The 55793-nt window shown below is 70.1% G+C and carries 52 protein-coding genes and 6 pseudogenes (2 of these 58 only partly in view); 30 read left to right on the top strand and 28 right to left on the bottom strand.

Going from position 1 to position 55793, the window contains the following annotated elements:
• The 3 genes in view from AQI70_RS34230 to AQI70_RS34220 are tightly spaced (at most 20 nt apart) and all read right to left on the bottom strand, a layout consistent with a single transcriptional unit that may run on beyond the window.
• Positions 1-1652, bottom strand: the 5' portion of a protein-coding gene (locus tag AQI70_RS34230; RefSeq protein WP_062156331.1) for an ABC transporter permease. 358 nt of this gene lie to the left of the window's left edge; only the first 1652 of its 2010 coding nucleotides appear in the window; the start codon lies at positions 1650-1652; the stop codon falls past the left edge of the window.
• Positions 1652-2737, bottom strand: coding sequence for a quaternary amine ABC transporter ATP-binding protein (locus AQI70_RS34225; RefSeq protein WP_062156330.1), 1086 nt, complete (start codon positions 2735-2737; stop codon positions 1652-1654). Before AQI70_RS34225 ends, AQI70_RS34230 begins: the two co-directional genes overlap by 1 nt.
• A gap of 20 nt (positions 2738-2757) precedes the next feature.
• Entirely contained in the window at positions 2758-4227 is a 1470-nt protein-coding gene (locus tag AQI70_RS34220) for an aldehyde dehydrogenase family protein (protein WP_062156329.1), read from the bottom strand.
• A 217-nt stretch (positions 4228-4444) separates the two neighbouring features.
• Here AQI70_RS34220 and purU point away from each other — a divergent pair, with 217 nt between their 5' ends.
• A complete protein-coding gene (purU, locus tag AQI70_RS34215) occupies positions 4445-5326 on the top strand; it encodes a formyltetrahydrofolate deformylase (protein WP_062156328.1) in 882 nt (293 codons plus the stop codon).
• Positions 5327-5403: 77 nt separating this feature from the next.
• Here purU and AQI70_RS34210 read toward each other — a convergent pair.
• The 3 genes and pseudogenes from AQI70_RS34210 to betA all read right to left on the bottom strand — a co-directional run bounded on the left by AQI70_RS34210 (position 5404) and on the right by betA (position 8479).
• Positions 5404-5932, bottom strand: a pseudogene (locus tag AQI70_RS34210) (alpha/beta fold hydrolase).
• A gap of 36 nt (positions 5933-5968) precedes the next feature.
• On the bottom strand, positions 5969-6805 hold the full coding sequence (locus AQI70_RS34205) for a methylenetetrahydrofolate reductase (protein WP_062156327.1): 837 nt from the start codon (positions 6803-6805) through the stop codon (positions 5969-5971).
• Between the two features lie 3 nt (positions 6806-6808).
• Complete coding sequence (gene betA / locus AQI70_RS34200) at positions 6809-8479, bottom strand: choline dehydrogenase (protein ID WP_062156326.1); 1671 nt, start codon at positions 8477-8479, stop codon at positions 6809-6811.
• A 201-nt stretch (positions 8480-8680) separates the two neighbouring features.
• On the opposite strand from betA, the gene AQI70_RS34195 reads away from it, so the two are divergent.
• Entirely contained in the window at positions 8681-9427 is a 747-nt protein-coding gene (locus tag AQI70_RS34195) for an IclR family transcriptional regulator (RefSeq protein WP_062156325.1), read from the top strand.
• Position 9428: 1 nt separating this feature from the next.
• On the opposite strand, the gene AQI70_RS34190 is transcribed toward AQI70_RS34195, so the two are convergent.
• The 5 genes from AQI70_RS34190 to AQI70_RS34170 all read right to left on the bottom strand — a co-directional run bounded on the left by AQI70_RS34190 (position 9429) and on the right by AQI70_RS34170 (position 14127).
• Entirely contained in the window at positions 9429-10559 is a 1131-nt protein-coding gene (locus AQI70_RS34190; RefSeq protein WP_062156324.1) for an aromatic ring-hydroxylating oxygenase subunit alpha, read from the bottom strand.
• A gap of 130 nt (positions 10560-10689) precedes the next feature.
• Positions 10690-11853, bottom strand: a complete 1164-nt coding sequence (locus AQI70_RS34185) for an NAD(P)/FAD-dependent oxidoreductase (RefSeq protein WP_079051595.1) — start codon at positions 11851-11853, stop codon at positions 10690-10692.
• Positions 11850-12212 carry a bifunctional 3-phenylpropionate/cinnamic acid dioxygenase ferredoxin subunit gene (locus tag AQI70_RS34180; RefSeq protein ID WP_062156322.1) on the bottom strand — a complete coding sequence of 121 codons (363 nt, stop codon included), beginning with the start codon at positions 12210-12212 and terminating at the stop codon, positions 11850-11852. The genes AQI70_RS34185 and AQI70_RS34180 overlap by 4 nt, the downstream gene beginning before the upstream one ends.
• Positions 12213-12409: 197 nt before the next feature.
• Positions 12410-13042: an MBL fold metallo-hydrolase gene (locus tag AQI70_RS34175; RefSeq protein WP_062156321.1), complete on the bottom strand. Its 633-nt coding sequence runs from the start codon at positions 13040-13042 to the stop codon at positions 12410-12412.
• A complete protein-coding gene (locus AQI70_RS34170) occupies positions 13042-14127 on the bottom strand; it encodes an S-(hydroxymethyl)mycothiol dehydrogenase (RefSeq protein WP_062156320.1) in 1086 nt (361 codons plus the stop codon). The genes AQI70_RS34175 and AQI70_RS34170 overlap by 1 nt, the downstream gene beginning before the upstream one ends.
• A 61-nt stretch (positions 14128-14188) precedes the next feature.
• Here AQI70_RS34170 and AQI70_RS39875 point away from each other — a divergent pair, with 61 nt between their 5' ends.
• From AQI70_RS39875 to AQI70_RS34145, 6 genes are all read left to right on the top strand, one after another.
• Positions 14189-14332 carry a hypothetical protein gene (locus AQI70_RS39875; RefSeq protein ID WP_208607500.1) on the top strand — a complete coding sequence of 48 codons (144 nt, stop codon included), beginning with the start codon at positions 14189-14191 and terminating at the stop codon, positions 14330-14332.
• An 11-nt stretch (positions 14333-14343) separates the two neighbouring features.
• Positions 14344-14799, top strand: coding sequence for a DUF5959 family protein (locus tag AQI70_RS34165; protein WP_244181954.1), 456 nt, complete (start codon positions 14344-14346; stop codon positions 14797-14799).
• Between the two features lie 112 nt (positions 14800-14911).
• A complete protein-coding gene (locus tag AQI70_RS34160; RefSeq protein WP_062156319.1) occupies positions 14912-16258 on the top strand; it encodes an MFS transporter in 1347 nt (448 codons plus the stop codon).
• 17 nt (positions 16259-16275) lie between these two features.
• The gene (locus AQI70_RS34155; protein ID WP_062156318.1) at positions 16276-16935 is read left to right on the top strand and encodes a response regulator transcription factor; all 660 of its coding nucleotides are present in this window, start codon (positions 16276-16278) and stop codon (positions 16933-16935) included.
• Positions 16936-16943: 8 nt separating this feature from the next.
• The gene (locus AQI70_RS34150) at positions 16944-18362 is read left to right on the top strand and encodes a sensor histidine kinase (RefSeq protein WP_062156317.1); all 1419 of its coding nucleotides are present in this window, start codon (positions 16944-16946) and stop codon (positions 18360-18362) included.
• Positions 18359-19360: a TAXI family TRAP transporter solute-binding subunit gene (locus AQI70_RS34145; protein ID WP_079051594.1), complete on the top strand. Its 1002-nt coding sequence runs from the start codon at positions 18359-18361 to the stop codon at positions 19358-19360. Before AQI70_RS34150 ends, AQI70_RS34145 begins: the two co-directional genes overlap by 4 nt.
• Before the next feature lie 28 nt (positions 19361-19388).
• Here the strand turns inward: AQI70_RS34145 and AQI70_RS34140 are convergent, their stop codons facing one another.
• Together AQI70_RS34140 and AQI70_RS34135 are read right to left on the bottom strand one after the other, a co-directional pair.
• Entirely contained in the window at positions 19389-20027 is a 639-nt protein-coding gene (locus AQI70_RS34140) for an HAD family hydrolase (RefSeq protein ID WP_062156316.1), read from the bottom strand.
• A 117-nt stretch (positions 20028-20144) separates the two neighbouring features.
• Complete coding sequence (locus AQI70_RS34135) at positions 20145-21377, bottom strand: glycoside hydrolase family 88 protein (protein ID WP_062156315.1); 1233 nt, start codon at positions 21375-21377, stop codon at positions 20145-20147.
• Between the two features lie 180 nt (positions 21378-21557).
• Between AQI70_RS34135 and AQI70_RS34130 the strand changes: the two genes are divergently transcribed.
• On the top strand, positions 21558-22559 hold the full coding sequence (locus AQI70_RS34130) for a glycoside hydrolase family 43 protein (protein ID WP_107117149.1): 1002 nt from the start codon (positions 21558-21560) through the stop codon (positions 22557-22559).
• Between the two features lie 66 nt (positions 22560-22625).
• Here the strand turns inward: AQI70_RS34130 and grpE are convergent, their stop codons facing one another.
• From grpE to AQI70_RS34115, 3 genes are all read right to left on the bottom strand, one after another.
• Positions 22626-23210: a nucleotide exchange factor GrpE gene (gene grpE / locus AQI70_RS34125; protein ID WP_063801651.1), complete on the bottom strand. Its 585-nt coding sequence runs from the start codon at positions 23208-23210 to the stop codon at positions 22626-22628.
• The gene (gene dnaK, locus AQI70_RS34120; protein WP_062156314.1) at positions 23207-25096 is read right to left on the bottom strand and encodes a molecular chaperone DnaK; all 1890 of its coding nucleotides are present in this window, start codon (positions 25094-25096) and stop codon (positions 23207-23209) included. Before dnaK ends, grpE begins: the two co-directional genes overlap by 4 nt.
• Before the next feature lie 261 nt (positions 25097-25357).
• Positions 25358-25852, bottom strand: coding sequence for a J domain-containing protein (locus AQI70_RS34115; RefSeq protein ID WP_062156313.1), 495 nt, complete (start codon positions 25850-25852; stop codon positions 25358-25360).
• Between the two features lie 182 nt (positions 25853-26034).
• On the opposite strand from AQI70_RS34115, the gene AQI70_RS34110 reads away from it, so the two are divergent.
• Positions 26035-26457: an Hsp20/alpha crystallin family protein gene (locus AQI70_RS34110; RefSeq protein ID WP_062156312.1), complete on the top strand. Its 423-nt coding sequence runs from the start codon at positions 26035-26037 to the stop codon at positions 26455-26457.
• Between the two features lie 89 nt (positions 26458-26546).
• Here AQI70_RS34110 and AQI70_RS34105 read toward each other — a convergent pair whose 3' ends face one another.
• Positions 26547-26921 carry an STAS domain-containing protein gene (locus AQI70_RS34105; RefSeq protein WP_062156311.1) on the bottom strand — a complete coding sequence of 125 codons (375 nt, stop codon included), beginning with the start codon at positions 26919-26921 and terminating at the stop codon, positions 26547-26549.
• Between the two features lie 219 nt (positions 26922-27140).
• On the opposite strand from AQI70_RS34105, the gene AQI70_RS34100 reads away from it, so the two are divergent.
• Positions 27141-27527, top strand: coding sequence for a hypothetical protein (locus tag AQI70_RS34100; protein WP_062156310.1), 387 nt, complete (start codon positions 27141-27143; stop codon positions 27525-27527).
• A gap of 148 nt (positions 27528-27675) precedes the next feature.
• A complete protein-coding gene (locus AQI70_RS39710; protein ID WP_004004102.1) occupies positions 27676-27813 on the top strand; it encodes a hypothetical protein in 138 nt (45 codons plus the stop codon).
• Between the two features lie 74 nt (positions 27814-27887).
• On the opposite strand, the gene AQI70_RS34095 is transcribed toward AQI70_RS39710, so the two are convergent.
• Positions 27888-28895: a DNA polymerase Y family protein gene (locus tag AQI70_RS34095; RefSeq protein ID WP_107117142.1), complete on the bottom strand. Its 1008-nt coding sequence runs from the start codon at positions 28893-28895 to the stop codon at positions 27888-27890.
• Positions 28896-28955: 60 nt separating this feature from the next.
• On the opposite strand from AQI70_RS34095, the gene AQI70_RS34090 reads away from it, so the two are divergent.
• Both AQI70_RS34090 and AQI70_RS34085 read left to right on the top strand, forming a co-directional pair.
• Positions 28956-29240 carry a hypothetical protein gene (locus AQI70_RS34090; protein WP_062156309.1) on the top strand — a complete coding sequence of 95 codons (285 nt, stop codon included), beginning with the start codon at positions 28956-28958 and terminating at the stop codon, positions 29238-29240.
• 28 nt (positions 29241-29268) lie between these two features.
• Positions 29269-29583: a hypothetical protein gene (locus AQI70_RS34085; protein WP_159042734.1), complete on the top strand. Its 315-nt coding sequence runs from the start codon at positions 29269-29271 to the stop codon at positions 29581-29583.
• Positions 29584-30279: 696 nt separating this feature from the next.
• Here the strand turns inward: AQI70_RS34085 and AQI70_RS34080 are convergent.
• Positions 30280-31727: pseudogene (locus AQI70_RS34080) on the bottom strand (helix-hairpin-helix domain-containing protein); the annotation flags it as partial.
• A 336-nt stretch (positions 31728-32063) separates the two neighbouring features.
• Here AQI70_RS34080 and AQI70_RS34075 point away from each other — a divergent pair.
• Genes AQI70_RS34075 through AQI70_RS34055 form a run of 5 tightly spaced genes read left to right on the top strand, consistent with a single transcriptional unit; the run spans position 32064 to position 37722 of the window.
• Positions 32064-33290, top strand: a complete 1227-nt coding sequence (locus tag AQI70_RS34075; RefSeq protein WP_244181951.1) for a site-specific integrase — start codon at positions 32064-32066, stop codon at positions 33288-33290.
• On the top strand, positions 33287-33997 hold the full coding sequence (locus AQI70_RS38085; protein ID WP_062156306.1) for a hypothetical protein: 711 nt from the start codon (positions 33287-33289) through the stop codon (positions 33995-33997). Before AQI70_RS34075 ends, AQI70_RS38085 begins: the two co-directional genes overlap by 4 nt.
• On the top strand, positions 33928-35004 hold the full coding sequence (locus tag AQI70_RS38080) for a hypothetical protein (protein WP_062156305.1): 1077 nt from the start codon (positions 33928-33930) through the stop codon (positions 35002-35004). Before AQI70_RS38085 ends, AQI70_RS38080 begins: the two co-directional genes overlap by 70 nt.
• Complete coding sequence (locus tag AQI70_RS34060) at positions 35001-37181, top strand: hypothetical protein (protein WP_063801649.1); 2181 nt, start codon at positions 35001-35003, stop codon at positions 37179-37181. The genes AQI70_RS38080 and AQI70_RS34060 overlap by 4 nt, the downstream gene beginning before the upstream one ends.
• Position 37182: 1 nt before the next feature.
• Positions 37183-37722, top strand: coding sequence for a hypothetical protein (locus tag AQI70_RS34055; RefSeq protein WP_062156303.1), 540 nt, complete (start codon positions 37183-37185; stop codon positions 37720-37722).
• A gap of 259 nt (positions 37723-37981) precedes the next feature.
• On the opposite strand, the gene AQI70_RS34050 is transcribed toward AQI70_RS34055, so the two are convergent.
• Together AQI70_RS34050 and AQI70_RS34045 are read right to left on the bottom strand one after the other, a co-directional pair.
• Positions 37982-38713, bottom strand: a complete 732-nt coding sequence (locus AQI70_RS34050; RefSeq protein ID WP_062156302.1) for an SDR family NAD(P)-dependent oxidoreductase — start codon at positions 38711-38713, stop codon at positions 37982-37984.
• A gap of 212 nt (positions 38714-38925) precedes the next feature.
• Positions 38926-39801 carry a helix-turn-helix transcriptional regulator gene (locus AQI70_RS34045; protein ID WP_062156301.1) on the bottom strand — a complete coding sequence of 292 codons (876 nt, stop codon included), beginning with the start codon at positions 39799-39801 and terminating at the stop codon, positions 38926-38928.
• A gap of 180 nt (positions 39802-39981) precedes the next feature.
• Here AQI70_RS34045 and AQI70_RS34040 point away from each other — a divergent pair, with 180 nt between their 5' ends.
• The 6 genes from AQI70_RS34040 to AQI70_RS34020 all read left to right on the top strand — a co-directional run bounded on the left by AQI70_RS34040 (position 39982) and on the right by AQI70_RS34020 (position 44727).
• Positions 39982-40431, top strand: coding sequence for a nuclear transport factor 2 family protein (locus AQI70_RS34040; protein ID WP_062156300.1), 450 nt, complete (start codon positions 39982-39984; stop codon positions 40429-40431).
• Between the two features lie 405 nt (positions 40432-40836).
• On the top strand, positions 40837-41160 hold the full coding sequence (locus AQI70_RS34035; protein WP_062156299.1) for a carboxymuconolactone decarboxylase family protein: 324 nt from the start codon (positions 40837-40839) through the stop codon (positions 41158-41160).
• Between the two features lie 241 nt (positions 41161-41401).
• Positions 41402-42388: an aldo/keto reductase gene (locus AQI70_RS34030; protein WP_062156357.1), complete on the top strand. Its 987-nt coding sequence runs from the start codon at positions 41402-41404 to the stop codon at positions 42386-42388.
• 140 nt (positions 42389-42528) lie between these two features.
• Positions 42529-42678: a hypothetical protein gene (locus AQI70_RS38075; RefSeq protein ID WP_167358933.1), complete on the top strand. Its 150-nt coding sequence runs from the start codon at positions 42529-42531 to the stop codon at positions 42676-42678.
• 49 nt (positions 42679-42727) lie between these two features.
• A complete protein-coding gene (locus AQI70_RS34025) occupies positions 42728-43729 on the top strand; it encodes an SMP-30/gluconolactonase/LRE family protein (RefSeq protein ID WP_062156298.1) in 1002 nt (333 codons plus the stop codon).
• 152 nt (positions 43730-43881) lie between these two features.
• Complete coding sequence (locus tag AQI70_RS34020; protein WP_107117148.1) at positions 43882-44727, top strand: aldo/keto reductase; 846 nt, start codon at positions 43882-43884, stop codon at positions 44725-44727.
• A 90-nt stretch (positions 44728-44817) separates the two neighbouring features.
• Here AQI70_RS34020 and AQI70_RS38855 read toward each other — a convergent pair.
• The 3 pseudogenes from AQI70_RS38855 to AQI70_RS40975 all read right to left on the bottom strand — a co-directional run.
• Positions 44818-45145, bottom strand: a pseudogene (locus tag AQI70_RS38855) (PHP domain-containing protein); the annotation flags it as partial.
• 242 nt (positions 45146-45387) lie between these two features.
• Positions 45388-46522 (bottom strand): annotated as a pseudogene (locus AQI70_RS38070) (DNA polymerase III subunit alpha); the annotation flags it as partial.
• 21 nt (positions 46523-46543) lie between these two features.
• Positions 46544-46963: pseudogene (locus tag AQI70_RS40975) on the bottom strand (IS110 family transposase); the annotation flags it as partial.
• 315 nt (positions 46964-47278) lie between these two features.
• Here AQI70_RS40975 and AQI70_RS34000 point away from each other — a divergent pair.
• Entirely contained in the window at positions 47279-47824 is a 546-nt protein-coding gene (locus AQI70_RS34000) for a hypothetical protein (protein WP_062156293.1), read from the top strand.
• On the opposite strand, the gene AQI70_RS33995 is transcribed toward AQI70_RS34000, so the two are convergent.
• Positions 47781-48572: an IS5 family transposase gene (locus AQI70_RS33995; protein ID WP_062156356.1), complete on the bottom strand. Its 792-nt coding sequence runs from the start codon at positions 48570-48572 to the stop codon at positions 47781-47783. The genes AQI70_RS34000 and AQI70_RS33995 overlap by 44 nt on opposite strands.
• 470 nt (positions 48573-49042) lie before the next feature.
• On the opposite strand from AQI70_RS33995, the gene AQI70_RS39315 reads away from it, so the two are divergent.
• Entirely contained in the window at positions 49043-49210 is a 168-nt protein-coding gene (locus AQI70_RS39315; protein ID WP_159042733.1) for a DUF6381 family protein, read from the top strand.
• A gap of 103 nt (positions 49211-49313) precedes the next feature.
• Here the strand turns inward: AQI70_RS39315 and AQI70_RS33990 are convergent, their stop codons facing one another.
• Positions 49314-50255, bottom strand: a complete 942-nt coding sequence (locus AQI70_RS33990; RefSeq protein ID WP_425264653.1) for an IS481 family transposase — start codon at positions 50253-50255, stop codon at positions 49314-49316.
• Positions 50256-50278: 23 nt separating this feature from the next.
• Between AQI70_RS33990 and AQI70_RS33985 the strand changes: the two are divergent.
• A pseudogene (locus tag AQI70_RS33985) lies at positions 50279-50821 on the top strand (transposase); the annotation flags it as partial.
• Between the two features lie 21 nt (positions 50822-50842).
• Here the strand turns inward: AQI70_RS33985 and AQI70_RS33980 are convergent.
• Positions 50843-51676: a tetratricopeptide repeat protein gene (locus AQI70_RS33980; protein ID WP_062156292.1), complete on the bottom strand. Its 834-nt coding sequence runs from the start codon at positions 51674-51676 to the stop codon at positions 50843-50845.
• A 452-nt stretch (positions 51677-52128) separates the two neighbouring features.
• On the opposite strand from AQI70_RS33980, the gene AQI70_RS33975 reads away from it, so the two are divergent.
• On the top strand, positions 52129-53076 hold the full coding sequence (locus tag AQI70_RS33975; RefSeq protein WP_062156291.1) for an aminoglycoside phosphotransferase family protein: 948 nt from the start codon (positions 52129-52131) through the stop codon (positions 53074-53076).
• A 214-nt stretch (positions 53077-53290) separates the two neighbouring features.
• Positions 53291-54415: an FAD-dependent oxidoreductase gene (locus AQI70_RS33970; protein ID WP_062156290.1), complete on the top strand. Its 1125-nt coding sequence runs from the start codon at positions 53291-53293 to the stop codon at positions 54413-54415.
• Between the two features lie 14 nt (positions 54416-54429).
• On the opposite strand, the gene AQI70_RS33965 is transcribed toward AQI70_RS33970, so the two are convergent.
• Positions 54430-55793, bottom strand: partial view of a PP2C family protein-serine/threonine phosphatase gene (locus AQI70_RS33965; protein WP_062156289.1) — the 3' portion only. 385 nt of this gene lie beyond the right edge of the window; 1364 of the gene's 1749 nt are visible here — the last part of the coding sequence; the start codon falls outside the window, past its right edge; its stop codon occupies positions 54430-54432.

Here is a 55793-nt window from a genome sequence, read left to right as displayed (position 1 = left end):
ACGACGGCGGCGACGATGGCCGTGAAGCGGGTCGCGCCGAACAGCGCGAGGAACGGCACGAGATAGACGAACGGCGGCATGACCTGGGCCGCGTCCAGGGAGGGGCGCAGGATCCGGTCCACGAGCGCGCTGCGTCCCATCCACACGCCGAAGACGATGCCGAGCAGCATCACCAGCACCGTGGCGACGACGGTCGACGCCAGCGTCGTCATGCTGTCCGACCACACTCCGGTGCCGACCAGCAGGCCCACGCACACGGCCGTGGTGAGGCCGGCGCGCCGGCCGCCGAGGACGCCGCCGAGCGCGATCAGAGCCGCGCCGACGAGCCACCACGGGGAGTCGGTGAGCAGGGTCTGGAACGGGTTGAGCAGACCGTTGGTGAGGGCGTCGCGGAAGCCGTTGGTGAGGCCCGACAGGTTGTCCTGCGCCCAGGTGGTGACGGTGTCGGCCCCGCTGGAAATGGCGCTGCCGGTGCCTCCCTCGCCGGGGAACTCCGCCGCCCATACGTAGGTGTGGGACAGGTGGACCAGCACCGCCGTGGCCGCCGCGCCCACTCCGAGCAGCGGGCGTCGCCAGGTCAGGAAGCGGTTCTTCGAACGCCGGGCCGCCTCCTCGCGTCCGCTGGCCGCGGTGGTGACCCGGTCCAGCACGATCGCCATGACGACGATGGCCAGACCCGCGTTGAAGGCCGTGCCGACGTCCAGCGACTGCAGCGCCTGGACGACCGTCTTGCCGAGGCCGGGCGCGTCGATGAGGGCGGCGATGGTCACCATGGCCAGGGCGGCCATGATGGTCTGGTTCACGCCCATCACCACGGTCCGCTTGGACATCGGCAGCAGCACCTTCGTCAGGGTCTGCCGACGGGTGGCGCCCAGCGAGTCGGCCGCCTCGACCGTGGTCTTCGGTACGGAGCGGATGGCGTGCGCGGTGATGCGGATCGCGGGCGGCGCCGCGTAGATGAGCGTCGCGATCGTGGCGGAGGCCGGGCCGATGAGGAAGAAGAGAGTGAGGGGCGCGAGGTAGACGAAGGTCGGCATCGTCTGCATGAAGTCCAGGAAGGGCGTGACGATCCGGTTGAACCGGTCGGACAGCCCCGCCCACACGCCCAGCGGGATCGCGAACAGCAGCGCCACGAAGACGGCCGAGACGGTGAGCGCCAGGGTGTCCATGCTCTCCTGCCACAGACCCTGCAGGCCCAGGAAGGTGAAGCCGGCCACGGCCAGCAGCGCGACCCTCCAGTTGCCCACCGCCCAGGAGACATAGCCCGCGATGCCGACGACGCCGAGCCACCCGATCTGCGGGACGGGGCGGTCGGCGGAGGGCTGCGAGATCAGCTCCTGCACGAAGGTCACCAGGGTGTCGATGACCAGGCGGATCTCGTTGAAGAAGTACAGGAAGAGGGGGTTGGAGTTGCGGTTCGCGCCGATCGAGTCGTTGACGTCGTTGAACCACCGGTGCAGATCGGTCAGGTCGGCCGCCGCCAGGGTGAGGGTCTGCTTGCCGCGCAGCACGGCGAACAGCACCAGCCAGACGAGAAGGACGGCGCCCACGACCATCGACCGGTTGACCTTGCGCACGGTCCTGACCGGGGCGGCCTGCTCAACGGTCCGGGTCTCGTCCGGTGTCTCCGGCTTCTCCACGGCGACGGTCATCACGCGCCGCCTTCCTGCCCGGCGACCACCGCGAGGATCTCCTCGTCGCCGACGATGCCGAGCAGCTTGCCGTCCTCGACGACCTTGACGGGCTTGTCGGCCGCGAGCACCGCCCGGGTGGCCTCCTTCACCACGACGTCCGGGCCCAGCTCGGGGCCGTCCAGGGCGTCGCCGTCCGCCGGGGGGCGCATGATCCAGCGCAGGGTCAGCACGTCGCCGCGCGGCACGTCCTTGACGAACTCGCGCACGTAGTCGTCCGCCGGGGCGCCCACCAGTTCGTCGCCGGTGCCGCACTGGACCATCTTGCCGTCGCGCATGATGAGGATGCGGTCGCCCAGTTTGAGGGCCTCGGAGAGGTCGTGGGTGATGAACACCATGGTCTTGCCGACCTCGTGGTGCAGGCGGATGACCTCGTTCTGCATGTCACGGCGGATCAGCGGGTCGAGCGCGGAGAACGGCTCGTCGAAGAAGAGCACGTCCGGATCGCCGGCCAGCGCCCGGGCCAGGCCGACGCGCTGCTGCATGCCGCCGGACAGCTGGTCGGGGTAGGAGTTCTCGTAGCCCGCGAGGCCGACCAGCTCGACGACCTCCTGGGCCCGCCTGGTGCGCTCGGCCCTGCCCATGCCGCGGATCTCCAGGCCGAACGCCACGTTGTCGACGACGCGGCGGTGGGGCAGCAGACCGAAGTGCTGGAAGACCATGGAGAACTTGCGGCGCCGCAGATCGCGCAGGCGCTTGTCGTCGGCCTCGCGGATGTCCTCGCCCTCGAAGACGATCTCACCGGCGGTGGGTTCGATCAGCCGGGTCAGACATCGCACCAGTGTGGACTTGCCGGAGCCGGACAGGCCCATGACGACGAAGACCTCGCCGGGCGAGACGTCGAAGTGGACGTCGCGGACGGCCGCGGTGCAGCCGGTGCGGTCCATGAGCTCACGGCGGGTGAGCCCGCACAACTCCTCGGAGTCGGGGACCTGGGCGGCCTTCGGTCCGAACACCTTCCACAGCCTGCGCACGGATATGACCGGGGTGGAGCCCGAGTCCTGGGGCGTGCCGCGCCGCTGCGGCACCTCGGTCTGTGTGGTCACGTTCGACCTCTCTTCGGCGTTCAGCCGCGGAACCAGTGCAGCGGCCGGGGTTGGATGTTCTGCCAAATGTGTTTGGGCTCTCGGTACTCGTTCAGGCCCGTCGGTCCCAGCTCCCGGCCCACGCCGGAGTGCCCGAAGCCACCCCATTCCGCTTGCGGCACATAGGGGTGGTAGTCGTTGATCCACACCGTGCCGTGGCGCAGCCGCCGGGCGACCCGCTGGGCCTTGCCCGCGTCCTGCGTCCAGACGGCTCCGGCGAGTCCGTACTCGGTGTCGTTGGCGATGCGTACGGCGTCGTCCTCGTCGGTGAAGCGCTCCACGGTGAGCACGGGCCCGAACGACTCCTCGTGCACCACGCGCATGTCCTGCCCGCATTCGTCGAGCACGGTGGGCAGGTAGAAGTGGCCGTTCGCCAGCGTGGGGTCGTCGGGCCGTGCGCCGCCGCATCGCAGTACGGCGCCTTCGGCGAGCCCGGCCGCCACGTACGCCTCCACCTTCGCCAGGTGCTGTGCGGAGATCAGCGCTCCGGTCTCGGCGTCGGGGTCGAAGGGTCCGCCGAGCCGGATGAGCCGGGCGCGCCGGACGACCTCGTCGACGAAGCGGTCGTGCAGGGAGTCCTCGACGATCAGGCGGGCTCCGGCCGAGCAGACCTGCCCCGAGTGCAGGAAGACGGCCGTGAGGGCGAAGTCCACGGCCGTGGCGAAGTCGGCGTCGGCGAACACGACGTTGGGGTTCTTGCCGCCGAGCTCCAGCGCGACCTTCTTCACGGTCGCGGCGGCGGTGGCCATGATGCGCTTGCCGGTCTCCAGGCCCCCGGTGAAGGAGACCATGTCCACGGCCGGGTCCTCCGAAAGCGGTGCGCCCACCTCGGGGCCGGCGCCCAGGACGAGGTTCGCGGCGCCGGCCGGGAGCCCGGCCTCCTCCAGTGCCCGCATCAGCAGGACCGAGCTGGAGGGGGTGAGTTCGCTGGGCTTGAGGACGATCGTGTTGCCGGCGAGGAGCGCCGGGGCGACCTTCCAACTGGCCTGCAGCAGCGGGTAGTTCCAGGGGGTGATGAGCCCGCACACGCCGACCGGCTCGTACCCGACGCGGCTGACGGCGTCGTCGCGGCCGGTGTCGATCGCCCGTCCGGCGTCGGTGCCGCCGAGCCCGCCGTAGTAGCGGAAGCAGGAGACGACATCGGCGATGTCGTACTCGCTCTCCACCAGCCGCTTGCCGGTGTCCAGGGACTCCGCGCGGGCGAATTCCTTGGCGTCGCGCTCGATGAGGTCGGCGGTGCGCAGCAGCAGTGCGCCGCGCTCGCGCTCGGGAGTGCTCGGCCAGGTTCCCTCGTCGAAGGCGCGGCGGGCAGCGGTGATCGCCGCCTCCGTGTCGGGGCGCGTCGCTTCCGAGACGGTCGCCACGAGCGTGCCGTCAGCGGGACACCGGATCTCCCGGCGCCCGCCGGCCACCGGGTCCCGCCATTCGCCATCCACATACAGGTCTGCCACGCGCCGAGCCTTTCAACCGAAATTCGTTGCGCATCGTGCACCCGATTGCTTGTGGTGGAACACCCTGGCGAATGTCCAGACAGACGTCAAGAGGTTGGCCGATGACGATTTGGCCATCCGATCACTTACCCGGCCACCCTTGACCGCAAGCGACCCCGAGCCGACCATGTTGCGTATCGCTCATCATGTTGTGCATTGCGCACCAGCGGAGGCCGATGTGTCCCCCAAGTTCCCTCGACCGCACCCCGGCCGTGAGTACGTCCTGACCCTTTCCTGTCCGGACAGCGCCGGACTGGTTCACGCCGTGAGCGGCTTTCTCGTCAGGAACTCCGGCAACATCCTGGAAAGCCAGCAGTTCGACGACCGACTTCAGGACCGCTTCTTCATGAGGGTCCACTTCGACGTCTCCGATCCGAACGTCGACCGGGAGCAACTGCGTTACCGGTTCGGTCCGGTGGCCCAGGCCTACGGCATCTCCTGGACCCTGAGGGACGCGGCCACGCCCACCCGGACGCTGATCATGGTGTCCAGGTTCGGTCACTGCCTCAACGACCTGCTCTTCCGGCAACGTACCGGCGCCCTCAACATCGAGATCCCCGCGATCGTCTCCAACCACCGGGACTTCGAGGGACTCGCGGAGACGTACGGCATCCCCTTCCACCACATCCCGGTGACCAGGGAGACCAAGGCCGAGGCCGAGGCCCGGCTGCTGGAGCTCGTGCGCGAGCTGGACATCGACCTGGTGGTACTGGCCCGCTACATGCAGATCCTCTCCGACGACCTGTGCAAGGAGCTGGAGGGCCGGGCCATCAACATCCACCACTCCTTCCTCCCCAGTTTCAAGGGGGCTCGCCCCTACGAGCAGGCCTACCAGCGCGGAGTGAAGCTGGTCGGCGCGACGGCGCACTATGTGACGCCGGACCTGGACGAGGGCCAGATCATCGAGCAGGACGTGGTCCGGGTGGACCACTCGCTGGACCCCGGCGACCTGGTCACGGTCGGACGGGACGTGGAGGCTCAGGTCCTCGCGCACGCGGTGAAGTGGCACAGCGAGAGCCGCGTGATGGTGGACGGCAACCGCACGGTGGTCTTCCGCTGAACGGCGGCCACCCGGGAGCCGGATCGGGTTGCGGTCCCGCCCCCGTCGTATACGGACCCGGGCACGCCGCTCCCCGGTCACGGCGGCTGCTGGAGGAAGGCGAGGAGCGCGGCCGTGAGTTCCGCGGGAGCGTCCTCCTGGACGAGGTGGCCCGCGCCGGGGACGAGAGCGGCGAGCTCGCGCCCCTTCGCCACCGGGATCCAGGCCGCTGGCGGAACCGACGTACTCACGCACCAGGGCGGCGTGGAGCGCCGACGGCAACTGTTCGAAGACGCCGGAGCGCTCACCGACCAGCCGGAAGAACAGGGACCCCCACGGCGCCGGCGCGACCGGATCGACCAGGGCGAGGGCCCGGTAGCGGGCCCCGTGCAGGAGGTGCGCCCGCAGGGCGGCGGCACCGCCGAAGTCGTGGGCGACGATGAGCGGTTCGGCCAGGCCCCAGTGGCTCAGGAGCTCGGCGAAGACCCGGGCGAGCGAGCGGGCGACGGCACGCCAGACGTACGAGGAGAAGGGCGTGCCGCGCAGAAGGGCGACCGGCGGTCGGCCGGGAGGGCCCAGCCGGTCCCAGCGGACGTCACCTGAGGTGCTGGTGAAGGTTCGGGGCAGTTTGCAGTCGTTGTCCGTTGCCGTCCTTCTCCTGGTTCAGCGCCCCAGCCGGTCCAGCAGCGCGCGGCGCCACCGTTCCGTCTCGGCGATCTGGTTGAACGTGAACAGGTGCAGACCGGCCACCCGCGCCGAGGGTGCCGTGAGCGCCCTCTCCGTCCGGATCAGCAGCCTCTCGGGGGCATACCCCCCGGGGGCCGCGAAACGCGCGAACCAGGAGGCGTGCTTCGTCAGGAAGCGCGTCGACTCCCCCACCCCGATCTTCGTCGCCATCGCCAGCAGCTTCGCCCGCTGCACGGGCCCGGCGACACCCACGTACAGCGGCAGGGCAACGCCTCGGCGCCGGATGCGCGTGATCCACTCCCCGAGCACCCGCGGGTCGAAGCAGAGGTTGCTCACGAGATATGTGGCGTGCTCGCGCTTGTCCCACATCGCCTGGACGGTGACGTCGTCGTGGAGGAGCGGATGGCTCTCGGGGTAGCCGGTGACGCCGACGTGAGCGAAGGGCCCGCCCAGCTCGCTCAGCCTGCGCAGCACCGGCAGCGCCCCGTCGTAGACCCCGGCGGGCGGGTCGGCGTCACCGGCCGGGAGGAAGATGTCGTCCACGCCCGCTTCGCGCAGCCGGCCCGTGACGTCCTTGAGGTGCAGGTCGTCCCGCAGGAGCCGGGCCGGCACATGCGGGACGACCCGGTAGCCGTGCGAAGCGAGCCGGGCGGCGAGGTCGAGGGTCGGCTCCAGGCCCTTGACCGGCGACGCCGTCACGGTGACGACGACGTCGCGCGGGACATGGGCGAGGACCTTGTCCTCGGTGGCCTTGGCGGGCAGCACCTCGTAGCGGACGCTGTGCAGCAGCGCCCGGAGCCCTGCGGTGTGCAATGTCTACCCCGTCTGCTTCTGGGCGTCGCGGTGGCGGTAGTACGCGGCCTTCGACGGCGCCAGTGGTTCCTTGCCGAGGATCAGGTCCGCGGCCTTCTCGGCGATCATCATGACGGGAGCGTAGATGTTGCCGTTGGTGACGTAGGGCATGACGGAGGCGTCCACGACACGCAGGCCGTCCACGCCGTGCACCCGCATGCTGGTGGGGTCGACGACCGACTTCTCGTCGGTGCCCATCTTGCAGGTGCAGGAGGGATGCAGGGCGGTCTCGCCCTCCTTCGCGACCCAGGCGAGGATCTCCTCGTCCGTCTCCACCGACGGTCCCGGCGAGATCTCCCCTCCGTTGTAGGGGGCGAGTGCGGGCTGGTTGAGGAGCTTGCGGGCCACGCGGATCGCCTCGACCCATTCGCGGCGGTCCTGCTCGGTGGAGAGGTAGTTGAAGCGCAGTGCCGGGTGTTCGCGCGGATCCCTGCTCTTGATCTTTACCGAGCCGAGGGCGTCGGAGTACATGGGTCCCACGTGCACCTGGTAGCCGTGGCCGCCGGCGGGCGAGGAGCCGTCGTAGCGGACCGCGACCGGCAGGAAGTGGAACATCAGGTTGGGGTAGTCGACGTCCTCGTTGCTGCGGGCGAAGCCGCCGGCCTCGAAGTGGTTGGTGGCGGCCGGGCCCTTGCGGAAGAGCCACTGGAGCCCGATGAAGGGGGCGCGCCACTTGGCCATGTACGGCTGCATGGAGACGGGCTGCTTGCAGGCGTACTGGACGTAGACCTCCAGATGGTCCTGCATGTTCTCGCCGACGCCCGGGAGGTCCTGGACGACGTCGATGCCGAGGGCGCGCAGTTCGTCGGCGTTGCCGACGCCGGAGAGCTGGAGCAGCTGCGGGGAGTTGATGGCGCCGCCGCAGAGGATGACCTCCCCCGCGCGGACCTGCCGGCGGGCGCCCCGGCCGCGCTGGAACTCGACGCCGACGGCGCGCCTGCCCTCGAAGAGGACGCGTGTGACGAGGGCGCGCGTCCTGACGGTGAGGTTCGGCCGCTTCATCGCGGGCTTGAGGTACGCCTTGGAGGCCGACAGGCGGCGTCCGCGATGGACGTTGCGGTCGAACTTGGCGAAGCCTTCCTGCCGGTAGCCGTTGACGTCGTCGGTGGGGGCGTAGCCCGCTTCCCGGGTGGCCTTGAGGAAGGCGTCGAAGAGGGGGTTGGTGGCCGGGCCGCGTTCGAGGACGAGAGGGCCGTCGTGGCCTCGGAACTCGTCGTCGGGGTCGGCCGCGAGACAGTTCTCCATCCGCCGGAAGTACGGCAGACAGTGCGCGTAGTCCCAGGTCTCCATGCCCGGGTCGGCGGCCCAGCGCTCGTAGTCCATGGGGTTGCCGCGCTGGAAGATCATGCCGTTGATGCTGCTGGAGCCGCCCAGCACCTTGCCGCGCGCGTGGTAGATGCGCCGGCCGCCCATGTGGGGCTCGGGCTCGGACTCGTACTTCCAGTCGTAGAAGCGGCTGCCGATCGGGTAGGTCAGCGCCGCGGGCATGTGGATGAAGACGTCCCACGGGTAGTCCGACCGGCCCGCTTCCAGTACCAGGACCCGGTTCGCCGGGTCAGCGGAGAGTCTGTTCGCCAGTGCGCTGCCGGCCGAACCGCCACCGACGATGACGAAGTCGTATTGCAGGGGAGCCATGGTGCCTCGTCTCGCTCGCGCCGTAGATACGCGAGGCATGCTAGACGGGTAGCGTCATGCGCACCAGGTTGCGAGCGACGCAACTTCCCGAGCCCTTTTTTCGGCGTCGTTACTTGCAAGGATGTTGTTTACTACGCGTATAGTTTTACTGTGAGCAACTTCAGCCCTGACACAGAAACGTCGAATTCGCAGGCCGGCGGCGTGCAGTCGGTCGACCGCGCCATCAGCGTCCTGGAGATCCTCGCCCAGCGTGGCGAGGCGGGCGTCAGCGAGGTTGCGGGCGAGATCGACGTACACAAGTCCACCGCCTTCCGTCTTCTCGGTGCCCTGGAGGCGCGCGGTCTGGTGGAGCAGGCCGGCGAGCGCGGCAAGTACCGGCTCGGCTTCGGCATCGTCCGTCTGGCCGGCGCGGTCACCGGGCGCATCGACATCACCCAGCAGGGCCGTCCGGTCTGCGAGCGTCTCGCCGAGGAGATCGGCGAGACCGTCAACATCGCCGTCATGCAGGAGCACTACGCGATCAACCTGTACCAGGTGCGCGGCCCGGGCGCGGTCACCGCGCACAACTGGGTCGGCCAGCTGACCCCGCTGCACGCCACGTCGAGCGGGAAGATCCTGCTGGCCCATCTGCCCGCGAAGGAGCGCGCCGCGCTGCTGTCCGCCGCCGGCATGAAGAAGGTCACCCCGCGCACCATCACCGCGAAGACGAAGCTTGAGAAGAACCTCGCCGAGGCGCGGGAGCGGGGCTACGCCTTCACCCTGGAGGAGCTGGAGATCGGTCTGCACGCCATGGCCGCGCCGGTCCGCAACCGGGACGGCGAGGTCATCGCGGCGCTCAGCGCCTCCGGCCCCGCCTACCGCTTCACGGAGGAGCGCCTGCACGAGCTCTCCCCGGTGCTGCTCAAGGGCGCCGAGGAGATCAGCCACCGGATGGGCTACCTGGGCTGAGTCACCCCTGGAGGGTGCCCAGGCGCTCGCTGACCCAGTCGTGGAAGGCGCCGATGTGGTGCTCGCTGGGCACCAGCACGCCGCCCTTGGCGTACATCCGGGAGCTCATGCCGGGCTGGGTGCGTTCGCACGCCTCGAAGTCCTGGCGGTTGACCCGGTCGAAGAGTTCCACGGACCGGCTGACGTCCTTGCCGCTCTCGACGACGTGCGGGAGGTAGAGCCAGTCGCACTCGACGACCGTGCGGTCCACGGACACCGGATACATCCGGTGGAAGATCACATGGTCGGGGACGAGGTTGATGAAGACCTGCGGCCTGACGGTGATGGCGTAGTAGCGGCGGTCCTGGTCCTGTGCGACGCCCGGGATCCGGTCCAGGCCCTCGGAGCCATCGACGGTGAAGCCCCGGATCTCCTCGCCGAACTCCGCGCCGTGGCCGACGTAGTACTGCGCGGCGTAGCCGTCCGCGAACTCCGGGAGGACCTCGGTGAGTTCGGGGTGGATGGTGGCGCAGTGGTAGCACTCCATGAAGTTCTCGATGATGAGCTTCCAGTTCGCCTTCACGTCGTAGACGATCCGCCTGCCGACGGAGAGGTTCTCGATGTCGTAGTGCTCGATCGACTCGACGTCGCCGAGGCGGGCGACGACCTCGCCGACGACGTCCTCCTCGAAGGAGGGCGGGTTCTCGGCGAGGCACACCCAGACATAGCCGAGCCATTCGCGTACGGCCACGCTCACCAGGCCGTACTCGGTGCGCCCGACGTCGGGCATCTTGGTGAGGTTGGGCGCCGCGACAAGCTTGCCGTTCAGGTCGTACGTCCAGGCGTGGTAGGGGCACTGGAAGGCCCGCTTGACCTCGCCGGACTCCTCGGTGCAGAGCTTGGCGCCACGGTGCCGGCAGACGTTGAAGTGGGCGCGGATCGAGTTGTCCCGGGCCCGGGTGACGAGGATGCTCTCGCGGCCCACGTCGACGGTGCGGAAGGCGCCGGGCTTCGCGAGGTCGGAGGCGCGCGCGACGCAGAACCACATGGTCTCGAATATGCGCTCCTGCTCCTGGGCGAAGATCCCCGGGTCGGTGTAGGAGGAGCCGGGGAGGGTGGCGATCAGGCTGTCCGGCAGGCTGGTCGAGGTCACGGTGCACTCCTCGGGAAACGTCGTGGAGGGGTCATTCACGCGCCGGGAAGAGCGACTCCGGACGGCGTTGTGTATCGTGCAACGCTGCGCGTTGTGCGCAACCGAAGCATGGGATGCCCCTGGGGCGGTGTCAAGATGTGGTGGCGGCGAGCTGCTTGCGCCAGCGCGTGAACAGCCGCGGCTGGTTCATCCCGAGCACGGCGACCGGGTTCCCGGCCCGCCGGTAGACGGCCAGGACGTCGCGGTCGTCCGCGGCGCCGGCCTCGATGGTGACGCTGTCGGCGCCGGCCGCGTGACCGGCGAACTGGATCTTCACGCCGTACTGGTCGGACCAGAAGTACGGCGGCCGGGGCACACCCGGTTCCACCGCTCCCCCCGCCAGCAGCGTGGCCACCGCGGCGCCCGGGCGCTCGCGCGCGCCGGTCCAGTGCTCGACGCGGCGATGGCAGCCCGCGCGCGGGTCGTACCAGTTGGCGCAGTCGCCGACCGCGACGACGCCGGCCAGGCTGGTGCGGCCGTCCGCGCCGCACTTGACGCCGTTGTCGAGCGCGATGCCGGAACCCTCCAGCCACTCGACGCACGGACGCGCGCCGACACCGACCACGACGATGTCGGCGGGGACGGTACGGCCGTCCTCCAGCAGGACGGCGTCGACACGCCTCTCCCCGCTCAGCCCCTTGACGCCCACGCCGCACAACAGCCGTACCCCGTGGTCGGCGTGGAGGGCGGAGACGAGGGCGCCCATGGCCTCGCCGAGCGGTCCGGCGAGCGGGGTCGGTGCCGCCTCCACGACGGTCACGTCGAGTCCGAGGGTGTACGCGGTGGAGGCGACCTCGGCGCCGATGAACCCGCCGCCGATCACCACCAGCCGTCCGCCGCGGGCCAGTTCGTCCCGTAGCGCGCGGGCGTCGTCCAGGGTGCGCAGGGTGTGCACTCCGGCCAGGCCCGCGGAGCCGGGGAGCGTGCGGGCCGCGGCGCCGGTCGCGATGACGAAGCCGTCGGCGCGCACCTCACGTCCGTCGGCGAGCCGGACGGCACCGCCCGTGTGGTCGAGTGCGACGGCCCGGGCACCGAGCAGCCACTCCGCCCCCAGATCCTCGTCGTCCGCCTCCAGGGCGAGTTCGGCCTCACCGAGGGTGCCGGCCAGGAACTCCTTGGACAGCGGGGGCCTGTCGTACGGGCGGTGGAGCTCGTCCCCGACGACGACCAGCCGCCCGTCGTAGCCCTGCCCTCGCAGCGAGCGCGCCGCCGACAGGCCGGCCAGTGAGGCGCCGACCACGGCGACCGTCCTCACGCGGGGCCCCCGGCGAGCCGGGCTGCGACGCAGGGCGGCAGGTTGGGCGCGTCCGTCGACAGCCGGACGTGGATCATGCCGCCCTCGACGACGACCTCGTGCGTCCGGACCGGAAGCTTGGCCGGCGGGGCGTCGACCGCGCCGGTCCTCAGGTCGAACTTCGAGGCGTGCAGCGGGCATTCCACCTCGCAGCCATCCAGCCAGCCGTCGGCGAGCGAGGCGTCCTGGTGGGTGCAGGTGTCGTCGATGGCGAAGAGCTCGCCGTCGTCGGTGTGGAACACCGAGACCGGCGGATCGATGTCGAGCCGGTGGGCTTCGCCTCGCGGGAGGTCCTCGAGACGGCACGCGGGAATCATCATGACACCTCGGTGCGTATAGCGAAACGGATTGCGGTAAGCGCAACGCCAGTCTGCGGGCCGCCCAGAAGCGTTGTCAAGGCGTCAAAAGGCCTCGCTCGCACGGGTCGGCCGCCCGTCCTCCGGGCAGCCCGAAGCGCCCGGTCCACCTGCGGAAACAGGCGGAACGGGCGCCACACGGAGCACCCCGAGGGGAGCGTTCAGAAGCCGCGGTCGATCCACTCCCGCAAGTGCGGGGCCTCGGCGGCAACAGTCGTCGTGTCACCGTGTCCGGTGTGCACGACGGTCTCCCCCGGCAGCGTCAGCAGCCGGTCCCGGATCGACTCGATGATGGTCGGGAAGTGGCTGTACGACCTTCCCGTCGCCCCCGGCCCGCCGGCGAACAGGGTGTCGCCGCTGAACAGGGCCGTCAGGGCCGGCGCGGACAGGCAGACCGCGCCCGGGGCGTGGCCGGGCGTGTGCAGCACGGTCAGCTCGACGCCGGCCACCGTGAGGACCTGACCGTCGGCCAGTTCGGCGTCCGGTGCCCGGTCGGGGTGGGTCTGCTTCCACAGCGGCAGGTCGTCCGGGTGGAGGAGGACGGGGGCACCCGTGCGGGCCGCGAGTTCGGGAGCTGCGTCGATGTGGTCGTTGTGGGCGTGGGTGCACACGATGGCCCGCAGGGTGCGCCCGCCGACGGCCCGGGCGATCGCCTCGGCGTCATGGGCGGCGTCGATGACGATCGCCTCGGTGTCGTCGCCGACGATCCACACGTTGTTGTCGACGTCCCAGGTGCCGCCGTCCAGCGAGAACGTCCCCGAGGTGACGAGGTGTTCGATGCGGGCGCCGGCCATCAGAGGACCACCACCGAGCGCAGCACGTCGCCGTGGTGCATCCGCTCGAAGGCCTTCTCGACCTCGTCCAGCGCGATGGTCTCCGTGACGAAGGCGTCCAGGTCGAGCCGGCCCTGCAGATACAGGTCGATGAGCATCGGAAAGTCGCGGGAGGGCAGACAGTCCCCGTACCAGGACGACTTCAGCGCGCCGCCGCGGCCGAAGACGTCCAGCAGCGGCAGTTCGAGCTTCATCTCCGGGGTGGGCACGCCGACCAGGACGACGGTGCCGGCGAGGTCGCGGGCGTAGAACGCCTGCTGGTACGTCTCCGGGCGGCCGACCGCCTCGATGACGACGTCGGCGCCGAAGCCGCCGGTCAGCTCGCGGATCGCCTCGACCGCGTCCGCGTCCCTGGAGTTGACGGTGTGGGTCGCGCCCAGCTTCCTGGCGGTCTCCAGCTTGCGGTCGTCGATGTCCACCGCGATGACCTTCGCCGCGCCCGCCAGGTTCGACCCGGCGATCGCGGCGGCCCCGACCCCGCCGCAGCCGATGACGGCGACCGAGTCGCCCCGGCCGACGTTCCCGGTGTTGATGGCCGCGCCGATGCCCGCCATCACGCCGCATCCCAGCAGACCGGCGGCGGCCGCCGACGCGGTCCGGTCGACCTTGGTGCACTGCCCGGCCGCGACCAGGGTCTTCTCCGCGAACGCGCCGATGCCCAGCGCCGGCGACAGCTCGGTGCCGTCGGTGAGGGTCATCTTCTGCTTCGCGTTGTGGGTGCTGAAGCAGTACCACGGCCGTCCGCGCAGACAGGCCCGGCACTGGCCGCACACGGCCCGCCAGTTGAGGATGACGAAGTCGCCGGGGGCGACGTCGGTGACGCCCTCCCCCACCGACTCCACCACCCCCGCGGCCTCGTGGCCCAGCAGGAACGGGAAGTCGTCGTTGATGCCGCCCTCGCGATAGTGCAGGTCGGTGTGGCAGACCCCGCAGGCCTCGATCTTCACCAGCGCCTCACCCGGACCCGGGTCGGGCACGACGATCGTCTCCAGGCTGACGGGGGCGCCCTTGCCCCGCGCGACGACAGCACGGACCTGGTGCGTCATGGCCACTCCTCGGCTGGTCGAGACCGGAATCAGATGTTGCTCATTACGGCACACATCTCATGTGCCGCAACACAGCATCGTGGACGGCCGACCGGGGGTCAAGGAGCGCGACGGGCGGTCCCCCGGCACCGCCCACGACCGGCTCCGCGAGCCGCAGGCCGCTTCGCCCGGACCTTCGTCGATCGGCATCCGCGCGGATGACTAGGGTGGGACCACATGTGCGAGCTGGGAGGTGCCCTCGTGGCGGAGGAGCCGGTCGACCTGATCCATCTGGAGGGCGAGGGCAACCGCGTCATCCTCCGTATCACGGGCAAGGAGGCACGCGGGGGTCCCGATGAGGCCGATGCCCTGGTCGCGGAGTTCCACGTCGACACCCCCTTCGTGCGCGGCAGCCTCAGGACCTGGCTCTTCGCGGAGGACCTGCGGCAGTGGCAGCGGGCCCTGGACATGCTCGACACCGGCCAGGACATCGCATGGCGTGAAGGCACACGCGCCCCTTGGCTGTTCATCGAACTCGACGAGGACGACGACCGGTGCCGCGTCACGATCAGGGACCACGCGATGTCCCTGACGACCGTGACGGTGACCGTCCCGCTGACCGACACCTGGTTCGACGACGCGTACCAGCGCCTCGACCTGGCCTGGAAGACCTGGCCCCTCGACGAGGACTGAGATCACGCAGGCTCTGTCCTAAGGGACTGTTAGGACTTCGTTCGCGCTGTTGAACGGCCCTGCCGTGCCGTCGACTCTGTGTGCTCCCGGGCCGCAGACAAGGGAGTTCTCGATGGCCACACAGACCACGGCCGTGCGTGCGCAGGAGCCACGCCGCGGCGAGCGCAGGGTCGTCAGCAACATCGTGCGCGGATCGATCGGCAACCTGATCGAGTGGTACGACTGGTACGCGTACACCGCGTTCAGCGTGTACTTCGCCGCCGCGTTCTTTCCGTCCGGCGATCAGACCGCCCAGCTGCTGAACACCGCCGCGGTGTTCGCCGTCGGCTTCCTGATGCGCCCCATCGGCGGGTGGGCCCTCGGCCGCTACGCCGACCGCCGTGGCCGCCGGGCGGCGCTGACGCTGTCGGTGACGCTCATGGCGGCCGGTTCCCTGATCGTGGCGCTGACCCCGTCGTACGGTGCCATCGGGGTCGCCGCGCCGGTGCTGCTGGTGGCCGCGCGGCTGCTGCAGGGCCTCTCCGTGGGCGGTGAGTACTCGACGTCGGCCACCTATATGTCGGAGGTGGCCTCCCCCGGCCGGCGCGGCTACTACTCCAGCTTCCAGTACGTCACGCTCATCGCCGGCCAGTTGACAGCGCTCGGCCTGCAGATCGTCCTGCAGCAGGTGCTCAGCGGCGCGCAGATGGACGCGTGGGGCTGGCGGGTCGCGTTCGTCGTCGGCGCCGCGGGGGCGATCGTCGTGCTGTGGCTGCGGCGCGGCATGGACGAGTCGGAGAGCTTCGAGCGTGCGGCGGCCGAGGCGGACGGGGACCGGGAGGACGGCGGCCCGGCGCGCGGCAGCCTGCGGCTGCTGCTGTCCTACCCCCGGCAGTGCCTGGTCGTGGTGGGGCTGACCATGGGCGGCACGCTGTTCTTCTACACGTACACCACGTATCTGCAGAAGTTCATGGTCAACACCAGCGGCATCGCCAAGCCGACGGCGGCCTGGATCAACTTCTTCGCGTTGCTGGTGTTCGTGGTGCTGCAGCCGGTCATGGGGCTGTTGTCGGACCGGGTGGGGCGGCGGCCGATGCTGATCGCGTTCGGGGTTCTGGGCGCCGTGGTGGTGGTGCCCTCGCTCACCCTGCTGTCGCACACCAGCGATCCCGTGTACGCGTTCCTGCTCATGGTCGGGCCGCTGGCGGTCAGCTCCCTGTACACCTCGATCAGCGCGGTGGTGAAGGCGGAGCTGTTCCCCACGTCGATCCGGGCGCTGGGCGTCGGACTGCCCTACGCGCTGACCGTGGCCCTGTTCGGCGGGACCGCGGAGTACGTCGCCCTGTGGTTCAAGAACGCCGGTCACGAGAGCTGGTACTTCTACTACGTCACCGCCTGCGTCCTGATCTCGCTGCTCGTCTACATTCGGATGCGCGAGACGTCGGACGGATCACCGCTGGACACCGAGACTCGCGACTGACCGGGAGGGAGGCGACCGTGCGCGTACTGCTGGCCGAGGACGACGACGGTGTGGCCGGTGCGCTCACCGAGGCCCTGTACGAGCACGGTCACCTGCCCGCCCGGGTCCGCCGCGGCGAGGACGTCCTCACCCGCCACCGCCAGACCGACCTGCTGCTGCTCGACCTCGGCCTGCCCGACGTCGACGGGCTGGAGGTGCTGCGCAAGCTGCGCGCGGTGAGCGGTCTTCCGGTGGTGGTCCTCACCGCGCGGGGCGACGAACGGTCGGTGGTGCGCGGCCTGCGGCTGGGCGCCGACGACTACCTCGTCAAGCCGGTACGGCTGGCCGAGCTGCTGGCCCGTATCGAGGCCGTCACCCGCCGCGCCACCACGTCCGCCGCTCCGGCACCGCGCACCGTGCGGGCCGGTGACGTCGAGGTCGACCTCGACGCGCGCCGGGTGACGGTCGGCGGTGCCGAGGTGCGGCTGACCACCAAGGAGTTCGCCGTCCTCGCCGCGCTGGCGGCCCGGGCCGGTACGGCGGTCAGCCGTCAGCAGCTGATGGACGAGGTGTGGGGCGACGCCTACCTGGCCGTGTCCCGCTCGCTCGACGTCCATCTCACCCAGCTGCGGGCCAAACTCGGCCGCCCCGAGGTGCTGACCACCATCCGCGGCTTCGGCTACCGGTTCGGCGACTGAACGGGCCCATGCGTACCCGGGTACTGACCGTCGTCCTGGCCTTCGCGGTGCTCGCGGTGGCCGGTTTCGCCGTCCCCCTGCTGGGCGTCACCGCCGCGCAGCGCACCGAGCAGCTCGTCGCGGCCCGCACCGCCGACCTCGACCGCTTCGCCGGGCTGGCCGAGCAGGCCGCCGAGAGCGGCGACACGGGTGCGCTGACCGCCGAGGTCAGCCGGTACACCGAGTTGTACGGCGAGGCGGTCGTGGTCGTCGACGCCCGCCGTGCCCCGGTGGTGCAGTCCGGCGGGATGCGGGCCGCCGACCCGGCCGTGGCCCGCCTCGTCGACGCGGCGCTGCGCAACCAGCCCGTCTCGCCCGGCGGCACGCTGCGTCCCTGGTCCGGCGGGGAGAAGCTGCTCGCCCGCCCGGTGGGCACCGGCACCCGGGTGTCCGGCGCGGTGGTGCTGCGCGCCTCGGTGCGGGCCGCCGCCGACGACATCGCCCTGCGCTGGGCGCTGGTCCTGGCGGGCGCGGGCCTGTTCGCCGTGGCTTGCCTGCTGCTCGCCCGCGCCGCAACGCGGTGGGTCGTACGCCCCCTGCATCGCCTGGACCGCGCGGTCGGCGCGCTGGCGGCCGGGCTGCCTGCCGAGCATGCCCGGGCCGGCGGTCCGCCGGAGCTGCGGCAGCTGGCCACCGGCTTCAACCGCATGGCGGACGCGGTGACCACCGCGCTGGAGCAGCAGCGGCGCCTGGTGGCCGACACCTCGCACCAGCTGCGCAACCCGCTCGCCGCGCTGCGCCTGCGCATCGACTCGCTCCAGCCCCGCCTGCCCGACTCCGCCGCCCGCACGTACAGGGGCGTGACGGCCGAGCTCGAACGGATGGAGCACCTCCTGGACGACCTGCTCGCCCTCGCCGACGCCGAACACCGCGCCGGTGAGCTGGCGGTGACGGACGCCCGGGAAACGCGCTGCGACGCGACGGCGGTCGCCGCGGCCCAGGTCCAGCTGTGGCAACCGGTGGCCGAGCAGGCCGGGGTCCGGGTGGAGTTCGTCGCCGGGCCCGCCGTGCTCATGGCCTGCGCAAAGGGCGAGCTGGCCCAGGTGGCCGACATCCTGCTCGACAACGCCATCAAGTACGCCGGCGGCGGCGCCCGCGTCGAGGCGCGCTGCTTCACCGAGGGCCCGGACGCGGTGTTCGAGGTACGGGACGACGGCCCGGGCCTGGCCGCCGGCGAACTCCGCCAGGCCGGCACCCGCTTCTGGCGCTCGGAGCGCCACCGCGACGTACGCGGCAGCGGCCTCGGCCTGGCGATCGCCGAGCAGCTGGTGGCCGGCCGTGGCGGACGTGTCGAGTTCGCGTCGGCCCAGCCGCACGGCCTGCGGGTCAGGGTCGCGCTTCCCGGTGCCGAACACGGCACGTCCTGTCCGCAGGGGCGTACAGCATGACCGACGCGCCGGCCCCCGCCCGCCGCACCGTGCTGCGCGCCGCCCTCGGCACAGCGTGCGGCGGACTGCTCGCAGCCGCCGCCGCGGCCGACGCACGGTACGCCGACCGCGGCCCGGAGGGCAGACTGCGGATCGCGACCGGCGAGACCGACGGCTTCTACGCGGCCTTCGGCCGGCTGCTCGCCGAGCAGGTGACGGCGGCCTGGCCCCGGATGTCCTGCGAGGTGCTCCACAGCGAGGGCAGCGTGGCCAACGTACGGCTGCTCCAGGGGCGTGGGGCCGAGGTGGCTCTGGCTCTGGCCGACATCGCGTGGGCGGCGTACGGCGGCTCGGGGCCGTTCGGCCGCCCGGTTCCCCTGCGTGCGATCGGCCGGGTCTACGAGAACTACGTCCAGCTGGCCGTCCGCGCCGACGCGCGCATCCGCACGGTCGCGGGCCTGGCGGGGCACACCGTCTCGCTCGGCGCGCCCGCCTCCGGCGGTGCCGTGCTCGGCGACCGCCTGCTGCGCGCCGCAGGCCTGACCCCGGGCACCGACGTCCACGTCCGCCACCTGCTGATGCCCGAGGCGGCACGCGCGATGCGGGACGGCACCGTCGACGCCCTGCTGGTCGCGGGCGGCGTACCGCTGCCGGTGCTCTCCGGGCTCGACGCCCGGCCCGGCATCCGCCTGCTGCCGCTGGCCGGCCTCCTCCCCCGCCTGCGCGCCGGTACGGGACGGTCCGGATCGGGACTGGAGGCGGTGACCGTGCCGGCGGGGGCGTACCGCGGCACGCCCGAGGTGGCCACCATCGGCGTGGCCAACCTGCTGCTGTGCCGCCCCGACCTGCCCGAACCCGTCGCCGCCGCCCTCACCCGCGTGCTGGTGCGCCACGCCACGAGGCTCGTCCCGAGCACGGCCCTCGGTACCCAGTTCCTCGACGTCCGCAGCCTGATCTCCACCGGCGTCGTGCCGCTGCATCCCGGGGCGGTCGTCGCCTACCGCGAACTGCACGGCTGAGAGCCCGGGCCCGGCCCGGCTAACGCTCTCAGGCCGCGGCGTTCCCCTGCGGTCCGGACGCGAAGGCCAAGATGTGCGGGACCGCCTCCCGCAGAGTGCCGAAGTGGCGATGCACGCCCTCCACTGCGGTGGGTGCGTTCACGCCCCACACCGTCATCCCGGCCCGCAGCCCGGACCGCACTCCCGAGGGGGCGTCCTCGACGACCAGGCAGTCCCCCGGCTCGGCTCCGAGTCGCGTGGCGGCCCGCAGATACGGATCGGGTGAGGGTTTGCCCTCCTCGACAGCGGCCGCGTCCACGATCACGCCCGGCACCGGCAGGCCCGTCCGCCGAAAGCGGCCCCGCACCCGGTGCTCGTAGTTCGAGGTCACCAGCGCCCAAGACCCCGGCGGCAGGCCGTGCAGCAGGTCCGGCGCACCGTCGAAGGCCGCGTAGACGCCGGTGCGGACGTCCTCGTCCTCCAGCTCGTGCAGCACGGCCAGGCACTCGCGCGGATCCCGGTCCGGGGCGACCTGGGCGAACGTCTCCATCGGCCGGCTCCGCAGCGCCGTCCGGTAGACCTCGTCCGCGTCCAGCCCGTACCGCTGGGCCCAAGTGGCCCAGACGCGGCGCTGGTTGCTCACCGCGTCGATCAACGTGCCGTCGACGTCGAACAGGACGTACTTCATGCGGCCCGGCCGCGCAGCTTCACCGATCACCCGGTGATCATGCCAGGCGGCAGCCTGTAGGCGGGACGGCGGAGGCCGGGCGCCACGCGGACCGAACAGCCCTGTCCGGCACGGGGGTCAGACCGTGGACAGGTCGATCGCTCGGTCGACGTCCTGCGGCCGCAGTACGCGCAGGATTCCTTCCAGGAGGTAGTAGTCGGCGTACGGGAGGGAGATCTCGATCCCGTCCTCGGCCGGCCGGTTGCGCGTGCAGCGGGCGACGACCGCGTCCGCGCGGGCCGAGTTCCTCGTCAGGCAGGTCTCGGACAGCGCGGTGAGCAGCCGTAGCGCCACCTCGCGATAGGCGGGCCTGCCGGTGGCCGTGGACAGGTCGAGCAGGCCGCAGGCCATGATCGCGCCGGCCGACGCGTCCTTGATGTCGTGGGGCTGTTGCGGGGCACGGTAGTCCCACACCGGAACGTGGTCCGGGCTCAGCGCTCCCACCGCGAAGTCCGCGAGTGCGCGTGCGGTGGCCAGGAACTCGGGGTTCCCGGTGCGTCGGTACATCGTGGTGAACCCGTACAGGCCCCAGGCCTGGCCGCGCGACCAGCACGACGTGGGGCTGTATCCCTGCACGGTGTTCGGGCCGATCGGCGCCCCGCTGTCCGGGTCGAAGTCGTACACGTGCGGGGTCGATCCGTCGGGGCGCGGGAAGACCCGCTGCGTGGTCCTCGCGTGCTCCACGGCGATGTCCAGGTACCTCTCGTCGCCGGTCTGCCGGCTCGCGAAGGCGAGCAGATCGAGGTTCATCATCGTGTCGATGATGACGCGGCCGGCGTTCTTCGGGTCGTCGAGTGCGCCCCAGGCTCTGATGAAGCGCCCGCGCGGGTTGTACCGCTGGATCAGGGAGTCGGCGGCCTGCAGGGCGCCCGTCCGCCATCTGTCGTCGCCCGTCAGCCGCCAGGCGGTGACCCACGACGGGTAGAAGAGGAAGCCGAGGTCGTGCGTGCCGGTGTCGTGCCGGCGCGGTGCCAGTTTCTGCGCCGAGGCCAGTGCCCAGGTGCGGAAGGCGGCGTCCTTGCTGTGGAGCCATGCCATCCACAGCGTTCCCGGCCAGAATCCGCCGACCCAGTCGCCGCTCTGCGAGTACGCCCACTTCTCGAACTTCGTGCCGACGGGAAAGGCCGTCACGTCGGGCGCGACGGTGCGGAGCTTGTCGACGGCGTAGTCGGCCGCCGCGCGGAGCTTGCGCAGGTTCGGTGCCATGGCCGGAGCGGCGGTCGCGCCCGCGGCCTCGGCCGGTGTGGAGGTTGCACATATCGCTGCGGCGCCCGCCGCGGTGGCCAGCACAGTACGCCGGGAAACACTCATGCCCGTCCCTCCAACTGGACTACGGGAGAAAGGAGTTAACCGAGCCTTGCACGAGGGACACACCTATGTACACCCACGTGAGCGATGTTCATCAATGTGAACGCGAGTTCCGGCGAACCAGGGGCGGCTTTCGCCGGCATCACTGCGACGTATCCTTCGCCCGTGCCCGAGACCCAGCCGATGCGGCTTCCCGACATGCCGCTGCACGACCCGTTCGTCGTCGCCGACGGGACGACCCGCACCTACTACCTCTACACGTCCAACGTCCCGGCCGTGTCGGGCGTGGACGGCGTCGGCACGATGGTCTACCGCAGCCAGGACCTTCGTGACTGGACGCGCCCCGTCGTGGTCTTCCTGACGGAGGAACAGGAGGGAATCTGGGCGACGGAGGGTGGATGGGCCCCGGAGGTGCACACATGGGGCGGCCGGTACTACCTGTTCACCACGCTGCACAACCAGGACAGGGAACTCCCGGTGCCGCCGCCCGGCCGCTGGGGCACGCCGTTGCCGCTCGCGAACTACATGCGCGGCACGGTCATCGCCGTGTCGGACTCCCTGCTCGGCCCGTTCACCGTGCTCGACGCCGCACGCCCCACACCGCCCGCGCACCTCATGACCCTCGACGGAACGCTCTACGTCGACCCGTCCGGGCAGCCCTGGATGGTGTACGCACACGAGTGGCTGCAGACCATCGACGGAACCATGGAGGCCGTCCGGCTGGCCCCGGACCTGACCCGGACCGTCGGGGACCCTCTCTTCCTGTTCAAGGCCTCGGACGCGTCGTGGATCAGCGAGCAGATCCCCGGCGGCGTGCCGCATCAGCTCCCGCCCTATGTCACCGACGGTCCGCAGTTGTACCGCGCCCCGGAGGGGTCCTTGATCATGCTGTGGTCGACGTACGAGAAGGACGTGCCCGGCCCGGACGGCACCGTCGGCGGCGGCTATGTGCAGACGTACGCCGTCTCGGAGTCCGGCACCGTCGCGGGGCCCTGGCGCCAGCACCGGCCCCTGGTCCGCGACGACAGCGGTCACGGCATGCTGTTCCACAGTTTCGACGGCCGGCTGATGATGATCGTGCACCGCCCGTTCGAGGACGCGCGCGGGAAGCTGTACGAGATGGAGTTCCAGGGGCACGAGCTACGGGTGCTCCGGCAACGGACCGACCTCGATGGCGGGGGATGACACGGTCCTGTCCGGGACCGGCTGAAGGGCGGACTCCGCAGCGGGGCGTGCCGATGAGCGGGTGCCTCACCGGCCGCCCGGCGGTTCGGCGACCTCGACCTGAGCGGGCCGCAGCAGCTGGTCGCCGACGCGGTAGCCGGGGCGCAGGATCGCGGTGCAGGTGGGCCGCTCGACGCGGTCGGAGCGGGTGCAGGAGACGGCCTCGTGCGCGGCGGGGTCGAAGGGATCGCCCGCCGAGCCGAAAGACCGCAGGCCCAGGGACGCCAGTTCGGTGTGCAGTACGTCGGCGACCCGCTGGAAGCCGCCGGTGACGTCTCCCAGCCGACGGGCCTGGTCAATGGCGTCGAGGACGGGCAGGAGGCCGGAGAGCACGTTGGCCACGGCTATCTCGCCGACCGCGCGGCGGTCGCGGTGGACGCGCTTGCGGTAGGTGTCGTACTCGGACTTCAGTCGCCGCAGATCCGCTGTGCGCTCACGCAGTTGCTCCCGCAGCAGGTCGGCCTCGCAGGCGGCCGCGTCCGTCCGCCGGGCCGGCGCCACGTCGCCTCGGCGGCGGAGCTCCAGGCTGGTTCCCGGACTCCGCCGTCGGTTGTCCCGGATGATCGACAGCGGGCGCTCCCCGCGGCCGTCGGTGTCGCTCGGACGGGTCATCCGGCGCCCTCCTGTCGCTTGTCCTCGTCGACGATCTCCGCGTCGACGACCTCCTCGTCCTGGGCGGCGGTGCCTGCCTGGCCGCCGGTGCCTGCCTGGCCGCCGGTCGCCTCCTGCCGGCCCTGCGCCTGGGCGTACATGGCGGTGCCCACCTTCTGCGCCGCGGCGGTCACCCTGTCGGTGGCCTGCCGCAGGGCGGCGGTGCGGTCGCCGTCCGCCGGCTCCGCCTTCAGCGCCTCCTTGAGCTCCGCCAGGGCGCTGTCGACCTCGCTCCTGACCTCGCCGGGGATCTTGTCGGCGTTGTCGGCGAGCAGCCGTTCGGTCTGGTAGGCGACCTGCTCGGCCCGGTTGCGGGTCTCGGCGGCCTCCCGGCGGCGGTGGTCCTCCTCGGCGTACTGCTCGGCCTCGCGCATCATGCGGTCGATGTCCTCCTTCGGGAGCGACGAACCACCGGTGACCGTCATGCGCTGCTCCCTGCCGGTGCCGAGGTCCTTGGCGGAGACGTGCATGATGCCGTTGGCGTCGATGTCGAAGGTGACCTCGATCTGCGGCACCCCGCGCGGGGCCGGCGGCAGACCGGTCAGCTCGAACATGCCGAGCTTCTTGTTGTACGCCGCGATCTCGCGCTCGCCCTGGTAGACCTGGATCTGCACGGACGGCTGGTTGTCCTCGGCCGTCGTGAAGATCTCCGAGCGCTTCGTCGGGATCGTGGTGTTGCGCTCGATCAGCTTGGTCATGATGCCGCCCTTGGTCTCGATACCGAGGGACAGCGGGGTCACGTCGAGGAGCAGGACGTCCTTGACCTCGCCCTTGAGCACACCGGCCTGCAGGGCGGCGCCGACGGCCACGACCTCGTCGGGGTTGACGCCCTTGTGCGGGTCCTTGCCGGTCAGCTCCCGCACCAGGTCGGTCACCGCCGGCATCCTCGTCGAGCCGCCGACCAGGATGACGTGGTCGATGTCGGACACCTTGATCCGGGCGTCCTTGATCGCATTGTGGAACGGACCCTTGCACCGCTCCAGCAGGTCCGCCGTCAACTGCTGGAACTGAGCGCGGGTCAGCTTCTCCTCCAGGTGCAGCGGGCCCTCCGCGGAGGCGGTGATGTACGGCAGGTTGATCGTCGTCTCCGAGGACGACGACAGCTCGATCTTCGCCCGCTCCGCCGCCTCCCGCAGCCGCTGCACGGCCATCTTGTCCTTGGTCAGGTCGACGCCGTAGCTGTTCTTGAACTGCTTGGCCAGGTGCTCGACGACGCGCTGGTCCCAGTCGTCGCCGCCCAGGTGCGTATCACCGTTGGTGGCCTTGACCTCGACCACGCCCTCGCCGATCTCCAGCAACGACACGTCGAAGGTGCCGCCGCCGAGGTCGAAGACGAGAACCGTCTGGTCGTTCTCCTTGTCCAGGCCGTAGGCGAGGGCCGCGGAGGTGGGCTCGTTGATGATCCGCAGCACCTTCAGCCCGGCGATCTCCCCCGCCTCCTTGGTCGCGGTGCGCTGGGAGTCGTTGAAGTACGCCGGTACGGTGATGACCGCGTCCGTGACGTCCTCGCCGAGGTACGCCTCCGCGTCCCGCTTGAGCTTCTGCAGCACCCGCGCGGAGATCTCCTGCGCCGTGTACCGCTTGCCGTCGACACTTCCCGAGTCCGGGAAGCGCCACTGCGCGTCACCCATGTGACGCTTGACGGAACGCACCGTACGCTCCACGTTCGTGACGGCCTGACGCTTGGCCACCTCACCCACCAGTACCTCGCCGCTCTTGGCGAAGGCGACCACGGACGGGGTGGTCCGCGCCCCTTCCGTGTTGGTGATGACCGTGGGCTCGCCGCCCTCCAGCACGCAGACCACCGAGTTCGTCGTACCGAGGTCGATTCCCACTGCACGCGCCATGGTCCTCTCCTCCATCTGCGTCCCAGACCCGTGCCGACGCCGTCGCCCGACCGGGCGGGTGACCGGCCGGGGCCGCTCGGCTATCGGCCACGGGGGGGGCGTGTGCGCGGCTCTCCGGCCGCCGCTGCACCTCGCTAAGAGTCTGGATAATTTCCACATCCCGGGTTGTCAAGAAATACCGGTCTCCGCCGCTTTGGACGCTTTCACGGCCCGTGGAAGGCCGGGAGTCATGGGCTGCCAGGCATAGGCCGACGCGGCCGTCTAGCGCGGCCCCGGGTCCGTCTGCGACAGCCACTGCCGTATGACCCGCCCCGCGAAACTCAGGTCGTCCCACCCCAGGGGAAGGACCGCGAGCGGTGAGCCGATGCGCGACGAGACGGAAAAGAGAAGGCCTTCAGGCGCGTCCAGCAGGCTTGAGGTCTCGCGCCGCATCCGACTCGGGGCCGCCGGCCTCACCGGGGAGGTCCCTGTCCTTCGGGTGACACGGACGGGTACCGGCCGACCGGCCGTCGCCGCACGCGGCGCCGGACTGCCGCGCCCCGCGTCGTATGCCGCGCGCCGCCCCGGATCGCGCAGCGTCTCGTAGGCGGCGAGGACGTCGGCGAGGCCCTGCGCCGCCGCCGGACGCTCCGGCCGGGAGTCCGGATGCAGCGAACGCACCAGCCGGCGATACGCGGAGGTGATCTGCCCGGCGGTGGCGGACGACGGCACGCCGAGCACCGCGTAGTGGTCCCGCCGGGGCCGCCGCTCGGGCATCGCCCTCACCTCCCCGGTCGCTCGACCTGCGCAAACACCAGAAATCTCCTATCAGCACTGGATATATCCTCACTCACCCATTGTCAATATGCCCCGGTTTGAGGTATATGGGCAGTGAGAGCGGTTAGTGGAAGCGGCCCTCGAAGACGGCCCTGTCACCATCCCAGAGGAGCGTGACGGCGATGCTGCTGCGCACCGATCCCTTCCGTGAACTGGACCGCCTGACCGAGCAGTTCCTGGGCACCGTGGCCCGGCCGGCGACCATGCCGATGGACGCCTACGAGCGCGAAGGTGCGGTCTGGGTCCATGTGGACCTTCCCGGCGTCGACCCGGACGGCATCGATCTGAGTGTCGAGCAGAACGTGCTGACCGTGCGCGCCGAGCGCCCCGCACCCGAGGTTTCCCCGGCGGAGATGGTCGCGGACGAACGGCCACACGGGGTGTTCCAGCGGCAGCTGTTCCTCGGCGAGTCCCTGGACGTCGAACACATCGAGGCCAGTTACGACGCCGGGGTGCTGACGGTCAGGATCCCGGCGGCCGAGGAGACGAAGCCACGAAAGATCGAGATCAGCCACACCGAGGAGAAGAAGGAGATCGCCGGCTGACGGCCAGGCGACCGGGCCCGTGGCCCGACGTGGAAGCGGTCGGACGACGGGCCCACTCAGGACTCCTGGCACACCCCAGGGCTACCTGTTCACTCCGGGGCGCCCGACTGCAGCGCCTCGCCCACGGTGCGGAACACCGGCACGGCCCGGCCCACCCCGCTGACGTCCAGGATGCGCAGCATGCGGCTCTCACCGCAGACCAGCCGCAGCTCGTCGCCGGGCCGCTGAGTGGCCCGTACATGCGCCGCCCACAGCGCACCGAGGCCCACGGCATCGCAGACAGCGACGTTCGAGACATCGACGACGATGCGCGCCGGGGCCCTCGCCGCCGCGAGCCGGCCCAGGTACCCGGCCAGCTCGACCCGAGTGGCGAGGGAGACCTGCCCGGACACATCCAGCACGGACCACCCCTGTTCGCGGCGCAGGGACAGGGAAAGAGGCAAGAGGACATCGCCGGTCACCATGTCTCGGCCCCCTTTCCTGTCGTGCGGCTCGCCATGGAGTGCATCAGGTTCCCCGACCGGGCCGGATACACCGCGGACCGCGGATCCGAAAAAGCCGACAAATCAGGTTTACCGCCCAAAACCCCTCATGTCACGTGCATAAAATACCCACAGGTAAGGGTCAAGATGACGACAAATACCCAGGCTGGAGCCGACGGCCATCCGAAAGGAGGCAAGCCGATGATTACCGAGTTGGCTGTCGAGCGCGTGGAATTCACCTGCGGCCACTGCTGGCACAAGTGGAGCGTCGACTACGACGTGCAGCACTACCGCGACGACAACGGGGACGAATGGGAGTACTTCACTCGCGATGGCCGCGGCGTGACGTCCCCCTATGAGCCCCAGGGAGCGCCGCCCTGCCCGATCTGCGGCCGACACTGGGTGGGCCGCCTCGCCGCCCGCCGACCCATCCCCGTGCCGCCCGGCGCCGTCGACACCCCCCGGCTCAGGATCACCGCTCCCCGCGAGCAGCACCGCGCCGACCGGTATGGCGTGCCACCACTGGAAGCGCACGCCCATGAGCAGCCTCGGCAGGACACCCCGGCCACCTCGCCGACCGACCGGTGATCACCGAGGGCTCACCGAGGACTCACCGAGGACTCAATGGGCTACAGGATGTGACGTGGCTCCTACGCAAGCTTTGCCCCATCTGCGGAGAATGAAGGCTTTCAGCCTGCCTCCGAGTCGGCGGGCTTGCGGGAAGGAAAGTCTGCCCATGTCCGAGCATGTGCACGTCCGCCTCAACCAGGGCCTCGGAGTCTCCGAGAACGGTGAGCTCGTGGAGCACCTCTCCTGCCGCTGCGGGGCCACCTGGACCAAGAGCTACCAGGTCCAGGGGGACGATTCCGAGTAGCCGACCAGCACCCGGGCCCGGCCGCGTCGTACTGGTCGGCGACCGGACGCAGCGGACGGCTTTCGCCGGACGGATCAGGGCGCGTGCCGGAAGGCGCCGACGGTCCCGATGGCACCGGGTCCGAACTTGTCGCGAATGCGGTCCATGACCTCTTCGGCGACCAGGCGGGACTCTCGCGCGCGGTCGAGGCTGAGCTGCTCGGCGACCTGGCCGGCGTCGAGGAGGTCCTCACCTTTCAGGGCGAGTCCGGTCAGGCGGCCGCGCTGGAGGCCTGCGCCGTCCATGAGCCGGCAGGCCAGAGTGCGCAGGTCCTCGTCGTGTGCGGACGGCTCGGCGAGGCGGCGGGTCTTCTCCCAGCTGGTGCCGCCGACGAACCGCACGGTCAGGGTCAGGGCGCGGGCGGCCTGGCCGCGACGGCGGAGCAGCCGTCCGAGCTGCATGACCAGGTCGAGCAGGCAGGACCGCACCTGAGCACCGTCCAGGGCGGGACGGGGGAAGGCACAGCTGACGGCGGCAGAGGCGGGCAGCGCGCGGGGAACGACCGGCCGTGGATCGACGCCGCGAGCCCGGTCGGCGGCGAGGCGCCCCGCCTTGCCGCCCAGCAGGCGCTGCACGGTAGCCGGCGGTACGGCGGCGAGCAGACCGACGCAGTGGATGCCGTACTCTCGCAGCACCTCGGCCTGACGCGGGCCGATGCCGTGCAGGGCTTCGACGGGCAACGGCCCCAGCCAGTCGGCGACCTGGCCGGGGCTGATGGCGAGGACACCGCCCGGCGGGGGGATCCGGGCGGAGGCGGTGGCCGCGACCGTGACGGAAGGGCCGATACCGACCCGCACATCGACGCCGAGGCGGGAGATCGTACGGTCCCGCAGGATCTCCCCGAGCCGACGGGCATCCACGCCGTGGTACCGCAGCGCACCCTTCAGCTCCACCAGGGCCGCGGACGGGGGCAGAGCCTGCACCACCGGGGACAGGTCCGCCAACTGTTCGAGGACCTGCCGGTAGGTCCGCTCCGGCAGCGGGTCCGGGCATCGCACGTGCATCACGGTCGACACCTCGCGTGCCATCGCGTCCAGGGCCATGACACCTACCTCCCACCCCTCACGCTATCGAACGCAAATCGAACGTGCGAGCGCAGCCTGATGCGGCACGACTGTGTGACCGGCCACGCCAGTGGGCGAGCGGCCGTCGTTGTCTGCGACAACCTGGTACGCATCCAGCTCGGCCAGCAGACCGTCGTGGTGCTGTGCGATGCCGGCCTCACCCGGAAGCTTCTGCTGTACGACGCCACCGTCGAGAACATGCGTGGACGCCACCAGCCGGGCTGGCAGCAGACGGCGCCGCACCTGGGCACTGGAAGCAGCCTCTTGCGGGTGACTTATCGCAGGGCGGCGGTGACGCCGGTCAGGTTCTGGCGTTGCGGTTAATGGCCAGCTTCGATCAGACGATTGGATGATGATGATCCAGAACTTGCGTCGCGTTCCCATCTGCGTGGGCGTGGTGGCGTGTACTGCGGTGAGTGTGTTGGGAATGGGTGCCACGGCAGCACTCGCCGACGGGCGCGCTCCGGCGCCGCTCGTAAGTTTGAAGAACTTGCAGCAAGGCCAGTCATCGAATCAGCTGAGCCCCAACTCGGTGCAGGAACGCAAGTTCGTCAACGAGGGTGTGGGGGCGTACCTTCTCAATGCGGAGAACGTGCGCCAGGGAATTCCTATGGTGGGCCTGAGCCCTCAGAACGTGAACCGTGATGTGTTCATCAACCATGGGTAGCCGCACCGTCGCCATGCTCCTGGGTACGCTCGTCTCCGCGGCTGCTGTCGCTGCCGGCGCCTCCGGTGCTTCGGCTGTGACACCGCCCCTGGTGAACGCGGAATGTGTGGGGCAGGGAGCGCTGATTTCGGTGTTGGACGGCGGCTCGGAGCACACTGACCGCTTCCGGTGCGCCAGCACGCGAGGTGCGGTGATCCTGGACGCCAGCAAGTCCCTGCAGGGAGCAATGGTTACGGTCTCCAGCCCTGGTCAGAGAACGGATCAGATGTATTCATGACTTGCGGTCTGGTACGGCGGGGAGCCGAGGCTATCTGGTCGTCCAGGCCACGCGTCAAAACACCGGCTGATCCGGTATTGGGAGGCGCCCCGGACGATCGTCCGGGGCGCCCCTTCATGTCATCGTTCCTTGGATCTGCTACCAAGGCCAGCGGAGAACGGGGAGCAACACGGGCACGTACCTTCCTTTCCAAACAACAGTGGTGAGCAACATCGCCACACCTATCACCCAGCTACGAGCGGCTGTGACGCACGAGGGGTCAATCACCTGTTCGTGTGGCTGCCGGCGCTGGACCGCGACCGAACCGCCCAGATGCAACGCCGCGCGTTGACCAGAGGCGACATGCAGTCCCATCCAGCACCTGAATCCCGTACGCCCACCCGCGGGTGGGCGTACGGGTGTGTCTCATGAGACACACATCAGCCTGGAGAACCGGGGCTTCGGTGCCCGAGCCTGCGCAGGTCAGGGGAGCGTGTTCCTGCTGGCTGGAGATCAGCGTAGGGGTGGAGCCGTGCTCCGGCGGTGCCATCCGGCAGGGTTCGGGGCGGTGCGCCCGAGGGTGTGGGCTGAGCGGGGGTGGGCGCCGGCGCGGCGCGGCCGAGCAGCTTGAGTGCGGTCTGGGGACCGTGGTCCCGGCGGGCGGCCGCGACCTGGTCGAGGTCCCAGGCCATCTCACCGACGACGGTACGCCGGTTGCCTCGGCGCTCGACCGTGCCCCGCACCAGCAGCAGCCCGGAGTGGAACACGGTGTGGGCGCACGCGTCGTGGCTGTCCTCGAAGAACACCAGATCGACGAGGCCGGAGCCGTCTTCGAGCGTGACGAAGATGATCCTCTTTCCGGACGCGATGGGGGGTGTCTGGGTGGAGGCGCGCACGCCGGCAACGAGGACGCGCTGCCCTGGGTGGAGTTGTTGCAGGTGGGCGGCGTCGGTGGCGCCGAGCTCGCGCAGCAGCCGGTGGTGGTGTTCCATCAGGTGCTGGCTGACGTCGACGGACAGGATGTTGAGTTCTGCGGTGAGCTGCTCGCGGCGGGTCATCTCGGGCAGGCCGCTCGCCGTGGCGGTGACGGCCTCTTCGCCGAGGGGCAGCTGCCCGTCGACCGCGGCGCGATTTCGGGCATGCCGGTGCAGTTCGGTGGCCTCCAGCAGCAGATCCCGCCGGGTCAGCTCGCCCTGCAGCGGACCGAGCGCGCCGATCTGGATGAGCCGCTGGGCGGTGGGCAGCGACGGCCGTGCCCGCTGCCACGGATCCTGCAGCGAGGTGTAGGGCTGCCCGGCGGCGATCCGGGCGGCCTCGGCATCGCTGATCCCGCGCACCGTGGACAGCGCGAGGCGTACCTCCCATCCCTGGTCGGTCCGCTCCACGCTGTGCGCGGGGCGGGAGTGGTTGACGTCGACGGGGAGGACGGGGACGCCGAGGCGTCGGGCGTCCGAGACGATCACCCGCATCGGCCACATGCCGGGGTCGTGTTCCAGCAGGCCCGCGTAGAAGGCCGCCGATGGTGCGCCTTGAGCCAGGCGGACTGGACGGCCGGCACGGCGAACGCGACGGCATGCGCCCGGCAGAACCCGTACGCCCCGAACTCCTTGATGATGCCCCAGACTTCGTCGATGACGGCTGCGGCGTAGCCGGGCGAGGTGGCGGCGGGCCGGAACCAGTCCTCCACCTTCGGCAGGCGCTCGGTGTCGGCGAGAGCACGGCGGGCAACGTCGCCAGCGGCACGGTCACAGACGGTCATTCTTGCGAAGATGGCGATGACTTATTCACGCCAGATGATGACTCCGTACGTGTCGTCGAGGATCGGTTCCAGGTCGGGGTGCGGGTAGCGGGGCGGTTCGGTGCCGTGCCTCGCGGCGATGAACCTGGCGGAAGTGGCTGCTTTGTCACCGTGTCGCATTCCGAAGTCGCAGCAGGCGAAGGGCCGTTCGAGTCTGTTGCACGTTAAGGTGTCGGATACCTAGCGTCTCCTCTCATGCACATGAGCAGCTTCACTCCGGCGGGGTGGGAGTCCTGGAATGTGTCCCGTCAGCCGCTCATCCGGACCGGGATGCCAATCGTCATTGACGACGACCTGCTCTTCGAGGACGCCCTTGGAGCGCCTCGCCCTGCCGTGTATGCCAACCGGTGGCTGAGGGAGCTTCCCCTCGAAGGAGCTTCAGCCGTTCGTACGTGGGAGAACAACGCCGGCTGCCTGTGCGAGTGGATGACATTCCTCAAAGTCCGTGGTGTCCATCCGCTGGGCGACCGCCAAGAACTCCGCGCCGCCTTGAGCATGTACGCCGAGCACCGCTTCAACGGGCCCTTGAAGCAGCGGTGGGATCACACCACCTGGAACCTGCACATCGGGATCCTGTCGAGATTCTATCGGTGGGCTCAGAGCGAGGGCCTATGTACGGCGGTCCCGTTCAGTTACCGCGCGGGCAAGCGGATCGCGGATGGCGTGCTGGTCGACGTACAGATCAACCTGGCACGACAGCGGCAGCCCCGGCCGCACACGACGATCAAGTACCTCGAGGAGGACTTCGCCGACCTCTTCGTGCACGCGCTCGCCGGGCTGGGGCCGGACGGCGAGCCGGACCGTCGGTATCGCCGACCGCGCGAAGGGGCACGAAATGCCGCGATGGCGAAGAGCGTGCTGTCCAGCGGGCTGCGCAAGCAGGAGTTCACCTACCTCACGATCTACGAGGTGCCGCCGCTGCCCGCCCGTCCGACCACTCTGCCCGTGCTCTTCCCGCTGGGCCATGCACTGACCAAGGGGCAGAAGGCCCGGACGTCCTGGATCCACTACGGGGCGCTCGCCGAGATGCATCAGTACATCGACTTGGACCGTGCCGCCTCGGCGGAAGGGTTCCGATGGCGGCCGCCCGCACGGTTGGGCACTCCTCTGCTGGTCGAGGTTCCCGACTGGGAGGGCGCCCATCTGAACGGGGAACGCAGATCATGGCGGCAGCTGCGGCCCGCGGAGCGGCTGTGCCTGGTCACCCCGGAAGGCCAATCGCCCCTGGTGGGCCTGCAGTCCACGGGAAAACCCTTCGTGGACTGGTCAACCGTGTTCCGTCGAACATCGGTGAGGATCCGCGAACGGTACGAGCCCCGCTTCCCCACCACAGCCTCGCACCGGCTCAGGCACACGATGGCCATGGCCACCCTCGAGCAGCTGATCAAGGGGTTCTACCGGCAAGCCGCCGCCCTGGTCGCGGACACCGGCGACGACGCGGCCATGGCCCTCTACCTGATCAAGTCCGACCCGATGCTGGTGCTGCGTGACCTGCTCGGACATCAGAGCGCCCTGTCGACGGAGCTCTACATCGCGCGCCTGGACGTCACTCGGCTCTACCGAAACGCCTACCAGGACGCACTGGCCCGCCGGACCCCCGCTGCCGCGGCCGAAGCAGACGCCGAGTTCGACGACGAGGAGGATGCCCGGTGACCGCGACCGTCATCGATGCCCCGCTGGCTGTCCAGTTCATGCTGCGCAACGGCCGTTCCTGGACGGCGGACTTGGAGGGACTGCCCAACCCGCACCTCGCCCGTGACCTTGCGGTCGGTCTGGCGGAGAACGCACATCCGCATGGAGGCATCGGAGCGCGGAACACGGCCAACTTCTACGCGATCTCGCTGCGGCAGATGGTGATCTCCCTGGCCGCTTCCGGGTTCGACGGCCCCGCCTGCGAGCTCACCCGCGGCACCCTGATTCAGTTCTGGCTGACCACGTCATACGACCGCGAGGTCCAGACACGGATGCTGCTCAAGGGCTTCGACACCGTCACCGGTGCGCTGCGCCCCGAGGTCCGCGAGTACATCGCCGGCAACCCGATCCAAAAAGAGAAGGCAACGCGTCCGCACCGGGCGTACACGGACGCGGAGTGGTCGCGTCTGGAGGAAGCGTGCAAGTCGGTCGTGCACAGCAGCCGTGCTCGCCACAAGGAGGCTCTGGCCTTGGCCGAGTTGGGCGCCGAACCCCGGATCGGTGGGCGCATCACAGAGGCTGACATCGCATGGCTCATGCGGCGCGAGGGCCCGATGGCCTACAACCCGGACTTCGTGGAGCGCGTGGGAGGCGGGAAGTGGAACCGCCCGCCAGCCGGCTGGTGCAGCAGGTGCGCGATGGCCTCTTCCCCAGCATGCACACGCTGATCGCCTACCAGACGCTCTTCGGCATGTACTGCGGCATCGTGCCGGACGGCATCGACGGGCTGGGGCTCGATGACCTCGAGTGGGCCGGCGACACGACGATCCTGCTCAGCTACGTCAAGGGACGGGCGGCGAAGGAGAGCTTGAACCTGCCCAAGCGGGCGGTGCGGCTGCTGGAGCAGTGGCTGGAGCATTCCGCCCCCTTGAGGGTCTTCGCCGACGACGAGCTGCGCGAGTCGCTGTGGATCGCGCAGGACCCGCTCACCGGTTCCCGGGTTACGGGCCCGCCTGCTACGGGTAAGCCCCGCCAGACCTTCGTCAAGGAGGTCGCGCTGACGGACGACCTGGGGACGCCCTTCACGATTCACCGCGGCCGGATCCGCGCGACGTACGAGGAGCAGCTGGCCCGGCGTGGCTGGACCGGGCGCGCCACGATCGACCCGAATCACACCCCGCGCACCGAAGGCGATCACTACGTGATACCGACGACTCCCGCCCAGCTCGACGCGGTGGAGTCGATCATCGAGGACGGTCAGGCGGACCTCCTGCGCAAGGCGCTGGCACCGGTGGTCCTGACCAGCGAGCAAGCGGCCACGTTCGTGGAGGGCTTCCCCGGTGAGGTCGAGCGCCTGGGCCTGGACACCGCGTCGATCGCCGCGCTCGTGGGCGGCGAGCGGGATGTCTTCACCGCCGCATGCGCCGATCAGCTGGCCGGTCTCCACGGGCCCGCCGGCAAGCCGTGCCCGGCCCGGCCCTGGGTGTGCCTGCTGTGCCCGCTCGCGGTGTTCATGCCGCGGCACATCGGCAATCTGCTCCGGCTGGAGTCGTTCTTCCTGCGCCAGTTCCGCCAGATGCCCACCGAGCACTTCGTGCGGGCCTTCGGTCCGTACGCCGACCGCCTCAGCTCCGAGATCCTGCCCAAATTCACCGCGGACGCACGATCCAGAGCCGCCCGCGAAGTCGCCGACGACGACACGGAACTGCCGCTGCGTCCGGAGGAGATGTCATGATGCGCCGCCCCTCGCCGTCAGGTCCCATCCAGCGCCGGGCCGAGTCGGCCTTCGCCGGCGTGGAGGTCTGCGAGCTGGCCGGCCTGCAGCTCGCCGCCGGGGCACAGCGGAGCATTTTCGACGAGGACCTGTGGATCCTGACGGGACTCACCCAACGCCACCGCACCATCCAGGACTGGGAACTGGCATGGGATTTCGCCGAGATCCTGAACCCCGCGTGGCGCGTGGTGACGAAAGAGATCGTCCTGGCCGTCCTCGCGCCACGCTTCGAGGCCGTCCTGAAGTGTCCACTGGCCGGACGCAGGGTCCGCAGTCCGCGGACGGCCAACCGGATCCGGGTGCAGCTCACCTCATGGTTCAACTGGCTGACCGGGACCGGGATCCAGACGCTGGAGGAGGTGACCCAGACGTTGTGCGAGCAGTACTTGGAGGAGCGGTCCTGGAGTGTGCCGGAACCGAACAAACCGCAACGGCGGCTGGCCCCGGACACGCTGACGGAGATCGTCCGCTGCATGAAGCTGGTCCCGCTGTACAGCGAGCTCTTGTCCACTGACAGGCACCGTCCCGGGTTCACCCCTTGGCCGGGCAGGACCGCGGCTTCGGTCGTCGGGGCCGAGAGCGGGCGGGCGAACCGCGTCCCGCCCATGCCCGACCACGTCCTGCAGCCCCTGCTGGCGACGTGCCTGTATCTGGTCAACGACGTCGGCCCGCACCTGGCGGACCTGCTCGACGAATTGCGCGTCGATGCGGCCGCCGCGGCGAGCCTGCCCCGCTTCACCGTCGACCGCCTTCCGGCCATGCGGGACGTCCTGGTGCAGATGCGGGCGGCGCACGAGCCGTTGCCCGCGATCTCGGCCCAGAAGGGAGCGGTGGTCGAGGAGCAGGACGAGCGCGGACCTCTCAGGTATCTGGCGGCCAGCCGCCTCGGCCGCAGGATCGGGGTGCGGGAGCTCAGCCGCTCCGAGCCGTACCAGCGCCTCAAAGAGGATCCCGTTCTGCTTGAACTCGCCGTAGAGGTCGGCTTCGCCGGCGCGTGGGCCCGCAACGCCGCCCCGATCCCCCGGGCAGACACCAAGGAACCGGTGCCCTGGACGAGGCCGCTGGCCGACGGAGACGTGGAAATCATGGCGGGCTACGTGGTCACCGCCTGCCTCGTGCTGACGTGCGCCCTCAGCGGGATGCGGACCAGCGAACTGGCCGAGATCGCGGTCGGGGGCCGCTCCAGCAAACGGCCGACTCAAAGCGCCGGGAAACGGTTCCGGTTGGCCAGCAGGGTGATCAAGTGGAAGCCGTTCGGCGGGATGCCGGACGAGTGGGTGGTCATCGAGGAAGTCGATCGCGCCGTCGCGCTGGCCGAGCGTCTAGTCGGCCGCCCTGTTGGCGACCCCCTGTTCGGCTCGATCATGATCGGTGCTCGGCTGGACAACTTACGGAACTGGCTGGAGAGGTCCGGCAATCGCGAGCGGTGGGGCCTGCCACTCATACCTCCGGGCCCGGTCAACGCCCGCATGCTCAGGCGCACGCTGGCGCAGACCATTGCCAAGCGGCCGGGCGGCCTGCTCGCCGCGAAGATTGCGCTCAAGCACATCTCCGTCGCCACCACGGAGGGCTATGCCGCGCGTCCGGGCGGATCGCAGCGGCTGTTCCTCACCGAGATCGAGGAGGCCGAGGAAGAGCATCATGTCCAGCTCACCGTGCAGGCGTTCCGCGACGTCCAAGCCGGCCGCCTGCCCGCCGGTCCCGGAGCTCGGAGCGTGATCGAAGCCTTCGCCCACGTGGATGCCGAACTCACCGAAGCCGCACGGTCCGACCCCAAGGTCCTCAACGACGACGCCCACCTGGAGAGCCTGCTGCGCAAGCAGGCCCAGACCCTGCACGTCGGGCCGGCCAACTTCTGCTGGTTCCGTGACCCGTCCAAGGCCCTGTGCCTCCGTCTCGCCGGGACTCCGGACGCGACGAAGCCGCTGGTGGGCATGTGCGACTCGGCGCGCTGCCCGCAGGCCACGCACCACCCCTGCCACCGGCCAGTGTGGGCGGGGCAAGCCGCCTCGCTCACGGTATTCATCGAGAACCCGCGGGTGCCGCGCGGCGAGCGGCAGCGGCTGATCCCCGAGCGCGAGCGGGCCCTGCGCGTGGTTGCCGACCTCGATGCCGCCATATCGGAAGGGACGGCGTGACGTGCCGCGGCTGAACGCTCAGGACAAGGCCAGCAACGAAGCGGCCGTACGGGCCGCCATGGAACAGATCCTGCAGGGAAATCTCCCGCCCGGAGCCAAGGCCGACTTGAAGACGCTGGCCCAGCTTTCGGGCGTGACCCGCACCGGCTTCTACGCGAAACGCAACCGTGACGGCACGAGCCGACCCGGCGCCTACCAGCACCTGGCCGAGGAGTTCACGGGCCGCCTCCAGGCACTGCAGGACGCCGGGGAGATCGTCGACCCTCGCGCCGCGCAGCTCGAGCGCCTCAAGAAGCAGAACGCCGAGCTGACGGACCGGGTTGCCCGTCGGGACGCTGAGGTAGCGAAGCTGACCGAGTTCCGGACCCTGGCGATCTCGCGGTTGGCTGCCCAGTACGACGAGATCGAAAGGCTGCGCTCGATGCTGACACAGCAGGCCGAGGCGGCTGACGTCGTCACCCGCCTCTCGTTGCGGGCCAAGGACGCACCGCCCGGTTCGTGCAGCTCGGACTCAGGCGACATCCCTGACGGGGGTCCCTGAAGAAGCAGGATGGGGGGTGCGGGGCCAGGCCCGCGGGGTCAGGTGGTGCTGCAGGTAATGTCGGTCGTTGGGCGGGCCGCCGGCATCTTGGCCGGGGCGGCATCGGTGGCTGCGGCGTAGCAGTGGTGGACGCGTTGGAGCTCGGTGGCGAGTTCGATGTCGCGGTGGGGTGGGCGAGGCGGAAGTCGGCCCGCTCCCGTCGTACTTGCCTCCTTCGGGAGGACCGCCGATTGTCAGCAGCCTCCTGACACGTCACGGCTCAATGGAGGGTGACACCGGTGTATCGAGCCAGCGTATCGACGAGTTCTTCCTGGAATGCCTCGTCCTGTGTGGCCGGGGCCGGCTGCTGTTGCGCTTGGTGGAACCAGTACCGTCCGGTGACGTGGGCCTCGGAGGCGTTGCTTGCAGCGAGCCATGCCTGGGTGACGTGACCGAGGCGGAGGTCGTCGTTGGCCGCTGCGCCGCCCATGCGGGTGGGCACCCACCCCGGGTCGACAGCGTTAGTGAACACGTCCGGCCATGTGCGGGCGATGAAGAGTGCCAGCGCCGTGACCAGTAGCTTGCTGTCGGAGTAGGAGTGCGTCCTGCGTGCGCCCGACCAGTCCACGTCGGTGAGGTCCGGCTGCCCGCCGCGGTGCATTCCGCTGCTGATGTACACGAGGCGTGCCGGCGGCTCGATGAGCGCGGTCAGCATGTACGGCGCAACCACGTTGACCGGGAGAAGCGATGCGCCGTGCTCGACTCCCGCGTTGTGGATCACCGCGTCCATCCTGCCCAGACGGTTCACGCCGTCGGCGACAGCCCGGACCTCGTCCAGCCGCGCCAGGTCGCCGACGACGACGTGGGCTCCCTTGGCGGCGAGGTCGTCGAGCGCGTCGGCGCGCCGGTCGTTTCGGGCGTGCAGGACGAGCTCGTGGCCGTCCGCGATGAGGTCCTCGGCCGCATTGCGGCCGAGCCCTTCCACGGAGCCGGTGATGAAGATGCGGGGCATGGGCGTTCCCTCCTACTGGTGTGTGAATCGATGTCGTAGCCGGGATATCGCTCAGAGTGTGAGGTTGCCGCGGGATACAAGGGATCAGGGGGAGGTGTGGGCTCATGCTGCCGTTTTGCCGTCCGCAAGGCACTCGGCCCCAGTGGTGAACCCCCTCGACCCGAGGCGGCGCTACCAGGACGAGAAGCTTGGCGCACGGGCCGGAGCCGGAGTCAGCGCTCGGTGCCGGGCTGCGCGGGGGCGTCCTGCTCCTGGGTGGCGGCCCAGCTCGCCAGGAGCTTGAGGGCGTCGGCGCCCGGAGTGCCCGGGTCGGCGCTGTAGACGGTGAGGGTGAGTCCTCCCTCGCCGGACAGATCGAGGGACTCGTGAACGAGCTCCATGTCGCCGACCGCCGGGTGGTGGAAGCGTTTGGTGCCTTCGGTGAAGACGTGGACGTCGTGGGTGCCCCACATGGTGCGGAAGGCGTCGCTGCGGGTGGACAGCTCGCCGATCAGGTTCGACAGCTCGCGGTCGTAGGGGTCCTTGGCGACGGCGACCCGCAGAGCGCCGACCCCGTCGCGGGCCACACGTTCCCATTCGGGGTACAGGCGGGTGGCGCGCGGGTCGAGAAAGACGTAGCGGGCGTTGTTGGCGGGGGTCTGTTCGAGGGCCTCGTGGTGCAGGGCGCGCGCGAGGGGGTTGACCGCCAGGATGTCCAGGCGGTTGTTGCGCACATAGGCCGGCTGGTCGTGCAGCCCGTCGATGAGGCGCAGCACGCTGGGTCGCACGGTGGGTGTCTTGGGGCGGCGGCGTGTGCGGGGTGGGCCCGCGTTGGCCGCGCGGGCCAGGACGTGGAGGTGATCGCGTTCGGTGTCGTCCAGGCGTAGGGCCTTCGCCAGGGCGTCCAGGACGCTGTCGGAGACGCCGCCGAGGTTTCCGCGTTCCAAGCGCGTGTAGTACTCGACGCTGACCCCAGCGAGCATCGCGACCTCGCCGCGGCGCAGCCCGGGCACCCGCCGCTGCCCGTACACCGGCAGTCCCGCCTGCTCGGGGGTGATCTTGGCGCGGCGCGATGTGAGGAATGCGCTGACTTCGTCCCGGTTGTCCATGCATCCAGCGTAGGAAACCGAAGGGGCTGGTGGGGGTCCCTGCCAGTACCCCTCACAGCGTGAACTCCCTCGCGCCGATGAAGGATGGCTCTCTTGTCATTGCACCGAATGTGCAGGTTCGAGCTCTGCACCGCAGCGCCTCGCAACGAGGCGCGCCCCAATGAATCAAGGAGCAAACGAATGATCTCCCGCGAAGACCGCCGCGAGGCCGAGGACCAGATCGCCCGCCTGATCTACACCTACTGTCACCGGCTCGACGGCGCCGACCTCGAAGGCGCGGCGTCGCTGTTCGAGAACGCCAGGTGGCAGCTGTCCCCGGAAGTCGTCTGCCACGGCAAGGCCGAGCACCTTGCCGCCCTGGAAGAGCCCATCATCGTGTACGGCGACAAGCTGGGCACCCGCCACATGGTCGCCAACCTCATCACCGATGTCGCCGACGACGGCCTGACCGCGCACAGCATGTCCTACGTGATCAGCTTCCAGGTCGTAGAGGGCTTCCCCCTCCAGCCCATCTTCCAGGGCCGCTACGAGGACACCTTCGCCCTCACCGACGGCACGTGGCACTTCACCTCCCGGACGGTTCACGCCGACGGGGCCGGAGACATGAGCCACCACCACAAGAGCGCCTGAAGCGACCCGCTCGCAGCGGCACCGCCGGGCAACCCCACTCGTGGACCGGCGGTGGCGCTCCCACCTCCGTCCTGGGCCTGAAAGCTCCGTCGCTCGCCGGTGCCGTCATCACCCTGACGGCCCAGCCGACGCGGGGTATGCCGGCCGCCTCGTGGCACAGACCGGGCACGCGGCGCTGTCCATGGATGCAGATGAGGCGCGCCGAGACGGCCTGGGGGGCCCTGTCAGTACCTCTCACGGCAGTGACTCCCACGCGTGTATGACCTGCGGTTTCCTCGATAGCGAGGGCAGTCCGCGGATGCTCCGGAGCGGATTTCGGAAGCCGCTGCGGCTGCCGGGCGGTCCGCCCTCGACGAGAGCGGGATCTGCCCGATACGTGTTCACGCCGTAATAAGGAGTCACCTCATGGCCAAGATGTCCGCGCCCAGGGAGCTGGCCCAGATCGCGCCGAAGCTGGTCGAGGTCACCGACAACGTGCTCTTCGACGACATCTGGGAGCGTCCCGGTCTGTCCCAGCGCGACCGGAGCCTCGTCACCGTGAGCGTGCTGGCCGCGCTGTACCGCAGCGAGCAGCTTCCCTACCACCTGGGCAAGGCCCTGGAGAACGGGCTGAGCGTCGAGGAGCTGTCCAAGGCGATCACGCACCTGGCGTTCTACGCGGGCTGGCCCAATGGCATGACCGCGATGAACCAGCTCAAGAAGATCGCCGACCAGCAGTCCTCAGCCTGACCACCCCTCGGCGGTGGTGACCCGGCGTGATCGCCCCCGGTCGTCGACATGTTCGAAGACCGGCCCGAGGCCGACCGACATCACGAAGCAGCAGCCCATCAAGCCGTGGGCCGGGTCGAGAAGTCGGCAGCGGCCTGGGGTCGTGCAGTCCCCACCCATCGAAGGCGACTGCACCAGCCACTGAACACCCGCAACACCCGCCCTCTCCTGGGTGCGGACCGAGAGCGACAAGGAGATCGAGATGCACACACGCACGTTGGGCCAAGGGCTTGAGGTGTCGGCCATCGGTCTGGGTGCCATGGGCATGTCCCAGGCGTACGGCCCCAACCCGGGCAGCCGCGACGACATGATCGGGGTGCTGCGCGGCGCCGTCGAGAGGGGTGTCACCTTCTTCGACACCGCCGAGGTCTACGGGCCCTACGTCAACGAGGAGTTGGTGGGCGAGGCGCTGGCCCCCGTGCGGGACCAGGTCGTCATCGCGACGAAGTTCGGCATGCGCATCGAGGACGGCGCGATCGGCGGCGTCGACAGCCGGCCGGAGCAGATCCGGCGCGTCGCCGACGCCTCGCTGCGCCGCCTGCGCACCGACACCATCGATCTCTTCTACCAGCACCGTGTGGACCCCGACGTTCCGGTCGAGGAGGTCGCCGGGGCGGTGGGTGAGCTCGTGAAGGCCGGCAAGGTACGCCACTTCGGTCTGTCGGAGGCCGCGGCGGGCACGATCCGCCGCGCCCACGCCGTGCATCCGGTCACCGCGGTGCAGAGCGAGTACTCGCTGTGGACGCGCGATCCCGAGCCGGAGGTGCTGCCGACACTGGCTGAACTCGGCATCGGCTTCGTGCCGTTCAGCCCGCTCGGCAAGGGCTTCCTCACCGGCACCGTGAACGCAGCCACCGCCTTCACCGAAGGGGACGTCCGGAATACGATCCCGCGCTTCAGCGAGGACAACCGGACGGCCAACCAGGCGTTGGTCGACCACGTCGCCGCCCTGGCCCGGGCCAAGGACGCCACCCCGGGGCAGATCGCTCTTGCCTGGCTCCTCGCGCAGCAGCCGTGGATCGTTCCCATTCCCGGAACCCGCCGCATCGAGCGTGTCGAGGAGAACACCGGGGCGACCCGAGTCGGCCTTTCTGCCGATGAGTTGGCGGATCTCGATGCGTTGGCCTCGCGCGTCGGCGTGCAGGGCGACCGCTACAACGAGATGCACATGGGCCTGGTGGGCAAGTAGGCCCGCGTCGACAGGGCCTCTGTCCGCCCAGGGGAAGGGCCCTGTCGGCACCTGGAACATGTGTGCCGTCCCGGGGTGGGCCGCGCAGGCGGCCGGTACACCCGCGACCTGCGCTGACACCTCGCGCACACGGTCCATCCGTGATCCCGAAGTCTGTCCAGGCGCACCGCGCCGCGGACAACTTCGACGTCGTCGACTTCCCACTGGCGGCCGACGAGGCCATCGCGCTCGACAGCAAAGTACGCGGCGGCGGCCTCGCCCCCGATGTCGCCGAGGGCTCGGTCAGCTGATCGCCGCCCCTCAAGCAGCACCCAAGAAGACCCCGCAGGAGTCATTCCCATGCCAAAGCGTTTCACCCCCTACGCCGCAGCGGCCATCGTGACGGCGACCGTCCTCGTCTCGGCTCCGTCCGCTTCCGCCGCCGGTCACACCCCGCGGCCGGTCGTCACCCAGGTGAAGACCGTGGCGGAGTTCGACTTCGCCGCCGGCGACGCACCGGAGAACATCACCGTCAACCCGGACAACTCCGTGACGCTCTCCATGCTGGGAGCCGTAGCGGAGAAGGCGCCGAGGCTGGTGAAGGTCACACCGTCCGGGCACCGCACCGTCCTCGCCACCGGACATGAGGGGGATCGGATCACCGGTAACACGCGCGGCAGTGACGGCACCGTCTACTACAACGTGTGGTCCGACGACGCTGCCCGCTCCGGTGTGTGGAAGCTGCCGGTAGGCGGCAGCCCCCAGCGGCTGGCCGCACTGCCCACCGACGGGCTGCCCAACGGCCTGGCCCTCAACCCGGTCGGCCGGACCCTGTATGTCGCCGACAGCCTTAACAGCACCATCTGGGCCGTACCCGCCTCGGGCGGCCAGGCGAAAGCCTGGCTGACCGACCCGGCTCTCGCCCCCACGCCGGACGCCTCCCTGAAGCTGGGCGTGAACGGCCTGCGCATCCACAACGGCGCCATCTGGGTCAGCAACTTCAACAAGGCGACGCTGTCCAAGGTCCCGGTCACCGCCGACGGCACCCCCGGCCGGATCAACACCGTGACCAACAAGCTCACCAGCGTCGACGACTTCGCCTTCCTCAACGAGCACTCTGACGTGGTGTTCGCCGCGCGGCACGAGCCGACCGCCCAGATCACCGTGGTCTACCCCAACGGCACCACCAAGACCGCACTGACCGCCAAGGACGGACTCGCCTCGCCCACCTCCGCCGCGGTGAAGGGAAACCGGCTGTACATCACCAACGCCGGCCTCAACGCACCCCACGACTCCCGCCTCCAGCGCGGGACTCTCAACCCCAGCCAGCTGCTCACCCACTCGGGCCCGCAGCACCGCTGAACCGCCGGCCCCAGCTGTGCGGGGGCCAGGCCCCACAAGGCCGCCACCGCGATGTTTCCCCCCTCGCCATGAGGAACTGCCATCCGGCCGCGCCACCGCACCATTGCCCCGCCAGCATGCGACAGAAGGACGTACCGACCGTGTCCCAGAACATCCCCAACGTCACGCTGAAAAACGGCGTCCAGATGCCGATCCTCGGCTTCGGCGTCTTCCAGGTTCCGGCCGAGGAGACCGAGCGGACCGTCACCGAGGCGCTCGCCGCCGGCTACCGCCACATCGACACCGCCCAGGGCTACCAGAACGAGGAGGCCGTCGGCCGCGTCATCACCAAGAGCGGCATCCCCCGGGACGAGCTGTTCATCACCACCAAGCTGTGGATCCAGGACGCCGGCGAGGAGCGGACCAAGCGCGCCTTCGACACCTCGCTGCGCAAGCTCGGACTCGACCACCTCGACCTGTACCTGATCCACCAGCCCTTCGGCGACATCTACGGCTCCTGGCGGGCCATGCAGGACCTCTACCGGCAGGGCGCGATCCGCGCCATCGGTGTCTCCAACTTTCTCCCCGACCGGCTGATCGACCTCATCGACCACAACGAGATCACCCCGGCGGTCAACCAGATCGAGACTCACCCGTTCTACCAGCGGACCCTCGACCAGGAGATCATGGACAAGCGCGGGGTGCGGCTCGAATCCTGGGGCCCGCTCGGACAAGGACGCGACGACCTCTTCACCAACCCCGTGCTGAGCGGCATCGCCAGCGCGCACGGCAAGACCGTCGCCCAAACCGTCCTGCGCTGGCTCGTCCAGCGGAACATCATGGTCATCCCCAAGTCCGCCCGCCCCGAGCGGATGGCCGAGAATCTGGACATCTTCGACTTCACACTCTCGTCGGAGGAGATGGCCCGGATCGCCACCCTGGACACCGGCGCCAGCAGTGTCGTCGACTACCACGACCCCGACACCGTCGCCTGGATGGGCAAGCGCCGCTTCGACTGACCGCCGCGGCGCTCGGCGCGCCGCGTCTTGTCCCTCCTGCCCGAGCGCGGCGAGTCATCGCCTGTTCGGTGAACTCGTTGCGGGACAAACGGCCGACACCAGACGGCACAACCGGGCCCAGCCCGCCGCGTTTCGCGCAACCAGCGTGACGCGGAAGGCTGGCTCGATGACATGGGCTCCGCCTCGTACCGGGGTACGGCTCCGTTCCGTCTTCGGCTGGGCGTCGCCAGCACCAACAGCAAGGTCAACGCCGAAGATCGGACGCACCCCATGATCTGCACACGCCTTCGCAAACCGCACGGTGTCGCGATCGGTCAGCGCGAACCACTCGATGCCCCGCTCGGGAGCCCACCGAGCCATGCATCGGGATGCATGGCTCCGTAGCACGCCGAAAGCCGGAGGCTACGTGGAGGTGCATGAGTCGCCCCGTCTCCGGCCAGTCCTGGCGCGAGCGCCTCTCCGATGCTGGCGACCGTGCTTCGGCTCTGGGGCTCTGGGCCCGACCGGGTGACGTCCGACGACCTAACGCAAGCGTGACCTCCGTCACGCGGAAGCGATCGAAAGCGACTTCTTGCCCCTTGACACGACCTCGTGCGCGGAGCCAACGGCCCGCCTGTAATGCGACAGGAAGGCGGGGGACACGGTCAGTGCCGCGACTCAAGCGGGCATGCCGCCGGCGACCGGGCCCGGGCGGAAGAGCGAGATTTCGGCGATGACGTCCTGCCTATGGCGCGGTTGAAGCCGGGCGATGAGGTCCTGCTGGCCGGACGGCTCGATCTGGAAGCAGCCCAACACGTTGCCGCGGCGGATCAGGTCGAAGGTGTCGGGGTCGGCGAGGTCGACGTGGTCGGGGCTGTCCAGGTCGAGCTGGCGCCCGGTGGTGTGGCGGATCTCGGCGACGGCGTGCGCCATCGCCGACTGCATCCGTACGCCCAGCACGTCGAGCTTGAGCAGACCGAGGTCCTCGACGTCGTCCTTGTCGGCCTGCACCATCGGGTAGGCGCCGTCCGGGGTGGGCTGCACGGGCAGCCGGTCCAGCAGGGAGGCGTCGGAGAGGATCACGCCGCACGGGTGCATGGCGTACCCGTGCGGCAGCGCGTCCAGCCCCGCCGCCAGCTCCCACAAGCGCCCGAACCGCTCTGCCTCGGATGCGAGTTGCCGCAGTTCGGGCAGCTCGGCGACAGCGTTCGGGATGTCCCGCGCGAAGATGCGGAAAGGACTTGGCGATCCGGTCCACCGTCTGCGGCTCGATGCCGAGTGCAAGCCCGGTGTGACGCAGGGCCTGTCGGGCCCGGTAGGTCTCTGGCATGAGGGAGTGGTTGACCATGGATCCGGCGCCGGAGCCGCGGGCAGCGACCCGGATACCCATCGCGCGGACATCGGCGACGACCTGGGCGACAGCCAGGAAGTACGCCTCGTACCCGAGCCGGCCGATGACGCCCAGCTCGTACTCCAGCTGCTGGGTGGCGCGCGGGTCGGCGTCCAGGCCGCGGGCGACCATGCCGGCCTCGCACCGCTGCCGCAACAGCCGCATCCCGTCCCCGGCCTCGCGGCCTGCGCCCACCACCTGAGGTTCCTGCCGTTCGGCAGCCCGGACTGAGCTGTCGGCGAGCTGGTCGGGGCGGACGACGTGACGGTTACGCAGCCAGGTCTCCAGCCGCTTGGCGCCGATTCGGCGGATGGCCGCTGGAGTTTGGTAGCCGGTCAGCAACGTGAGTGGGCCAGTGTTGGTCAGATCCAACGCCCGTTCCAGGCCGGGGAGAACGCCGGTGAGCTGGGCTCGCAAGCGGTTGATTGTGCGGGTGCGGTCGGCGACAGGTCCATGCGCCGATCCGTGAGGATCTTGAGGTCGGTGACGGTGTCGTCGCCGGTGCGTAAAGCGGTGCAGGTCGCGAGGGACACGGGCCTGGTCGGCAATGACGGCGGCATCCTTGGCGTCGGTCTTGCCTTCGCCGCGGTAGCTCTCGGAGGCCCGGTGGATGGCCCGGCCGGAGATGTAGTGCACCGGCTGGTCGTGGTGGTGGAGGATCGCGATGACCAGCGTGGCTCCGCCGTCGGCAAGATCAATGTCCCAGGTCACATCGTCGCCTAAAGCCAGGACGTCAGCGAGGAGTTCGAGCAGCTCGGTCTCGTCGTTGGCGACGCGACGTGACAGCAGCCGACGGCCGCTCTCATCGATCGCGACGCAGTGGTGATGGGTCTTGCCTGCGTCGATGCCGGCCCAGATCGCGGCCATGTCGTGCCTCCGTGCAGTGTGCTGATGGCACTTCCCACGGACGACCTCGCTGTCGATTCCCTACCGAGCGATCATTCGCAATTCCTAATTGGCAGCCGAGTCGTCGTGGGGCGTCGGACGGCCAATCGATGGAAGCCACAAGCGGCAGAACTTTGAAAGCCACACCCGACGCCCCTGGGTGGGTGAACCATACGAAGGGCTCAGAAGCTGTTGTCTTTCCGAGCTTGAGGACTGCGATTTCGCTGGTCAGGAGTAGAGATGGGGGCAGCGTGGGAGTGGTGGCTTGTCGTGTCATCGCTCCCGTGGAGGTCCCGGATGCCGTCGGTGGTCGGACTGCTGGAAAAGCACGAACTCGCCGCCCGTCGTCGGGTGGAGACGTTGCGTGAGGAAGCCGACCGCATCGAGGCCGAACTTGCCGTGGCCGAGCAGGAATGGCAGGAGTGGACGATCGCCCGTAAGCGGGTCGGTGTGCTGCTGTCCGCGCGGGGTGACGGATCGGCCGACGCGGTGGCCGCCAAGGAGCCGGGCGACACCCGGACCCAAGCCGAGGCGCCGCCGCCGACGGCCGCGGCGAAGCCGAAATCGCAGGTGCCGGTATGGCGCCAGGGGCTGGCCGGGGCGGCGCTGTCGGTCGACTACCAGCGCATCGTGCAGGCCCTCGCCGATCGGGTCCGGCTCGGTCAAGCGCCGCTCAGCTGCCAGGAGTTGACCGCCTTGTTCGGCGTGGAGGTGGTGCCGGCGCGGGTGGAGGCGCTGCGGTCGAAGGCTAAACGCCTGGTCGCGCGCGGCTGGCTGGCCGAGCCTGCGCCGGGCCGGTTCACCCTCGCGACTGGTGTGGCCTCGCCAGGCGGCGGGTCATGAGCAGGATCACCGGCCAGTAGATCATCGCCTCGGCGCTGGCGGTGCGGCGTTCGAAGTCGCGTGCCAGACGGCGGGTGCGCATCAGGTGGGCGAAGAGGCGCTCGACGATCCACCGCTTGGGCAGCACCACGAAGCCGCGCATGTCGTCGCTGCGCTTGACGATCACCAGCACCAGGGCGAGAGCGGCCAGGCAGTGCTCGACGAGGCTGCCGGTGTAGCCACCGTCCGCCCAGACCAGGGCGAGGCGGTGGTGCGCGTCGGCGACTTGTCGCAGCAGCACCTGGGCGGCGGTGCGGTCGCCGGTGTCCGCGGCGGTGACCATCACGCCCAGCAGCAGGCCGAGGGTATCGACCACGACGTGCCGCTTGCGCCCGTTGACCAGCTTGCCACCGTCGTAGCCGCGGCTGTCGGCGCCGACGACGGCGTCCGCCTTGACCGACTGCGAGTCGATCACCCCGGCCGTCGGCTCCGCGTCCCGGCCCAGCCGCTCGCGGACCTGGCCGCGCAACCGGTCATGGAACTCCTTGACCAGACCGTGGTCGCGCCAGCGGCGGAAGAATGCATACACCCGGTCCCACGGCGGGAAGTCAGCTGGCATCGCCCGCCACTTGACGCCGTTGTCCACGAGATAGCGGATCGCGTCCAGCACCGCGCGGTGGCAGTATCCCTCCGGCCGGCCTCCCCGCCCGCGCATCCAGCCGGGCGTCGGCAGCAGCGGCCGGACCTCAGCCCACTCCGCGTCCGTCATGTCCGACGGGTACCGGCGCCGCCGTACGGGTTGGTCGGCCGCGTTGCCGTACACGTGCGCGAGGCAATCACACGTTGGAGCGACCGAGTTGGACTGCCCGGCCATCGACACGGAAGACTGCAGCACCGGGGCCTCCTGTTGCTCCATGGATTCGACACCCACGAGCTGTTCAGGAGGCCCCGTCTTCATGCCCCGGCCACGGCCAGATCACCCGACCGGGAATCCGCGTTCGACCGCCACCGCTCAAGATCGAAAAGACAACAGCTTCTCACCGCCTCCCGCAGAACAACGTAGGGAAGTTTGAGTGACTGTGCCGTTTGCGAAGGCTTCCAGTTTCTAGTACGCCGCGTAGGCGATGGCGGCCGTTGCGAAGCGCGGCGAGCCACGCAACGGCACGTCGAAGTGCGAAGACCGCCTGCGCCTGATTTGCTCCACCGTGTGGTATCCCCTTCACGAAGCGAGGACCATTCATGAGCAGCGAAGAGACACGCGAACGACTCCAGGAGCAGGCCCGGCTATTGGCGGTCAGAGCGGAGAGTACCCACAACCCGCTAGAACGGAAGCAACTCCTGGAACAGGCCCGCAAGCTGCATGAGGCGAGCGGCAAGCAGTCCGGAGATATCGACCCTTCGGAATAGGCAGCCGCCACTATGGGCGTCGCTTGCGACGCCTGATCGAGAGAGGTCTGGCCAGCGCAGACGGGCGACCAGGGGGGCGCAGTCCGCGGCGCCACGAAGAACCCTAGGTGTGCTGTCCGGACAGGTTGGTGACGCGGCTGGCTGGGGTGTGGCCGTTGATTCCGGTGTGGGGGCGGTGGAAGTTGTACCAGTCCAGCCAGTCGGGAAACGCTGCCTGGCGTTCTGCGTCTGAGGTGTAGGGCCGGTGGTAGGCCCATTCGTCGAGCAGGGTGAGGTGGAAGCGTTCGACCTTGCCGTTGGTCTGGGGGCGCCAGGGCCGCGTCCAGCGCGGGCTGATGTTCAGGTCGTGGCAGGTCTGGCGCCAGGTGTTCTTGGTGTAGGCCCAGGCGTTGTCGGTCAGGACCCGTTCGATGGTGATGCCCTGGGCTGTGAACCAGGCGGTGGCGCGGGTCAGGAAGGCGGCGCAGGTGATCGCTTTCTCGTCGGGCAGGTCTTCGGTGTAGGCCAGGCGGCTGTGGTCGTCCAGGGCGGTGTGCAGGTAGGCGTGCCCGACGCCGGTGCGGTTCTTGCGTCCGGCCGCTCGGCCAAGGGTCTTGTGGCCGCCGCCGTCGGGGATGCGGCCGAGCTTCTTGACGTCGATGTGGACCAGTTCGCCGGGCCGGGCGCGTTCGTAGCGGCGTACCGGTTCGCCGGTGGCCCGGTCGCAGGCAGCAAGCGCCGGCAGGCGGTGACGGGCCAGGATCCGGTGGGCGGTGGAGGCCTCGCGCTCGGTGACCGGCTCTCGGTCCCCGTGGTGCTGACCAACACGGTGCGCTACGCACGCGCTGAACAGTCCCGCCTCGCCGACGTCCTGGATGCGGCCCGGCTCTTGCGTCCGATCCCTTTCGGCCGGGGCCAGCTTGACCCGGGCGAGCGGTACCTGAAGGCCCCGCCCGCGATGGAGGAGGTTGCCGCCCGCATCGCTGCGGCCGCGGGCACGCCGCCAGGCAGAGCGCGTCGGCTGCTGGAGGAGACGGTCCGGACGGCCGAGCAGTGCATCGTAGATCCGGTGCGCGACCTGGGGATGGGGCAACCCCACTTCACACCAGCCTGCCTGGCGAGAAGCTGGCCGCGGAACTGGTGCACACGCTGGCGAAGGAGGTGATGGGCCTCAACCAGCAAGTCGCCCAGTTCGACAGGGACATCGAGGCCCGGTTTCGCGACCACCACGCCTTTGACGTGATCACCAGCATGCCGGGGCTGGGCGTCATCCTCGGCGCCGAGTTCCTGGCTGCCACTGGCGGTGACATGGCGGTCGTCGGCACCGCCGACCGCCTCGCCGGCTTCGGCGGCGTCGCGCCGGTGCCCCGCGATTCCGGGAGGATCAGCGGCAACCTGCGGCGCCCGCGGCGATACAGCCGCAGACTCCAACGGGTCTTCTACACCTCCGTGTTGTTCAGCATCCGAAGGTGCGAGGAATCCCGCCGGTTTTACGAACGCAAGCGTGCCGAGGGCAAGCGCCACACCCAGGCCGTCCTCGCCCTTGCCCGCCGCCACGTCAACGTCCTCTGGGCCCTCCTACGCGACGGCCGGTGCTACCAGCTCGGGCCCCCGGCAGCTCTCGCGGCTTGACCACCGGCGTGGTGCGCCCGGTCAGGCGGCCCCGTCGATGCGGTCCAGCAGCGCCCGGGCTTCGGCGGTGCGGCGGTGGTCCGGGCCGAAGGCCGCCAGGCAGGCGTCGTGGGCGGCCGCTGCCCTGGTGCGGGCTTCGGTACCGCGTCCCAGCCCCAGGAGGGCGGTGGCCATGGCCAGCTCGACGGCTCCGGTCTCCGGGCGGTGCTGCTCCTCGGGCAGGCTGCGGCGCAGCTCGTCGGCGCGCTCCGCCTCGGCAAGAGCCTCTTCGTGGCGGGCTTGGCCGTTGAGGCTCCGGGCCAGTCCTAGCCGCAGGACCAGCGTGAACCGGTCTGGTACGTGATGGGCGGCGAGGGCCTCGCAGGCGAGTGCCTCGGCCTCCGGGTGTCGGCTCTGCGCGTTGAGGGCGTAGATCAGTCCGTTGCGGGCGGCCGTCGCGATAATCGGCATCTCCGGCCCCGTGCCGCGGGTCGCGGCCCGAGCTACTGCCGCGCACTCGGACTCGCATTCGGCGTGCCGGGCGAGCGCGCTGAGCGCCTGGGCGCGGTCCGAGCGCAGTTTCAGGGTCTGCGGGTGTTCGGCACCGAAGATCCTTCTGAAGACCGGCAGCAGTGTGTCGTATGCGGTGGCGGCCTCGGCATGACGGCCCTGGGCGCCCGTCGCGAGCGCGGCGATGCTCAACGCCAGCGGTGCGTACATGTCGTCGCGCGGCCGGGAGCGGGCCACGGCTACGGCGCGGGCTTCAGCCTCCGCCTCGGCAAAGCGCCCCGCCTCGTATAGGGCCATGGCCTGGGCCAAGGGGGATCTCACTATCTGCCCGGCGTTGTTTCGGCCGCGCTGCCGGAAGAGTTTCATGCCTGGAGCATACGGATGGCTGCGCACCCGTTCGAGGAAGGGGGTGAAGGTTGATCGGCAGACCCGCGCCGTCCGGGGCCAGGCGGCAGCGCGAAACTCGTACCACACCGCTGAGAAGCGGGGCGTTGAACAACAAGCTGAGCGCCAGAGTGACTCACTGACCACCCTTGACAAACGGCATTAGGAATCGATGGCACACGCTCAAGGTTCGCTGTCGCGGGACAGCCACCCGCCAGTCGTGGGGCGGACTCCGCCGGGGGGGGGGCGGACGCACGCTCCTCGTGCGCGGGCGTACCACCACCTGCTCGTGTCTCAGCGGGTCCCCCGGGCGTTGACCCATCGTGGATGAACCGCACATTCGCATGCGTCGTATCGGCCTGACTTACTGGTTGGGTGGCTGGATCTTCCGGAGAGTGAGAGCCGCTCCGCCTGCCCCAGTACTGTGACTTCGCATGACCAACTCCGAGATCCAGATCACCGCAGACCTGGTCCGCGACCTGCTGCGGGAGCAGCATCCGGACCTTGCAGGGCTGGCCATCCGCGAGGTGGCGGGCGGCTGGGGCAACCAAATGTGGCGTCTCGGGGACGAGTTGGCCGTGCGCATGCAGCGCATGGACCCCACCCCGGAGCTCCAGCTCAAGGAGCGCCGGTGGCTACCTGTGCTGGCCCCGCGCCTGCCGCTCCCGGTGCCGACCCCGGTGCGGTTCGGCGAACCGTCCGAGCGCTTCCCCAAGCACTGGACCATCATGACGTGGGTCCCCGGCGAGCCACTGGACCACACCTCCATCAGCCGCGGCGACCACGCGGCCGAGACCCTGGCGGGCTTCCTCAGGGCGCTCCACGTGGAGGCCCCCGCTGACGCGCCGATCAGTGAGGACCGCGGCGACCACCCCAAGAAGTGCACGGACGGCTTCGACCACTTCTTTCGAGCCGTTGTCCCCGGCGGCATCGCCGACGAGGTCCGGGCCGTCTGGGATGATGCCGTTGCCGCCCCCGAGTGGGAGGGCCCGCCGGTATGGGTGCACGGTGACCTTCATCCCGCGAATGTCGTCGTGTCGGACGGGACGCTCTCGGGCGTGATCGACTTCGGTGCCATGTTCGCCGGTGATCCGGCGTGGGACCTCGCGGCCGCATGGGTGGTCCTTCCCGCGGGCGCCGCCTCACGGTTCTTCGACGTGTACGCGCACGCGGACCAGGCGACGATCCGGCGCGCCCGCGGGCTGGCTGCTCTGAAAAGCCTGTTCCTCATGCTGATGGGCCAGAACGGAGACCGGGGCCTTCCTGGCGGCAAGCCGACATGGGGACCCGCGGGCTGGGCGGCGCTCGATCGTGTTCTCCAGAGCCGGCACTCATCAAGGGCTGGTACTTCGGCAGAAACAGGTACCTGGTCAGCCGCATGAAGGTGGCCACGCTGGGCAGCTTCGCGCAATCGGTGAGTGCCGGCCGCGGCGGTGGACGACGTCCTGGCTGCCGGTAGCAGGACGCGCAGCCGCCGTGTCGGTCCCGTGTCGGGGCTGTTGGTCCGGTGTCGGCGGTTTGTCGGCGGGGGCCCGGAGTCTTGCCGGAGATCCCGCCGGGGCCCATCCGGTGGGCGCGACCAGGCAAGGAAGCACCATGACCACTGACGTCACGATCATCGGCGCCGGGCTCGGCGGGCTGACTCTCGCCCGGGTCCTGTGTGTCCACGGCATCCCGGCCACGGTCTACGAGGCGGAGGCCTCACCGACGGATCGTTCGCAGGGCGGGATGCTCGACATCCACGACTACAACGGCCAGTTGGCCGTGCGGGCGGCCGGTCTGACGGACGAGTTCCGCGGGATCGTCCTGGAGGGCCGGCAGGCGATGCGGGTCCTCGACCGGAACGGGACCGTCCTGCTCGACCAGACCGACGACGGCACGGGCGGACGCCCCGAGGTGCAGCGCGGCGAACTGCGGCAGATCCTGCTCGACTCGCTCCCGGCCGGAACCGTCCGGTGGGGCCACAAGGCCGGCAGGGTGCGCGGCCTCGGCGAGGGCCGCCACGAGGTGGCCTTCGCGGACGGCGGCACCGTCGTCACGAGCCTGCTGGTCGGCGCGGACGGCGCCTGGTCACGGGTGCGGCCGCTGGTCTCCGACGCGGTACCCGAGTACACCGGTACGTCGTTCGTCGAGACCTATCTGTTCGACGCCGACACCCGGCACCCCGCTGCCGCGAAGGCCGTCGGTGGCGGATCGCTGTTCGCGGTGGAGCCGGGCAAGAGGCAGATCGCGGCCCACCGGGAGAAGGACGGGACCCTCCACGCCTACGTGATGCTCTCCAAGCCGCTGGAGTGGTTCGCCGGTGTCGACTTCGCCGATGCCAGGGGCGCCACCGCGCGGATCGCGGCGGAGTTCGACGGCTGGGCCCCGGAACTCACCGCCCTGATCACCGACAGCGACACCGCGCCGGTCCTGCGTCCCCACCACACCCTGCCGGTCGGGCACCGGTGGGACCGGGTTCCGGGGGTGACCCTGGTCGGCGACGCTGCCCACCTCATCCCCCCGAACGGCGAAGGGGCCAACCTGGCCATGCTGGACGGTGCTGAACTCGGTGAGGCCCTCGCCGCGCACCCCGACGACGTCGAGGCAGCGCTCGCCGCGTACGAGCACGCGCTGTTCCCCCGCAGTGCCGCGGTCGGCGAAGCCGAGGCCGACGCCCCTGACAACCCCACACCCGAGGAGCTGATCAACTTCTTCGGAGGGGACGGGCAGACCTCATGAGTCGTCGGCCGCGGTCACCCGGTGACTGTCACGTCCTGCGCGGCTGTCGCGTCGCCGTGCACATGGCACAGCAACAGGCATACGTCGTCGTCGTGTTCGGAGTCGTGCAGCAGCGGGTGCAGGAGCCGGTCGGCCGACGCTTCGAGGTTCTCGTCGAGTTCGGCCGGGTGGAAGCCGCCCAGCACCTCGGCGAGGCGCTGGATACCGGGGTCTATGCCACGGGAGCGGCGCTCCACGAGTCCGTCGGTGTACAGCGCCAGCGTCGATCCGGGCGGCAGCGGCACGGTGTGGTCGCCGATCTCCTGTCTCAGCGGGATGCCCAGCATCGCACCGGGCTTGGCGTCGAGGATGCGCACCTGTCCGTCGGGGGTGCGCAGCACCGGCGGCGGGTGACCGGCGGCGGCCCAGGTGAGTGTGGGGTCGTCCGGGTGGAAGCGCGCGATGACCGCGGTGGCGTAGAGGTCGAGGCGCAGGCGGTGCAGGAACTGGTGCAGCCGGGTCAGGAGCTGGCCGGGACTGCTGCCGTCGACGGCGTAGGCGCGCAGGGCGGTGCGCAGTTGGCTCATCATCACCGCGGCGTGCAGCCCGTGTCCGGTGACGTCCCCGATGACGGTGATCAGGCTGCCGTCGGGCTGGCGGAAGGCGTCGTACCAGTCGCCGCCGATGTTCAGGCCCCGGGTGGCGGGGAGGTAGCGCGCGGCCAGGTTCAGGCCCGGTGTCGTGGGCAGTTCGGTGAGCAGGGCGCGTTGCAGGGTCTCGGCGATGTCCCGGTTGTGCTCGAAGCGTCTGGCGTTGTCCAGGGCGATGCTGGCCCGTCGGGTCAGCTCGATCAGCATGACGGCGTCGTCCGGGTCCCAGCGTTCGTCGGGCGGCGACAGCGTGAGGACGCCCTGCGGTGCCCGGCGGGTGAGCAGGGGGATGCAGAGGAGGGGCCGGTCGGGGTCGAGGGCCGAGGGCGGCTGATCGTCGACGCCGGGCAGACCGCCGGGGTGGTCGGCGGCGTACTGCGGGCGGCCGCGGCGGGCCGCGAGGACGGCGGCGGCCGGATGCGGGCCGCTGCGACGCTCGTCGTCCACGCCGTCGAACAGCCAGACGTCGACGGTGCGCGCGTACCGGGGCACCAGCAGAGCAGGGAGCAGCCGCACGATGGCCTCGTGGTTCAAGGAGGCCGTCAGGGCGGCGCTGGCGTCGGCCAGGAAGGTCAGCCGGCCGCGGGCGTTCTCCGCCTCCTTGCGGGCCTTCTGCTCAGCGGCGAAGAGTTCCCGTTGGGCCCGGCCGGCGGCGTCCAGTTCGGCGTGCAGGGCCAGCACGCCCTGGTTGGTCTGGTGGAGTTCCTCGCGGTGGAACGCGACCAGTGCCTCCTGCTCGTCGAGGCGCT

Source organism: Streptomyces curacoi (assembly GCF_001513975.1).
Lineage (GTDB): Bacteria > Actinomycetota > Actinomycetes > Streptomycetales > Streptomycetaceae > Streptomyces > Streptomyces curacoi.
The sequence above is the reverse complement of the archived record's forward strand: the minus strand, read 5'-3'. Positions and strand labels throughout refer to the sequence as shown.

Excerpts from the sequence above, each read along its gene's own strand:
- AQI70_RS34085 (WP_159042734.1), top strand. The coding sequence starts at position 29,269 with ATGATGATCCAGAACTTGCGTCGCGTTCCCATCTGCGTGGGCGTGGTG.
- AQI70_RS34135 (WP_062156315.1), bottom strand. The coding sequence starts at position 21,377 with ATGAGTGTTTCCCGGCGTACTGTGCTGGCCACCGCGGCGGGCGCCGCA.
- AQI70_RS33970 (WP_062156290.1), top strand. The coding sequence starts at position 53,291 with ATGACCACTGACGTCACGATCATCGGCGCCGGGCTCGGCGGGCTGACT.
- AQI70_RS34115 (WP_062156313.1), bottom strand. The coding sequence starts at position 25,852 with ATGCCCGAGCGGCGGCCCCGGCGGGACCACTACGCGGTGCTCGGCGTG.
- AQI70_RS34025 (WP_062156298.1), top strand. The coding sequence starts at position 42,728 with ATGCCAAAGCGTTTCACCCCCTACGCCGCAGCGGCCATCGTGACGGCG.
- AQI70_RS34130 (WP_107117149.1), top strand. The coding sequence starts at position 21,558 with ATGCGGCTTCCCGACATGCCGCTGCACGACCCGTTCGTCGTCGCCGAC.
- AQI70_RS39710 (WP_004004102.1), top strand. The coding sequence starts at position 27,676 with ATGTCCGAGCATGTGCACGTCCGCCTCAACCAGGGCCTCGGAGTCTCC.
- betA (WP_062156326.1), bottom strand. The coding sequence starts at position 8,479 with ATGGCTCCCCTGCAATACGACTTCGTCATCGTCGGTGGCGGTTCGGCC.
- AQI70_RS34000 (WP_062156293.1), top strand. The coding sequence starts at position 47,279 with ATGCCGTCGGTGGTCGGACTGCTGGAAAAGCACGAACTCGCCGCCCGT.
- AQI70_RS33975 (WP_062156291.1), top strand. The coding sequence starts at position 52,129 with ATGACCAACTCCGAGATCCAGATCACCGCAGACCTGGTCCGCGACCTG.
- AQI70_RS34045 (WP_062156301.1), bottom strand. The coding sequence starts at position 39,801 with ATGGACAACCGGGACGAAGTCAGCGCATTCCTCACATCGCGCCGCGCC.
- AQI70_RS34090 (WP_062156309.1), top strand. The coding sequence starts at position 28,956 with ATGCGGCACGACTGTGTGACCGGCCACGCCAGTGGGCGAGCGGCCGTC.
- AQI70_RS34105 (WP_062156311.1), bottom strand. The coding sequence starts at position 26,921 with ATGGTGACCGGCGATGTCCTCTTGCCTCTTTCCCTGTCCCTGCGCCGC.
- AQI70_RS34060 (WP_063801649.1), top strand. The coding sequence starts at position 35,001 with ATGATGCGCCGCCCCTCGCCGTCAGGTCCCATCCAGCGCCGGGCCGAG.
- AQI70_RS34170 (WP_062156320.1), bottom strand. The coding sequence starts at position 14,127 with ATGACGCACCAGGTCCGTGCTGTCGTCGCGCGGGGCAAGGGCGCCCCC.
- AQI70_RS34100 (WP_062156310.1), top strand. The coding sequence starts at position 27,141 with ATGATTACCGAGTTGGCTGTCGAGCGCGTGGAATTCACCTGCGGCCAC.
- AQI70_RS34030 (WP_062156357.1), top strand. The coding sequence starts at position 41,402 with ATGCACACACGCACGTTGGGCCAAGGGCTTGAGGTGTCGGCCATCGGT.
- AQI70_RS33995 (WP_062156356.1), bottom strand. The coding sequence starts at position 48,572 with ATGACGGACGCGGAGTGGGCTGAGGTCCGGCCGCTGCTGCCGACGCCC.
- AQI70_RS34145 (WP_079051594.1), top strand. The coding sequence starts at position 18,359 with ATGACCGACGCGCCGGCCCCCGCCCGCCGCACCGTGCTGCGCGCCGCC.
- dnaK (WP_062156314.1), bottom strand. The coding sequence starts at position 25,096 with ATGGCGCGTGCAGTGGGAATCGACCTCGGTACGACGAACTCGGTGGTC.
- AQI70_RS34095 (WP_107117142.1), bottom strand. The coding sequence starts at position 28,895 with ATGGCCCTGGACGCGATGGCACGCGAGGTGTCGACCGTGATGCACGTG.
- AQI70_RS34175 (WP_062156321.1), bottom strand. The coding sequence starts at position 13,042 with ATGGCCGGCGCCCGCATCGAACACCTCGTCACCTCGGGGACGTTCTCG.
- AQI70_RS34150 (WP_062156317.1), top strand. The coding sequence starts at position 16,944 with ATGCGTACCCGGGTACTGACCGTCGTCCTGGCCTTCGCGGTGCTCGCG.
- AQI70_RS34075 (WP_244181951.1), top strand. The coding sequence starts at position 32,064 with ATGACATTCCTCAAAGTCCGTGGTGTCCATCCGCTGGGCGACCGCCAA.
- AQI70_RS39315 (WP_159042733.1), top strand. The coding sequence starts at position 49,043 with ATGAGCAGCGAAGAGACACGCGAACGACTCCAGGAGCAGGCCCGGCTA.
- grpE (WP_063801651.1), bottom strand. The coding sequence starts at position 23,210 with ATGACCCGTCCGAGCGACACCGACGGCCGCGGGGAGCGCCCGCTGTCG.
- AQI70_RS34165 (WP_244181954.1), top strand. The coding sequence starts at position 14,344 with ATGTGCGAGCTGGGAGGTGCCCTCGTGGCGGAGGAGCCGGTCGACCTG.
- AQI70_RS34110 (WP_062156312.1), top strand. The coding sequence starts at position 26,035 with ATGCTGCTGCGCACCGATCCCTTCCGTGAACTGGACCGCCTGACCGAG.
- AQI70_RS34140 (WP_062156316.1), bottom strand. The coding sequence starts at position 20,027 with ATGAAGTACGTCCTGTTCGACGTCGACGGCACGTTGATCGACGCGGTG.
- AQI70_RS34160 (WP_062156319.1), top strand. The coding sequence starts at position 14,912 with ATGGCCACACAGACCACGGCCGTGCGTGCGCAGGAGCCACGCCGCGGC.
- AQI70_RS34050 (WP_062156302.1), bottom strand. The coding sequence starts at position 38,713 with ATGCCCCGCATCTTCATCACCGGCTCCGTGGAAGGGCTCGGCCGCAAT.
- AQI70_RS34040 (WP_062156300.1), top strand. The coding sequence starts at position 39,982 with ATGATCTCCCGCGAAGACCGCCGCGAGGCCGAGGACCAGATCGCCCGC.
- AQI70_RS33980 (WP_062156292.1), bottom strand. The coding sequence starts at position 51,676 with ATGAAACTCTTCCGGCAGCGCGGCCGAAACAACGCCGGGCAGATAGTG.
- AQI70_RS34180 (WP_062156322.1), bottom strand. The coding sequence starts at position 12,212 with ATGATGATTCCCGCGTGCCGTCTCGAGGACCTCCCGCGAGGCGAAGCC.
- AQI70_RS34035 (WP_062156299.1), top strand. The coding sequence starts at position 40,837 with ATGGCCAAGATGTCCGCGCCCAGGGAGCTGGCCCAGATCGCGCCGAAG.